51 protein-coding genes and 1 pseudogene (1 of these 52 running past the window's edge) are annotated in these 56576 nt (G+C 64.9%); 24 read left to right on the forward strand and 28 right to left on the reverse strand.

What is annotated here, in order from left to right:
- Positions 1-208: 208 nt before the first annotated feature.
- Positions 209-1534 (reverse strand): argininosuccinate synthase, encoded by a 1326-nt coding sequence (gene argG / locus B2246_RS12650; protein ID WP_008645466.1) that lies wholly within the window; start codon positions 1532-1534, stop codon positions 209-211.
- Positions 1535-1823: 289 nt separating this feature from the next.
- On the opposite strand from argG, the gene B2246_RS12655 reads away from it, so the two are divergent.
- The 3 genes from B2246_RS12655 (at position 1824) to B2246_RS12665 (ending at position 3228) form a co-directional block, all read left to right on the forward strand.
- Positions 1824-2252, forward strand: coding sequence for a VOC family protein (locus tag B2246_RS12655; RefSeq protein WP_008645464.1), 429 nt, complete (start codon positions 1824-1826; stop codon positions 2250-2252).
- Positions 2253-2351: 99 nt separating this feature from the next.
- On the forward strand, positions 2352-2555 hold the full coding sequence (locus tag B2246_RS12660; RefSeq protein ID WP_008645462.1) for a SlyX family protein: 204 nt from the start codon (positions 2352-2354) through the stop codon (positions 2553-2555).
- A 91-nt stretch (positions 2556-2646) separates the two neighbouring features.
- Complete coding sequence (locus tag B2246_RS12665; RefSeq protein ID WP_008645460.1) at positions 2647-3228, forward strand: DUF1439 domain-containing protein; 582 nt, start codon at positions 2647-2649, stop codon at positions 3226-3228.
- On the opposite strand, the gene B2246_RS12670 is transcribed toward B2246_RS12665, so the two are convergent.
- The 3 genes from B2246_RS12670 to B2246_RS12680 all read right to left on the reverse strand — a co-directional run bounded on the left by B2246_RS12670 (position 3225) and on the right by B2246_RS12680 (position 5434).
- Positions 3225-4082, reverse strand: coding sequence for a DMT family transporter (locus tag B2246_RS12670; protein ID WP_187192316.1), 858 nt, complete (start codon positions 4080-4082; stop codon positions 3225-3227). The two genes, B2246_RS12665 and B2246_RS12670, sit on opposite strands and share 4 nt — an antisense overlap.
- A gap of 303 nt (positions 4083-4385) precedes the next feature.
- The gene (locus tag B2246_RS12675) at positions 4386-5219 is read right to left on the reverse strand and encodes an NAD-dependent protein deacetylase (protein WP_008645457.1); all 834 of its coding nucleotides are present in this window, start codon (positions 5217-5219) and stop codon (positions 4386-4388) included.
- A complete protein-coding gene (locus B2246_RS12680) occupies positions 5216-5434 on the reverse strand; it encodes an oxidoreductase-like domain-containing protein (RefSeq protein WP_035836226.1) in 219 nt (72 codons plus the stop codon). The genes B2246_RS12675 and B2246_RS12680 overlap by 4 nt, the downstream gene beginning before the upstream one ends.
- A 224-nt stretch (positions 5435-5658) precedes the next feature.
- Between B2246_RS12680 and B2246_RS12685 the strand changes: the two genes are divergently transcribed.
- Both B2246_RS12685 and B2246_RS12690 read left to right on the forward strand, forming a co-directional pair.
- Positions 5659-7911: a patatin-like phospholipase family protein gene (locus tag B2246_RS12685; RefSeq protein ID WP_286882467.1), complete on the forward strand. Its 2253-nt coding sequence runs from the start codon at positions 5659-5661 to the stop codon at positions 7909-7911.
- A 293-nt stretch (positions 7912-8204) separates the two neighbouring features.
- Positions 8205-9059 carry an IclR family transcriptional regulator domain-containing protein gene (locus tag B2246_RS12690; RefSeq protein ID WP_008645453.1) on the forward strand — a complete coding sequence of 285 codons (855 nt, stop codon included), beginning with the start codon at positions 8205-8207 and terminating at the stop codon, positions 9057-9059.
- A 47-nt stretch (positions 9060-9106) separates the two neighbouring features.
- On the opposite strand, the gene B2246_RS12695 is transcribed toward B2246_RS12690, so the two are convergent.
- The gene (locus B2246_RS12695; protein WP_008645452.1) at positions 9107-9901 is read right to left on the reverse strand and encodes a flagellar brake protein; all 795 of its coding nucleotides are present in this window, start codon (positions 9899-9901) and stop codon (positions 9107-9109) included.
- A gap of 261 nt (positions 9902-10162) precedes the next feature.
- A pseudogene (locus B2246_RS12700) lies at positions 10163-11022 on the reverse strand (LysR substrate-binding domain-containing protein).
- A gap of 147 nt (positions 11023-11169) precedes the next feature.
- Between B2246_RS12700 and B2246_RS12705 the strand changes: the two are divergent.
- Entirely contained in the window at positions 11170-11784 is a 615-nt protein-coding gene (locus B2246_RS12705; protein ID WP_017512081.1) for a LysE family translocator, read from the forward strand.
- A gap of 145 nt (positions 11785-11929) precedes the next feature.
- On the opposite strand, the gene thpR is transcribed toward B2246_RS12705, so the two are convergent.
- From thpR to B2246_RS12720, 3 genes are read right to left on the reverse strand one after another with little or no spacing between them, the layout of a single operon-like run.
- Positions 11930-12484, reverse strand: a complete 555-nt coding sequence (thpR, locus tag B2246_RS12710) for an RNA 2',3'-cyclic phosphodiesterase (protein WP_286882466.1) — start codon at positions 12482-12484, stop codon at positions 11930-11932.
- A 17-nt stretch (positions 12485-12501) separates the two neighbouring features.
- A complete protein-coding gene (locus B2246_RS12715; protein ID WP_286882465.1) occupies positions 12502-13050 on the reverse strand; it encodes a methylated-DNA--[protein]-cysteine S-methyltransferase in 549 nt (182 codons plus the stop codon).
- Complete coding sequence (locus B2246_RS12720) at positions 13047-14549, reverse strand: AlkA N-terminal domain-containing protein (RefSeq protein ID WP_286882464.1); 1503 nt, start codon at positions 14547-14549, stop codon at positions 13047-13049. Before B2246_RS12720 ends, B2246_RS12715 begins: the two co-directional genes overlap by 4 nt.
- A gap of 188 nt (positions 14550-14737) precedes the next feature.
- On the opposite strand from B2246_RS12720, the gene B2246_RS12725 reads away from it, so the two are divergent.
- On the forward strand, positions 14738-17611 hold the full coding sequence (locus B2246_RS12725) for a M16 family metallopeptidase (protein WP_286882463.1): 2874 nt from the start codon (positions 14738-14740) through the stop codon (positions 17609-17611).
- 105 nt (positions 17612-17716) lie between these two features.
- Positions 17717-18088, forward strand: coding sequence for a hypothetical protein (locus B2246_RS12730; RefSeq protein ID WP_008646193.1), 372 nt, complete (start codon positions 17717-17719; stop codon positions 18086-18088).
- Between the two features lie 163 nt (positions 18089-18251).
- Here the strand turns inward: B2246_RS12730 and B2246_RS12735 are convergent, their stop codons facing one another.
- From B2246_RS12735 to B2246_RS12745, 3 genes are all read right to left on the reverse strand, one after another.
- The gene (locus tag B2246_RS12735) at positions 18252-18827 is read right to left on the reverse strand and encodes a hypothetical protein (protein ID WP_008646192.1); all 576 of its coding nucleotides are present in this window, start codon (positions 18825-18827) and stop codon (positions 18252-18254) included.
- Positions 18828-18887: 60 nt separating this feature from the next.
- The gene (locus tag B2246_RS12740) at positions 18888-20045 is read right to left on the reverse strand and encodes an acyl-CoA dehydrogenase family protein (protein WP_011518115.1); all 1158 of its coding nucleotides are present in this window, start codon (positions 20043-20045) and stop codon (positions 18888-18890) included.
- A 126-nt stretch (positions 20046-20171) separates the two neighbouring features.
- On the reverse strand, positions 20172-20495 hold the full coding sequence (locus tag B2246_RS12745) for a hypothetical protein (RefSeq protein ID WP_008646190.1): 324 nt from the start codon (positions 20493-20495) through the stop codon (positions 20172-20174).
- Positions 20496-20892: 397 nt separating this feature from the next.
- Between B2246_RS12745 and B2246_RS12750 the strand changes: the two genes are divergently transcribed.
- From B2246_RS12750 to B2246_RS12760, 3 genes are all read left to right on the forward strand, one after another.
- Positions 20893-22206, forward strand: coding sequence for an MFS family transporter (locus B2246_RS12750; protein ID WP_011518113.1), 1314 nt, complete (start codon positions 20893-20895; stop codon positions 22204-22206).
- 84 nt (positions 22207-22290) lie between these two features.
- Entirely contained in the window at positions 22291-23244 is a 954-nt protein-coding gene (locus B2246_RS12755; protein ID WP_008646188.1) for a LysR family transcriptional regulator, read from the forward strand.
- A 34-nt stretch (positions 23245-23278) separates the two neighbouring features.
- Positions 23279-23752 carry an aminoacyl-tRNA deacylase gene (locus B2246_RS12760; protein WP_035883017.1) on the forward strand — a complete coding sequence of 158 codons (474 nt, stop codon included), beginning with the start codon at positions 23279-23281 and terminating at the stop codon, positions 23750-23752.
- A gap of 18 nt (positions 23753-23770) precedes the next feature.
- Here the strand turns inward: B2246_RS12760 and eutC are convergent, their stop codons facing one another.
- Positions 23771-24541, reverse strand: coding sequence for an ethanolamine ammonia-lyase subunit EutC (gene eutC, locus B2246_RS12765; protein WP_035883015.1), 771 nt, complete (start codon positions 24539-24541; stop codon positions 23771-23773).
- Positions 24542-24558: 17 nt separating this feature from the next.
- A complete protein-coding gene (locus B2246_RS12770) occupies positions 24559-25941 on the reverse strand; it encodes an ethanolamine ammonia-lyase subunit EutB (protein WP_286882462.1) in 1383 nt (460 codons plus the stop codon).
- Positions 25942-26143: 202 nt separating this feature from the next.
- On the opposite strand from B2246_RS12770, the gene B2246_RS12775 reads away from it, so the two are divergent.
- Complete coding sequence (locus tag B2246_RS12775) at positions 26144-27238, forward strand: AI-2E family transporter (protein ID WP_286882461.1); 1095 nt, start codon at positions 26144-26146, stop codon at positions 27236-27238.
- Between the two features lie 71 nt (positions 27239-27309).
- Here the strand turns inward: B2246_RS12775 and B2246_RS12780 are convergent, their stop codons facing one another.
- A complete protein-coding gene (locus B2246_RS12780; RefSeq protein WP_286882460.1) occupies positions 27310-28008 on the reverse strand; it encodes a FadR/GntR family transcriptional regulator in 699 nt (232 codons plus the stop codon).
- A 137-nt stretch (positions 28009-28145) separates the two neighbouring features.
- On the opposite strand from B2246_RS12780, the gene B2246_RS12785 reads away from it, so the two are divergent.
- The 4 genes from B2246_RS12785 to B2246_RS12800 are packed head-to-tail and all read left to right on the forward strand — an operon-like array spanning position 28146 to position 32839.
- The gene (locus tag B2246_RS12785; protein WP_008646181.1) at positions 28146-28931 is read left to right on the forward strand and encodes a (Fe-S)-binding protein; all 786 of its coding nucleotides are present in this window, start codon (positions 28146-28148) and stop codon (positions 28929-28931) included.
- Complete coding sequence (locus B2246_RS12790; RefSeq protein WP_286882459.1) at positions 28928-29638, forward strand: LutC/YkgG family protein; 711 nt, start codon at positions 28928-28930, stop codon at positions 29636-29638. Before B2246_RS12785 ends, B2246_RS12790 begins: the two co-directional genes overlap by 4 nt.
- Positions 29635-31080, forward strand: coding sequence for a LutB/LldF family L-lactate oxidation iron-sulfur protein (locus tag B2246_RS12795; protein ID WP_008646179.1), 1446 nt, complete (start codon positions 29635-29637; stop codon positions 31078-31080). Before B2246_RS12790 ends, B2246_RS12795 begins: the two co-directional genes overlap by 4 nt.
- Positions 31081-31138: 58 nt before the next feature.
- Positions 31139-32839, forward strand: coding sequence for a lactate permease LctP family transporter (locus B2246_RS12800; RefSeq protein ID WP_008646178.1), 1701 nt, complete (start codon positions 31139-31141; stop codon positions 32837-32839).
- Between the two features lie 74 nt (positions 32840-32913).
- Here B2246_RS12800 and B2246_RS12805 read toward each other — a convergent pair whose 3' ends face one another.
- The 3 genes from B2246_RS12805 to B2246_RS12815 all read right to left on the reverse strand — a co-directional run bounded on the left by B2246_RS12805 (position 32914) and on the right by B2246_RS12815 (position 36981).
- A complete protein-coding gene (locus B2246_RS12805) occupies positions 32914-34053 on the reverse strand; it encodes a CaiB/BaiF CoA transferase family protein (protein ID WP_286882457.1) in 1140 nt (379 codons plus the stop codon).
- Positions 34054-34076: 23 nt separating this feature from the next.
- Positions 34077-35075 (reverse strand): Bug family tripartite tricarboxylate transporter substrate binding protein, encoded by a 999-nt coding sequence (locus B2246_RS12810; protein WP_008646175.1) that lies wholly within the window; start codon positions 35073-35075, stop codon positions 34077-34079.
- Positions 35076-35184: 109 nt separating this feature from the next.
- Positions 35185-36981 carry an acyl-CoA dehydrogenase family protein gene (locus B2246_RS12815; protein WP_008646174.1) on the reverse strand — a complete coding sequence of 599 codons (1797 nt, stop codon included), beginning with the start codon at positions 36979-36981 and terminating at the stop codon, positions 35185-35187.
- Between the two features lie 132 nt (positions 36982-37113).
- Here B2246_RS12815 and B2246_RS12820 point away from each other — a divergent pair, with 132 nt between their 5' ends.
- The 4 genes from B2246_RS12820 (at position 37114) to B2246_RS12835 (ending at position 40870) form a co-directional block, all read left to right on the forward strand.
- Positions 37114-38007, forward strand: coding sequence for a LysR substrate-binding domain-containing protein (locus tag B2246_RS12820; RefSeq protein ID WP_008646173.1), 894 nt, complete (start codon positions 37114-37116; stop codon positions 38005-38007).
- Between the two features lie 338 nt (positions 38008-38345).
- Positions 38346-38648 carry a FeoA family protein gene (locus B2246_RS12825; protein WP_008646172.1) on the forward strand — a complete coding sequence of 101 codons (303 nt, stop codon included), beginning with the start codon at positions 38346-38348 and terminating at the stop codon, positions 38646-38648.
- Between the two features lie 23 nt (positions 38649-38671).
- A complete protein-coding gene (gene feoB, locus B2246_RS12830) occupies positions 38672-40534 on the forward strand; it encodes a ferrous iron transport protein B (RefSeq protein ID WP_035882999.1) in 1863 nt (620 codons plus the stop codon).
- A 15-nt stretch (positions 40535-40549) separates the two neighbouring features.
- Positions 40550-40870: a DUF6587 family protein gene (locus tag B2246_RS12835; RefSeq protein ID WP_286882456.1), complete on the forward strand. Its 321-nt coding sequence runs from the start codon at positions 40550-40552 to the stop codon at positions 40868-40870.
- A gap of 292 nt (positions 40871-41162) precedes the next feature.
- Here B2246_RS12835 and B2246_RS12840 read toward each other — a convergent pair whose 3' ends face one another.
- On the reverse strand, positions 41163-42548 hold the full coding sequence (locus B2246_RS12840; RefSeq protein WP_152415003.1) for a hypothetical protein: 1386 nt from the start codon (positions 42546-42548) through the stop codon (positions 41163-41165).
- Between the two features lie 530 nt (positions 42549-43078).
- On the opposite strand from B2246_RS12840, the gene leuA reads away from it, so the two are divergent.
- Complete coding sequence (gene leuA / locus B2246_RS12845; RefSeq protein WP_286882472.1) at positions 43079-44776, forward strand: 2-isopropylmalate synthase; 1698 nt, start codon at positions 43079-43081, stop codon at positions 44774-44776.
- A 350-nt stretch (positions 44777-45126) separates the two neighbouring features.
- Positions 45127-45789: an OmpW/AlkL family protein gene (locus B2246_RS12850; protein ID WP_369799899.1), complete on the forward strand. Its 663-nt coding sequence runs from the start codon at positions 45127-45129 to the stop codon at positions 45787-45789.
- 126 nt (positions 45790-45915) lie between these two features.
- Here the strand turns inward: B2246_RS12850 and B2246_RS12855 are convergent, their stop codons facing one another.
- Positions 45916-47406 carry an AMP nucleosidase gene (locus B2246_RS12855; protein WP_411860095.1) on the reverse strand — a complete coding sequence of 497 codons (1491 nt, stop codon included), beginning with the start codon at positions 47404-47406 and terminating at the stop codon, positions 45916-45918.
- Positions 47407-47632: 226 nt separating this feature from the next.
- Between B2246_RS12855 and B2246_RS12860 the strand changes: the two genes are divergently transcribed.
- Positions 47633-48022, forward strand: a complete 390-nt coding sequence (locus tag B2246_RS12860; RefSeq protein ID WP_008646522.1) for a GNAT family N-acetyltransferase — start codon at positions 47633-47635, stop codon at positions 48020-48022.
- 60 nt (positions 48023-48082) lie between these two features.
- On the opposite strand, the gene B2246_RS12865 is transcribed toward B2246_RS12860, so the two are convergent.
- From B2246_RS12865 to B2246_RS12880, 4 genes are all read right to left on the reverse strand, one after another.
- The gene (locus tag B2246_RS12865) at positions 48083-48832 is read right to left on the reverse strand and encodes an NADPH-dependent F420 reductase (RefSeq protein WP_008646523.1); all 750 of its coding nucleotides are present in this window, start codon (positions 48830-48832) and stop codon (positions 48083-48085) included.
- Positions 48833-48951: 119 nt separating this feature from the next.
- Positions 48952-49938 carry a Bug family tripartite tricarboxylate transporter substrate binding protein gene (locus tag B2246_RS12870; RefSeq protein ID WP_008646525.1) on the reverse strand — a complete coding sequence of 329 codons (987 nt, stop codon included), beginning with the start codon at positions 49936-49938 and terminating at the stop codon, positions 48952-48954.
- 42 nt (positions 49939-49980) lie between these two features.
- Entirely contained in the window at positions 49981-50325 is a 345-nt protein-coding gene (locus tag B2246_RS12875; protein ID WP_286882454.1) for an AtuA-related protein, read from the reverse strand.
- Between the two features lie 12 nt (positions 50326-50337).
- Positions 50338-51681 carry an acyclic terpene utilization AtuA family protein gene (locus tag B2246_RS12880; protein WP_286882453.1) on the reverse strand — a complete coding sequence of 448 codons (1344 nt, stop codon included), beginning with the start codon at positions 51679-51681 and terminating at the stop codon, positions 50338-50340.
- Between the two features lie 123 nt (positions 51682-51804).
- On the opposite strand from B2246_RS12880, the gene B2246_RS12885 reads away from it, so the two are divergent.
- Positions 51805-52704: a LysR family transcriptional regulator gene (locus B2246_RS12885; protein ID WP_286882452.1), complete on the forward strand. Its 900-nt coding sequence runs from the start codon at positions 51805-51807 to the stop codon at positions 52702-52704.
- Positions 52705-52714: 10 nt separating this feature from the next.
- Here the strand turns inward: B2246_RS12885 and B2246_RS12890 are convergent, their stop codons facing one another.
- The 4 genes from B2246_RS12890 to B2246_RS12905 all read right to left on the reverse strand — a co-directional run.
- Entirely contained in the window at positions 52715-53494 is a 780-nt protein-coding gene (locus tag B2246_RS12890; RefSeq protein WP_035882988.1) for an SDR family oxidoreductase, read from the reverse strand.
- Positions 53495-53524: 30 nt separating this feature from the next.
- Complete coding sequence (locus B2246_RS12895; protein WP_008643458.1) at positions 53525-54664, reverse strand: ABC transporter substrate-binding protein; 1140 nt, start codon at positions 54662-54664, stop codon at positions 53525-53527.
- 283 nt (positions 54665-54947) lie between these two features.
- A complete protein-coding gene (locus B2246_RS12900; protein ID WP_008643456.1) occupies positions 54948-55460 on the reverse strand; it encodes a hypothetical protein in 513 nt (170 codons plus the stop codon).
- A 168-nt stretch (positions 55461-55628) separates the two neighbouring features.
- Positions 55629-56576: the 3' portion of a hypothetical protein gene (locus B2246_RS12905; protein ID WP_008643452.1), read on the reverse strand. 525 nt of this gene lie beyond the right edge of the window; the window shows 948 of its 1473 coding nt (coding positions 526-1473); the start codon falls outside the window, past its right edge; the stop codon is at positions 55629-55631.

Genomic DNA, 56576 nt, shown 5'->3' on the forward strand with positions numbered 1-56576 from the left:
CCCCGGATCCAGCTTGTAGCCATCCCAGCAGCCCAAGGCCTGCAGCGTCTTCCGATCCAGCATCCCGTTCCGCAACGGCCCTCTTAACGGCCCTCTTAACGGCCATTAGGATACGGAATGTGGCAATTCAGTCCCCGGAATTCTCCGAAGAACCAAAAAAAGCGGCACGATCGCTCGTGCCGCTTTTCCGTCCGGAAACGTGCCGTGCTCAGTCTTCGAGCTTAGGCAGCGCCGCGCTGGTCTGGTTCGACAGCAGGCCGGACTTGGCGTACGTCTGCAGCTTCTCGCGCGTGTCGACGATGTCGAGCGTGCGCATCGTGAGCTGGCCAATACGGTCCAGCGGCGTGAACATCGACTCGCCCTTTTCCATCGTCAGGCGCTCGGGCTTGTACGTCAGGTTCGGAGACGTCGTGTTCAGGATCGAGTAGTCGTTACCGCGACGCAGTTCGATCGTCACCTCGCCGGTCACGGCGCCAGCCACCCAGCGCTGGGCGGTTTCGCGCAGCATGATGGCTTGCGGATCGAACCAGCGGCCCTGGTACAGCAGGCGGCCCAGACGGCGGCCGTTGTCGCGGTACTGCTCGATGGTGTCTTCGTTGTGGATACCGGTGATCAGACGCTCGTAGGCGATGAACAGCAGCGCCAGGCCCGGGGCTTCGTAGATGCCGCGGCTCTTGGCTTCGATGATGCGGTTCTCGATCTGGTCGCTCATGCCCAGGCCATGACGGCCACCGATGACATTGGCTTCCATGAGCAGGTCGACGGCATTGGCGAACGTCTTGCCGTTCAGCGCCACCGGCTGGCCTTCCTCGAAGCGCACGGTCACTTCCTCGCGCTTCACTTCGACGTCATCGCGCCAGAACTGCACGCCCATGATCGGCTGGACGATGCGGATGCCGGAATCCAGGTGCTCCAGATCCTTGGCCTCGTGCGTGGCGCCGAGCATGTTCGAATCGGTCGAGTACGCCTTTTCCGCCGACATCTTGTAGGCATGGCCGTGCTGCCGCATGAACTCGGACATTTCGGCGCGGCCACCCAGTTCGTCGATGAACTGCTGGTCCAGCCACGGCTTGTAGATCTGCAGACCCGGGTTGGTCAGCAGGCCGTAGCGGTAGAAGCGCTCGATGTCGTTGCCCTTGAACGTGCTGCCGTCGCCCCAGATGTTGACGCCATCTTCCTTCATCGCCGCCACCAGCATCGTGCCGGTCACGGCACGGCCGATCGGGGTCGTGTTGAAGTAGGTCACGCCAGCCGTCGAGATATGGAACGCGCCGCATTGCAGCGCGGCGATACCTTCGGCCACCAGTTGGGTGCGGCAGTCCACCAGACGGGCGGCCTCGGCGCCGTACGCCATGGCGCGGCGGGGGATGTCGTCGTAATCCGGCTCGTCGGGCTGGCCCAGGTTCGCCGTGTAGGCGTAGGGAATGGCGCCCTTCTGGCGCATCCAGAGGAGCGCGGCGCTGGTATCGAGTCCGCCCGAGAAGGCGATTCCGACGCGCTGGCCGGAAGGAATGTGCTGCAGGATGGTAGTCATCGCCAGAAAACCAGGTGAATTTGTCGGCTCTTGGGGCGCCCCCGCACGATCGCGTCATGCGGCGAGCCGGTCCGGCGCCCGAAACTCGTAACCGTGAATTGTGACATGGCCCGGCGTCAGCGCCAAACGGCAACGGTGAAACAAGCCTTTCGCAACCCGTCATATCTGTCCCCGAAAATAGATGTGGACATCCCCCGGACTCTCGCCTAATCTTTGTGGACGCCGTACACAAGTACCGGTTCAGCCCCCCGCCCGGCCGTATTGGGCGCCCAATCCACAGGAGTTATCGATGTCCTCGAAAGTCCAGCCGTATCTGTTTTTCGATGGTCGCGCTGAGGAAGCGGCCGAGTTCTACAAGACCGCCCTGGGCGCGCAGGTTGGCGCCATGCTGCGCTACCGCGATGGCCCCAAGGATGCCGGTCCCGGCTGTGGTCCGGCCGTCATCAACCAAGACAAGATCATGCATATGGCGCTGCAAATCGGCGATGCAGTGATCATGGGGTCCGACGGGGAAGCCAAGGGCAAGACCGAGTTCAAGGGCTTCGGCCTGTCGCTGAACGTGGCCAATGCCGCCGAGTGCGACAAGACGATGGAGAAGCTCGCCGAAGGTGGCCAGATCAACATGCCGCCGTCGCAGACGTTCTTCAGCGAGCGCTTTGGCATGGTCACCGACAAGTTCGGCGTGATGTGGATGGTGATCGCCGGGCCCAAGGAATAACCTGGCCCACTGGTCTACTGGTCCACTGACCATCGTTGCCGTTCTCCGGCTGGCCGTACCGTGCAGTCCCGTACAATGCGCGGCCAACCGGAGAACACCATGGAATCCCGCCTGACCGATCTGGAGATCAAGGTCGCCTTCCAGGAAGACCTGATCGAGACGCTGAATCTCGCCGTCGCCCGCCAGCAGCAGCAGATCGATCTGTTGCAGGCGCAGTTTCGCGCGCTGTACCAACAAGTGCGTGCCAGCGCACCCATGGCTGCCGAGTCCGATCCGCAGCACGAAATCCCGCCGCACTACTGAAACCTGTCGATGGCCCGCACCGGCGTCACATGTCGGAACGATCACCGCGCGGCACGGGTCTGACTGCGTAACTTCGATTCGCATCCCGGCCATGTCCCGTACCCTGATCAACCGCCTGTCCCGCGCACGCCGACCTTTGCTGGCCCTGGCCATCGTCGCGGCTGCGCTGGGCACTGCCCACGCCGGCTACAACGTCTGGACTGGCGAATACACGTTCACCAAGGACGAGTTGCAGAGCGCGGTGGATAAGCGCTTCCCGGCCACGCTGCGCTATGGCGAACTGGTCAGCGTGCGGCTTTCGAACCCGCGCCTCGTGCTAGACGAGGCCGGCAACCGCATCACCACCCGGGTGGACGCGGCGCTCTCGAACACGGTGATCCCGTCCCCGCCGGTCAACGGCTCGCTGGCGCTGAACAGTGGCGTCCGCTACGACGCCACGCGCCGCGCGGTGCTGCTGGACAACCCGACCGTGCAGGACGTGGAGGTGCAAGGCATGAGCCAGTATCGCGAGCAACTCAACGCCATTGGCGCCGTGGTGGCCCAGCAACTGCTGAAGGACTATCCGCTGTACACGTTCAAACCCGAAGAACTCCGCTTCAACGGCAAGGACGTCGAGCCGGGCGCCATCACCGTGGCGCCCGACGGCATCCGCGTGCAGGTCAACCTGCGCTAGCGTCCCGCGCGAAACACCAGCGCCAGCCCCATCGGAATGGCAATCATGCCGACTAGCGCAAGCGGCGCGGGCCGGTTGCTCAGCGCGACGAAGTCCAGCAGAACTGTGACAGGCGGCACCAGATAGAACAGGCTGGTCACGTTGACCAGGTTACCAGCCTGGATCAGCCGGTAGAACAGCAGCGTCGCCACCACCGAAATCACGATCCCCATCCAGAGCAGCGGGAAAAAGAAGCCCGGCACGTGCTCGAACCGGAACGGCTGGAACGGCACGCACAGCAGGCACATCGCCAGCGCCACCGTGTACTGCAGCGGCAGGATCTCCACCGGGGCCTGCCGGACGCCTTTCTGCCCGATGGCGCCCACCGTCATGCACGCGAGCGCGGCCAGAGCGGCACCCCAGCCAGCGATCGAGAACCTTGCGGCCATCAGGCTATCGGCCACGATCGTCACCAGCCCGGCCAGCGCCAGCGTCAGACCTGCCAGCCGTGCCACCGACACGCGCCGCTCCATCCAGAGCAAAGTCAGGATTGGCTGCACGCCCAGCACGGTAGCCAGTACACCCGGCGTCATGCCGAAATCCAGTGCCAGCAGGTAGCTGATCGAGTATCCGCCGATCATCAACGCGCCCGTCACCGCCACACGCACGCGCGTGCCGGGGGCTGGCAACACGCGCCGGCGTGCCACGCCGATGGCGGCAAGCAGGGTCAGCGCGATAACGAATCGCAACGTAAGAAACGCAAATGGCGAGGCATGGGAAAGTCCCACACGGCTGAAGATCGCGCCACCACTCCAGAGCAGCACGAACAAAGGGGTCGCGCCATACACGGCAAGCGCGTGCATGGACGTGCGCATGGCGGATGCGTCCGCCATGACGTCTTTTTCGGAATTCATGAATTGTCCTGTCAGAAACCACGCAGGCTCCGGCGCGTGCCGCGCGCGATGCGCGAGCACGTCTTCGTCAGCGATACCGGAGACGTAAGTCGGCTGGAATCAGCCGCGCGGCGGCGCGCAGGAGGGCGCCGTGACAGAAACAGGGGTCATGGGATGACTGGTTGGGGGCACCCGAAGATATCGGGCAATGCGTCGATCCTAGCGACAGGCGCCGCCGGGGTCAATCGGAGGTCCATTGGTGGTCAATGTTCGGTCACTGGGCGGTCAATCGGCAGCCAGCCCGATCCCGGTCGCCAGCGCGGACAGAGTGGGCCCGATCGGCGCGGATACCTTGAGTGTCAGCAGCGGATCGGCGCGCGTGGTGCCAAGGTTCAGCGCGGCGATCGGCAGGCCCAGCTCGTTCGCCCACAGGCAGAAGCGATAGCCCGAAAACACCGTCAGCGACGACCCGACCACCAGCACGGCATCGGAGTTGGCGAGTGCCGCCCGGCCGGTATCGACGCGTTCACGCGGCACCGACTCGCCAAAAAACACCACATCGGGCTTGAGCACGCCCTCGCATCGCTCGCAGACCGGCACCGCGAAATTGTCGAACAACGGCGACTCCAGATGCGCGTCGCCATCCGCGGCGGGCAATGCCGTCATGTCACGAAAATCGGGATTGTGTTGCCAGAGCCAGTGCTGCAGGCCCACGCGGGGGTAGCGCGTGGCGCACGACAGGCACACGACCTGTCTGATGCTGCCGTGCAACTCGACGACATCGCGGCTGCCCGCCTGCTGGTGCAGTCCATCCACGTTCTGGGTAACCAGCGCCGACACGCGCCCGGCATCGCCAAGCCGCGCCACCACGCGATGGCTGATATTCGGATGTGCCCCCACCGCCACCGGCCAGCCGACCATGCTGCGCGCCCAGTAGCGTTGCCGTGCCGCGTGACCACTCATGAACGCGCTGATGGTCATCGGCGCCGAGCGTTGCCACCGGCCTTGCTCGTCGCGATAGCCCGGAATGCCTGAGTCCGTGCTGATGCCGGCGCCGGTCAGGACGAACAGGCGCCGATGCCGTTCAACGAAGTCCTGAAGCGCGGCGGAATGGTTCACGAATGCGTTGCGGCGTTATCGCGAGCGGCCTGGCGAGCGGCCTGGCGCGCCTCCCATGCCCGCAGTTCCTGGCGATAGCGCTCCATCTCGTCGTTGTAGAAATCGAAGACGCATGGATCGCAACCGCTGCCGCAGCACTCGTTGTCGCCGGGTCTTTCGGGCGGCGCGGGTTTTGGATCGTCGGGGGGCGTGTGGAAATGTTCTGCGGAAGACACGGAAGACACGGAAGACGCAATGGAATCAGGTACGGCGCCAGTATATGCCGCATCGGCTATCCCGCGCCGGAGCGGACAGAAGCCGACATGCGTGACCGCCGATCTGAATGGTTCCGGCGCGCGTGATGAATTGTTTTGATCTTGGCGCATGGCATACGCCACATGCGGACCACACTGCTAGTGTTGAAGGTCGCGGCAATGTCCTTCGCCGCCCCCTCTTCTTCATGTCATCTGCGATGCGCCACGCCTCTGCCCTTCTTCGCTGCGCCGCATGGTTGGCAGTGCTGTGTTCGGGCGCGATAGCCGGCCCGTCGGCGCTGGCGGCCGAGCCCGCCGCGACATCGGCGCCGCAGGGCCGGCCTAAGATCTGCCTGGTGCTTTCGGGCGGCGGCGCGCGTGGCGCGGCCCATATCGGCGTGCTCAAGGTGCTCGAGGAACTGCGCGTGCCGATCGATTGCATCGCCGGCACCAGCATGGGATCGATCGTCGGCGGCGCGTACGCGACCGGCATGAGCACGTCCGACATGGAGAAGCTCGTCGGCGGGCTGACGACGGCAACGATCTTCAAGGAGCGCCCGCCCCGCCAGGATCTGGCCATTCGCCGCAAGATCGACGACCACACGAACCTTTTCACGCCCGAGATCGGCGTGCGCTCGGATGGCCTGCTTTTGCCCAAGGGTGCCGTCTCGGGTGTGCAGCTCGAAACCGTGTTGCGGCAACTCGCCAATGCTCCCGGCTATCGCAACTTCGACACACTACCGATTCCGTATCGGGCAGTCGCCACGGATCTGGTCGCCGGTACGCCGGTGGTGTTCAGCCAGGGCGAACTGGCCAACGTGATGCGGGCAAGCATGTCGGTGCCGGGCGCGGTAGCGCCCACCGAGTACGAAGGCAAGCTGCTGGTCGATGGCGGCCTGACCGACAACCTCCCCGTCGACGTAGCGCGGGCGATGGGCGCGGACATCATCATCGCCGTCAATCTTGGCACACCGCTGATGAAGCGCGAGGAGCTGACCTCGATCATCGGGGTGACCGGACAGATGCTCAACATCCTGACCGAGCAGAACGTGCGCACATCGCTGGCCTCCTTGAGGCCCACGGACATCCTGATCAAGCCCGAATTAGGGGATTTCTCGGCAGGTGATTTCGACCACCTGCCCAAGACGATCCCGATCGGCGAGGCCGCCGCCCGGAAAGAGGCGAGTCGGCTATCCGAGCTGTCGATCCCGCCGGCACAGTATGCCCAACTGCGCGCGCGACAGATGGCGCTGCCGCCGCCCGACGTGCGGCCCGTCGACGAAATCCGCTTTGCGCCGATGGAACGCGTGAATCCGGCGTTCGCGGCCGCCACGATGGAGACCAAGCCCGGCGAGCCGATCACGCAGGCCACTCTCGATCGCGACATGCGCCGCCTGTTCGGCACCGGCGACTTCGAGCACGTGAACTATCGCTTCCTGGAAGAACCGGGCAAGCGCGTGCTTTCGGTCGATGCGATCGAGAAATCCTACGGCCCCGACTATCTGCGCTTCGGTCTCGGGCTGAGCACCGACTTCCGCGGCGATGCCTACTTCAACCTGCTGGCCAGCTACCGCCGCACCTGGCTGAACTCGCTCGGGGCGGAGTGGCGGACCGATGTGCAGGTGGGTCAGACTTCGAGCCTGGTCAGCGAGTTCTACCAGCCGCTCGATACGCGCCAGCTCTTCTTCGTGGCGCCGCGTATCGAACTGGAGCGGCGGCCGGTCAATATCTTCAACGGCAGCACCAGACTGGCCCAGTACGATCTGCGCCGCACTGACTTCGCATTCGACATCGGCAGCCAGATCACCAAGTACGGCGAGGCCCGGCTTGGTGTGGTTGTTGGGGAGCAGAATGCTTCGCTATCCACCGGCCCCGAGTATCTGAGCCCCGGCCCCGGCCGCGTCAACCGGCGCGCCATCGAAGGCCGGCTGCTGGCGGATCAACTCGACAATCTCAACTTCCCGCGCTTCGGGTACGGCGGCACGCTGAACGTCTACGCCTCGCAGGGTGGCATGGGCGCGACCGATACCTATACCAAGGGCGATATCTCAGGCGCGTGGGCATACTCGATCGGCAATAACACGCTCAGTTTGGCGTTCAAGGCCGGCAGCAATATCGGCGGCCCCGCCCTGCCGAAGTACGACCTGTTCCAATGGGGTGGCTTCCTGCAGCAGTCGGGGTACAGCACGGGGCAACTCATCGGCGGCAATCTGCAGTTCGCGCGGATGGTCTACTACAACAAGCTGATCCACCAGACATTTTTCGACGGCGTCTACGCTGGCTTCTCGCTCGAAGCCGGGCGCGTTGGCGCGCCGCTGGTACCGGGTAGTCCAACCGGGCTGCTGAAGTCGATGGCGGCATTCCTGGGCATCGACAGCCCGGTCGGGCCGCTCTACCTCGGCTATGGCCGGGCGGCGGGCGGCAACTATGCGTTCTACCTGTTCCTGGGCAAGCCTTGAGGAAGCAATAAGGAATGCCTTGAGCGATCCTGAAGCCGCCGCGAACCTCCCCCGAGCGCCCTTTGCGCCACCAGATGTTGGCTGCCAGCGCGTTCCCCCACCTTAGTTGTATTTAATGTCTCTGTACCCCTACCTATACTCGATTCGTCGTCAGGACCCCCGTCTTGACCGACACCCCCTTCCCCGTCGCCGTCCCGACCGGCGACATTTTTTTGTCCAGAAGGCGGCAATCAGCGCTCTGGGGCGTTAAGATGCGCGATTATCGAACGCTCCCCCGCACCGTTTTATCCGCCATGGACGCTCCGAGCCCCAGCCCCATCAGTCTCAAACCCGCGCAAGCCGACACCGTGCGCGCTGCCAAGCCGCCCGCCGACATCCTCGGCAGCTTTGCCGGCGATCCCAACTTCATGCTCTCACTGGCACGCGGACTGACCGTGCTCGAGGCATTCTCCGAACGCAAGCGCCCACTGACTATTTCCCAGGTGGCGCAGCGCACGCAGTTGTCGCGCGCTTCGGTTCGCCGCTGCCTCTACACGCTGGAGCAGCTTGGCTACGTCAGCCAGCAGGACGGCCACTTCGCGCTGCGTCCGCGCGTGCTGCATCTTGGCCACGCATTTTTCTCGTCGAGTGCGATCGTCTCTCTGGCGCAGCCCGTTCTGGATAGCCTCAGCGCGCGCGTGCACGAAACCTCGGCGCTCGCCATCCTCGACGGCACCGACATCCTGTATCTGGTTCGCTCGGAAGTGCAGCGCGTGCTGACGCACTCGCTCGGCATGGGCAGCCGCCTGCCGGCCTATTGCACGTCCACCGGCCGCCTGTTGCTGGCCCATCAGCCGCAACCGATCCTGGAGGCGTTCTTCGACCATGCTGAACTGCGCCCGCGCACGCTGCTGACCAAGATCTCGCGTCCTGAGCTTGAGGCAGCCTTCCAGCGCGCCCGCGACATGGACTATGTGCTGATCGACGAGGAACTGGAGCCGGGATTGCGCGCAATCGCCGTGCCCGTGCGGTCGCAGGCCGGCGTGGTGCTGGCTGCCATCAGCGTCAGCGTGAAGGCCAACAAGGTGTCGGAAGGGGAAATGATTGCGCGGCTGCTCGGCCCCATGCGGGAGGCGGCAGCCGCGATCGGCAAGATGATTGGCAACTAAGCGGAAATTGAGCGGCAACTGAGCCGCTTTCCGCTTGCGCCGGGGTGTCAGCCCCGGTGCGCCAGTTCGAGCTGGAACACCAGGCGCTGCAGGAAGTTTTCCATGCGGCCGTCCGGGTTCAGGAACGCGCATCCGTAGTGGTGCACGGTGTTGTCGTCGAAGCCCACCAGCCAATGACCCACCACCTGCATGTCGAGCTCCAGCCGGCCGAGTTCGGCAAAGTCCAGCAGGCAGCGCTTGATCACGGTGCCCACGGGCAACTGGTCCGCGCCCACCGCGCGCGAGCGCAAACCCACCCCTGACAACGACAAGTCAGCGATATCGAGCTGCAGCGCCTGCTTTTCCGTCTCGGGAATTCGCAGTTCGCAGCGGTAGCCCTTGGTCAGCAACGTGCGCGCGCGGAAATGGCGGCGGCGCTGGAAGTGGTACAGCTTCTCGGGAAAATCGGCGATGAACGCGGGACCGCCTTCAAAGCGCGTGGCGCCCGGCGTGCCAACGATAAAGTTGACCGGCACTCCGCGCAGCAGGCCGGAAAAGGCGTTCTGCTCCGACGACATCAATGCCTGACGCTCGCCATCGGCACGGCACCAATCGAAAATGAAGGTCTTGTTGGCCGGATCGACATGCAGGATCGACGTCACGATCTCGGAGCCGCCCTTCGAGCGCACACTCAGCAGGCACTTCTGCCAGGCCATATCGCGCAGCACGGTGCCGATCTGTGAGCTGTGCGTCAACCGGTAGCGTTCATCCGAGTGGGCCGCAGCGTCCCGCTCGTCGGCCTCGCCATCGACCTGGGACTGTGATTGGGCCAGCTTGGACCCGATGGGTTCTTGAAGACTCATGGAGATACGCTACGTCGAAAGGGTTGCGCCACAACGCACCCTTTTGGGGGGCGGGCACTGGAAAGCGGAGACAGCTCGCGGCGACCAGCCGCCGCATGGTAAGCGCCACCCGAAGGTGGCGCAAGCACCTGCCATATGCTTCGGCAAAATACGACGTAACTTTAGCGACAGACTTCCGAGGGGTGGCGCACGTAACGCTTCCTCCATTTCTCGACTCCCGCATCTCGACGCACTCGGATGGCGATAACAGCACCACCCTGCCTAGGCCTGCGACGATGCGTTTGCCTCGGCATGGAGCCAGTCGAACAACGCCAGCCGGCGCGAGTCATGCTCGAACGGTACAGGCGAGAGCAGATGGTACGCCGAGCCATCGGCCACGAAGCCCCGAGGTGCGGCCATGCGACCGTCGGACAACTCGTCATAGGCCATCAGCTCCGAAGCAATCGCCCAGCCAAGCCCCGCGGACGCGGCCTGCAGGCTTAGATAAAAGTGCTCGTACCAGACGTCCGTGCTGCCAGTGAGCACATACCCCGCGCTACGCGCCCAGCGCTGCCAGGCATCGGTCTAGTGCGCGTATGCAGCCAGGGCATTGCATCGAGCCCGTGATCTGCCAGATCCGGCCGGCAAACCGGCCCCACCCGCTCGGGCGTCACCTCCCGCGTGTGCCAGCGCGTATCGAACGGAGAATCATTGCGACGCAATGCCACGTCGACACCGCTACGCGCAAAGTCGATCGCACCGCCAGCAGCCATCAGATGCAATGGGATATCGGGATGCCGCGCGGAAAACCGTGCCAGCCGAGGAATCAGCCAGCGCATGGCGATGGTTGGCTCGCATGACAACACCAGCGCGGTGTTCGCAGCGGGCTTGCGGATGCGCTCGACCGCCGCCGCAAGCAAATCCATCGACTGCGTGGCCGCGGACTGGAGCGTGCGGCCAGCCTCGGTCAGAAAGACCGCGCGATTGCGCCGTTCGAACAGGCTCACGCCGAGTTCGGCTTCAAGCTGGCGGATCTGCCGACTGATGGCGCCGTGGGTCAGGTGCAACTCGTCAGCCGCGCGGGCGAAGTTCTGGTGACGCGCGGCGGCTTCGAAGAAACGAATCCAGCCGAGCCAGTGCATCGATGGCATGCCAATCAGTCAGTTTTTCTCACGGAATATGGCGAGTATATATCGTTTGCCGTACCCGTTTCTGCGAATAAAAATGCCATATGTCGTGCCATCGAATACACGGCTTACGCAACGAAAACTGACTGGAATACCACAACAATGACTCCCCTCGCCGAACTGCTGGCCGTCGCGGCCATCACCCTTCTTGCCGTCATCAGCCCCGGCCCGGACTTCGCCATGGTCACGCGCAACAGCTATCTGTTTGGCCGCCGCACCGGGCTGCTTTGCGCGCTGGGCATCGCGCTCGGCGTGCAGGTACACGTTGCCTACACCATGTTCGGCGTGTCACTGCTGGTGCGCCATGCGCACGGGCTGCTCTCGATCATCAAGCTGGCTGGTGCGGCCTACTTGATCTGGATCGGCATTCAGACACTGCGCAATCGCAAGGCGTTGGACGTCGACGCCGATGGGGCACCCGCCGTTTCAGGACTGGCGGCGTTTCGCATGGGTTTCCTGACCAATGCGCTCAACCCGAAGACCACACTGTTCGTGGTCAGCACGTACTCGCAGGTCGTCAACGAGCACACGCCCGCCGCCGTGCAGTTTGGCTATGGATTGTTCATGTCGGCCACGCATTGGGTCTGGTTCAGCATCGTCGCGTGGTGTTTCGGCTCGAAGTCGCTGCGTGCCGCGATGCTGCGATACCAACGACAGCTCGATGTCATCATCGGGACTGCCCTATTCGGGCTGGGTGTGGCACTTGGCGTCAGGTAGCCCACGGCGTTGGGCAAGCCAGCCAGATACTGCGTGGAATATGCGTTGCAGCCGATACATGGCAGATTTGAGGCCAACACGCAAAGCGGCTGTCCGGATGATCACCGGCCGAGCGGCACGGCGCGACAGGTGTCAGCGTTGGGGGTCAGTAGCCTGGACCATTCGCTGCAAGCGGATAGGCGGCCCGCGCCACATGACGCGCGCCCTGTCGGTCAAGAACGCTCTCGAACAGCACGAACCGATCGATCGTGCAGGCAGGTAGCGACAGCGCCCGACGCGCCGCCAGCCAGTCCCGCAATACATGCTCCGGCACCTCAGGCCGGCAACGTGCCAGGGTCAAATGTGGCCAGAAGCGGCGGCGCTCGGGTGGAATCCCTTCGCGCTCCAGCGCGGCGGTGATGGCGTCGACCAACGCCTGCATCGGCGCCGACGCCTCCAGCCCGGCCCAGAGTATGGCGCCCTGGTGGCCACGAAAACGGCCGACGCCCTTCACCTGCAATACCACGGGCGGCGCTGTCACCTCGGACAACACCCGTTCGATCCGCGCCGCCGTGGCGTCATCCTGCTCGCCCAGAAAGCGCAGGGTCAGGTGCAACTGCGCGGCCATCGTCGGCCGAATGCCGTGCTGTGCTGGAACGATGCGCAGCAGGTCCGCCACCGACGCGGCGGGAGGCTGGATGGCGACGAACAGACGCGCCACGCGCGCTCCCGCCTTCGTCAGCCCAGGGCGAGGACGGCCTGACCCAGCGCCGTGGCTTGCAACTGGCCCGGATAAAGCACGCCCTCCAGCGTCAGCAACGCACGCTTGCGGTCCACGCCGCCCGCGTAGCCGGTCAGGTCGCCGGTCGCGCCAAGCACGCGATGACACGGGACGATGATCGACAAGGGATTGCGCCCCACGGCACCGCCTACCGCCCGCGAATGGCTTGGCGGCAAGCCGAGCCCCGCGCCGAGTTGTCCGTAGGTCGAAGTCTCGCCGAATTCGATGTCGCACAGCGCTTGCCAGATCCGCTGCTGGAAGGCGCTGCCAACCAGCCGGAACGGGACGGAGAATCCATGCAGCGCCCCGTCGAAGTAGGCGCCGAGTTCCGTCGCGGCCTGCTCCAGCACGCGCGCATCCGCTGCGGGCATCGCCGAGACGGGAGTGGGACGCGCCAGCCCCGGGTAGTACTTCTGGCCGGCAAAGAACACACCGGTCAACGCGCCGCCATCGGCACGCAACAGCATGTCGCCCAGCGGGCTGTCGATGATCTGATGGCTGCTCATGCTGCCTGCTCCTCGATATCGCTAGCCTGAAGCTTCAGCGCTTCGTAGCGGTGCCAGAGATGGATTGCCGCATAGGCGCGCCACGGCGCCCATCCGGCGGTTTTCGCCTGCATCCCGCGAACCGTATCGACGCCCAGCACCTTGCGCAGCGCGTAGTCGGTGCCCGGAAACGCGTCAGGCCAGCCTAGCGCGCGCATTGCGACGTATTGCGCCGTCCAGTCTCCGATGCCGTCGATGGCACGCAATTGCGCCACGGTCACCTCGGGTGGTGCGTGGGGATCGAGATCGATCTCGTGGGCAGCCACGCTGCGGGCCAACGCATGAATCGTCCGGGTCTTCGCGGCGGTCACGCCTGCCGCCCGATATGCCTCGTCGGGCAATGCAGCCAGAACCTGCGCGGTCGGGAAGGCGTGTGTCAGCGGCGCCTGGCCGGCAGGCGTGGTCAGTCCTGCCTGGGCCGCTTCCGGCAGCGGTCCGCCAGCCGCCTGCACCAGCCGAGCCAGAATGCGCCTCGCCTGCACCACCGGAATCACCTGACCGACGATCGCGCGCACCCCGATCTCGAATCCGTCGAACGCGCCGGGCAGGCGCATTCCAGGCGTCTGCGCAGCCAGTTCGCCCAGGTGGGCGTCGACGATGTCGGGGCGACAGCCCAAATCGCATAACCGCCGGACCTTGCCCAATGCCTGCGGAATCACAGGCGCCAACGTGCCGGACAACGTGATGCGCAGCACCGCGCGCCGCGCCACATGCTCGAGCCGCACCCAGCCCGCATGACACCGGCCGCCCGCTTCGATCGACAACGTGCGCGAGTACACCTCGCCATCACATTGTTCGATGCCCTTGACGGCACGCACGGCCAGAAATCCGAGCAGCGCCTCCCACGCCAGCGGCGGCCGGTAGCCGAGCTCGAACACGAGCCGGTCCGCCATGCCGTCTGCGGCGCGCTTGCGCATCGCCAGGGGCGTCAGACCATAGCGCTCCTTGAGCACGTCGTTGAACCGCCGCACACTGCCGAAGCCGGCTGCCAGCGCCACCTCGGTGACGGGCAGCGCGGTGTCTGTCAGCAGGCGCTTGGCCAGCAGCAGCTTTTGCGTCTGGGCATACTCATGCACCGACACGCCGAACTCGGCATCGAACAGGCGGCGCAAGTGACGCTCGGTCACACCGATCCGGGCGGCCAGTTGGGCCACGCCCGCGTCGAACATGAAGCCTTCGTCGATCAACGTGGCGGCGGCCTGCGCCAGCCGGCCGGAGATGTCCGCCAGGCCATGCCCCGGCGCCAATTCCGGGCGACAACGCAGGCAAGGCCTGAAACCGTGTTTCTCCGCGGCGGCGGCTGTCTCGTAGAACGTGCAGTTCTCGCGCTTGGGCGTGCGCACGGCGCAAATCGGCCGGCAGTACACGCCCGTCGACGACACCCCGACGAAGAAGCGTCCGTCGAAGCGCCGGTCATGCGAGGCCACGGCCTTGTAGCAGGTGTCGGGATCGAGTTCCATGCCATGCATCCTACGCCTTTACAACGTGACAAACCCGCTGGAATCGGACATTCGCCTCGGGCCCGGACGCCGCCAGCAGTGACGATTGTTGTCCCCGAATCCGAAAGTGTGCCGGCACGCGGTTCGCGTGTCGTCCATCCGGCTAGAATCCTTGCAGACGGCCAACCGGCGCCGTCTACGGAGAATTCATGCGTCGTCTTGTCACCAGTTTTGCCGCCAGCCTCGTCACCGGCGCGGCTTGCTTCATCTTGGCGGGCCTGAGCGCCCTGCCCGTGCCCGCCTTCGCCGCGCGGCCGAGCAGTGCCGCGCTCCCGCCAGCCGCAGCGCCGGTCATCCGCGCGGAGCGCGTGGCCGCCGTGGAAGGCATTACCGAGTATCGGCTGCCGAACGGCCTCCGGATCCTGCTCGCCCCCGACGACGCCCAGCCGACCACCACGGTGAACATGACCTACCTCGTGGGCAGCCGGCACGAGAACTACGGCGAAACCGGCATGGCGCACCTGCTCGAGCACCTGATGTTCAAGGGCACGCCGTCATTGCCGGGCCGGACGATTCCCACCGAGTTCGCCCGCCGCGGCATGCAGTTCAACGGCACGACGGCGCAGGACCGCACCAACTATTTCGAGACCTTTGCAGCCAGCGACGACAACCTCGACTGGGCGCTCCGGATGGAAGCGGACCGCATGGTCAACAGCTTCATCTCGCGCGCCGACCTCGACAAGGAAATGACGGTCGTACGCAACGAGATGGAGATCGGTGAGAACAATCCGATGCGGATGCTTCAACAGCAGATGTACGCGGCGGCATATCGGTGGCACAACTACGCCAAGGCGCCGATCGGCGCGCGCAGCGATGTCGAGCGTGTCGGTATCGAGAACCTGCAGGCGTTCTATCGATGCTACTACCAGCCCGACAACGCGGTGCTGGTGGTAGCCGGGCAGTTCGATCCGGTGCGTGCGCTGTCACAGATCGAGCAGGCGTTCGGGCAGATTCCGCGGCCCACGCGCGTGCTCCCGACCGAGCACACCGTGGAACCGCCGCAGGAAGGCGCCCGGGAACTGACACTGACGCGCCCAGGCGACAGCAGCATCGTGGCCGCGATGTATCACGTCGCGCCGGGCGCGCATCCCGACACCACGGCCCTGGCGCTGCTGACGGTCATCCTCGCCGACACGCCGGGAGGGCGGCTCGAACATGCGCTGGTGGACACACGCAAGGCCGCATGGCAGATGTCGATGTTCGACGCGATGAAGGATCCCGGCGTGATCCTGTTCGCGGCAGGGACAGGCAAGGACCGGCCCATCGAGCCGGTGCGCGCGGCGCTGCTCGCGGAAATCGAAGGACTGGCCGCAAAGCCAGTCACTCAGGACGAACTGGATCGCGCCCGCGTGCGGATGCGTAACGCGTACGAGAAGATTCTCAACGATCCGGCACGCTATGGCGTGGCGCTGTCCGAATCCATCGCAAAGGGCGACTGGCGCCTGCTCTTTATCGCGCGCGACCGCGTGGAAACCACCACGCTGGAAGACGTACAGCGCGTGGCGGAGAACTACCTGCGCCAGACGAACCGCACGGTCGGCGAGTTCCTGCCGGGAGACAAGCCCCAGCTTGCGACCATTCCGCAGTCGCCCGACGTGGCAGCGCTGGTGCGCGACTACGCCGGCAAGGCTGTCGCGCAGGCCGTGCCCACGTTCGACCCGAGCCCGACCAACATTGACGCCCACACGGTGCGCCAGACGCTTCCAAACGGGATGGAGCTGGCGCTGCTATCCAAGCCGACGCGCGGCGAAGCGGTCAATGGCACGCTGGTCCTGCATCTGGGCAATACCCAGTCCCTGCAAGGGAAAACAGCGATTGGCTCGCTGACAGCCGGAATGCTCGACCGTGGCGCGGGCGTGTTCAGCCGTCAGCAGATTGCAGATCGGCTCGAGGCGCTCAAGGCCAATGTATCGATCTCGGGCAGTTCGGAGCGGCTGACGGTACGGTTCGAGACGCACCGCGCCTACCTGCCCGACCTGCTGGACCTGTTGCGCACGGTGCTGCGCATGCCGACATTCCCGTCGGCCGAACTGGAAACCCTGCGCGCCAGCAGTATCGCGGGTGTGGACAGCCAGCGTCGCCAGCCCAACGCGCTGGCGCCGAACGCCCTCGGGCGCCATGGCAACCCATATCCGGCCGAGGATCCACGCTACACGCCAACCTTCGACGAAAGCGTGGCCAGCCTCAGGAGAGTGACGCAGGCCGATCTGCGCGAGTTCCATGCGCAGTTCTACGGCGCGGACCATGCGCAACTTGCGATCGTCGGCGACTTCGACGCCGACGACGCCGCGAAGCAGATCCAGTTCCTGTTCGGCGACTGGCGAGCCCAGGTACCGTTCGAGCGCGTGGATCGCCCGTTCATCGCCATTCCGGCGGCCAACTTCACGCTCGACACGCCTGGCAAGGCCAACGCTGTGTACCTGGCATCGCAACCCGTCGATCTGCTCAACGACTCGCCGGACTACCCGCTGATGCTGATCGCAGCCAGAGTGCTCGGCGGCACCGGTATGCGCAGCCGGTTGGCCGACCGGCTGCGGCAGCAGGAAGGCATCAGCTACGGTGTCTCGAGTTCGCTGTCGATCGGCGCACTCGACCGCGCAGGACGCTTTGCCTTATGGGCCGTCTACGCACCGCAGAACCAGACGCGCCTGCGCGACGCGGTGGATCAAGAAATGCAACGCTTTGTGCGCGATGGCATCACATCCGTCGAGCTGTCCGAAGCCGTCAGCGGGCTACTGCAACAGGGCCTGATCAGCCGCACAAGGGATGGCGTGCTGGCTGGGGCGCTGGCGAACCAGCTTTACCTTGGCCGCACCATGGCCCATACGGCCGAAGTGGAGGCTCGCATCAGCAAGGCCACGCCGGAGGCGGTCAACGACGCGATCCGGCGTTACCTGAGTCCGAATACGCTGACGCAGGCATTTGCCGGGGATTTCAGCTCGGGTGCAAGCACCCCGGCCGCAACGGCGGCGGAACCCGGCACCGCGCCCGCAGCCGCCCCAGCAGAACCAGCCCGACCCTGATCCGGCAATGCAGCGAGGGATGACGGAAACGTCATCCCCCAAGCCTTGAGACCTGACGACAATCACTGTATATTCATACAGTGATCATTCAGACTAGAGGTATGGATGTCGATTGTGCGAGCTAGCAGCAAGGCAGAAGCGCTCAGGCTTCTGGCCTCTGAGCAGATGCTTGCGCTTGAGCTGGATTACGAGACCGGATGGCAGGACGCCGTCGAACTCGGACGGCTCGGAGAGAAGCGCGGTATCAAGGTGCAGTACCGCGGACAGGAGAGCATCGCTGTCCGCTCCCATGACGCCCTGATCGAAGGGCTTGGCAAACCCAAGACAACGTTCCGGCAACGCAATCTGTATTGCCAGTTCGATCTCGGCACGATGGCCGATCAGCATCTTCTGGAGCTCGAAGCCAAGGCGAGCCGCCTCGGTGACTACATCCTGGCGGGACACCTGCTACGCGATGTGGACGGCGTGTGGGCGTGATCGGTTGAAACCGGCCCGGCGGTAGCTGTGGTGATGGTGGCAATGGCGTTGCCAGCGATTTCCCCAGTGACAGCAAGGATGGCGGCATCGTTCACCGTTGCCGCATCCGCCAGCGCAATCGTCAAAGCCGTTGCTATTGCTACTGCTATTACTGCAGCCGGTGTTATTGCCAGACGCGCATCGCGCCGGCCCAGCGGGCGGCTGCGGAGGTGTGCATCATCGCGCGATCCGCTTCATTGGCTGGCTGGGACTCGACCGCCGCGCCGTCGATGGCCGTGCAGCACAACACGGCGGTCACCAGTGTCTTGATATTCCCGCGTCCGGTGCTGGCCAGCGCTGCCAAACGGTCATAGCCGTCCAGCACGATCAGGTGGTCGCCATCGCGTGGATGCATTTCGAGCGTGTACAGGTGATCGCACTCGCATTGCATCCTGCCGCCCGATACCGCGACGACGATCGCGCTGGGAAGCGCCAGACCGCAGTCGCGTACCGAGTTCAGCAACCGGTCCAGATGGGCTTGCGCGCGATAGTCGCGCGCCGAATGCGACGGTTCCGGGCCGCGGCCCAGCGACATCAGTTCGTCCGGGGATACGACCAGCGTGTAAGCCTGCAGCGTCGTGCGATACGTCGCCACCACGGCACGAAGCCGATGCACTTCGCGGAGATCGTCCTGGGACACCTTTGACTGCTGCCCCGCCGTGACCGGCCCTTGCGAGGCCGTTACCTGGAACCTGCTCATCCTGTCTCCTATCCCCTCAGGCCCATCCGGCCTGATCGTTCCGGCTTTCTTGAGCCGTGCTCAGTCGCGCAGCAGTTGCTTGGCGATGATGAGCTGCTGGATCTGCGTCGTGCCTTCGTAGAGGCGCAGCAGACGCACGTCGCGGTAGAAGCGCTCGGCCTTGTATTCGGCGATATAACCCGCGCCACCGTGGATCTGCACCGCGCGGTCCGCCACGCGGCCCACCATCTCGGTACAGAACATCTTCGTGCACGATGCCAGCATGCTGACTTCCGGATCGCTCTTGCCTGCCGGCTTCGCATCATATCGCTGTGCGCAATCGCGCACCATCGACAGGCCCGCATAGAGTTCTGCCTGGCTGTCGGCCAGCATCCCCTGGATCAGTTGGAAATCGCCGATCGGCTTGCCGAACTGCTTGCGCTCCTTCGCGTACGCCACGGCGTCGGTAATCAGCCGGTGCGCCATGCCGCAGGCCAGCGCCGAGATGTGCAGGCGGCCACGGTCCAGCACCTTCATCGCCGTCTTGAAACCCACGCCCGGAACACCACCGATGATGTTGGCGGCCGGCACGCGCACGTTTTCCAGCACCACGTCGCACGTCTTGGTACCGCGCTGGCCCATCTTCTTGTCCGGCTTGCCCAGCGAGATGCCCGGGGTATCGGCCGGCACGATGAACGACGAAATGCCCGACGCGCCCTGGCCACCCGTGCGTGCCATTAGCGTGAACGCTCCCGCGCGCGGCGCGTTGGTGATGAACCGCTTGGTACCGTTGATCACATAGTGGTCGCCGTCGAGGTCGGCGCGCGTTTGCAGCGAGGCGGCGTCGGAGCCGGCGTTCGGCTCGGTCAGCGCGAACGAGATGATCAGCTCGCCGCTGGCGATCTTCGGCAGATAGGTCTGCTTCTGTTCCTCGGTGCCGTCCATCAGGATGCCCTGCGAGCCAATACCCACGTTGGTGCCGAACACCGAGCGAAAAGCAAAAGCCGTGTGGCCCAGGTCGTAGACCACATCGCATTCCTGCGACATCGACAGGCCGATGCCACCGTAGCTCTCGGGAATCGAGATGCCGAACAGGCCCATTTCCTTCATGTCGGCCACGATATCGGCCGGCACATCGTCAATCTCTTCGAGCGTGTCCTCGGCCGGCTTCAGGCGATCGTCGATAAAACGCTGCACCGAGGCGCGCAGCAGGGAAAAGGATTCGGCGTCGAGGGCCATGGCAATCTCCGGTGATTCAGATGCGATAACGAAGGCGAACAATGGTACGCGGACTATCGAATTTGACAATCCACTGCGACTTGGACAGAACCGACAGTATTTTTTGACAATAAGCCAGATTGAAGCCTATCGATCACATTTCTTTTTGGCGAGGGTTTCGCGGGTATAGCCATAGCTCACGCGCAATTGATGCTCGACAGCGTCGGCCTGGTCCAGGCACGAGAACACAAGATCGTCCTTGAACTTCTGCGTGACGCCCTTGAGCCGTGGGGCCTCATAAGAAATCTCCCGCGCGCGGCAGCGCAGGAACAGCAGCGTCTCCTCCGACGCCGAACGCAGTTGCGACTGATCGACGCGCTGGCATTGCACGAGATCGGGTTCTGCCTGCGCGATCAATGGCATGAGCAACAACTGCGGCAGCAGAATCAGCAGATAACGCAAAACGGGCATTGGCAGGCTTCGGGAAATATCGGGAAAGACTTGGATAAGGGGGCTGGGGCGCAATCCGCAAGCATCATTGCGCAGCGTGAAGCGTCATGCAAGCCATACGGTCAAGTGAGGCGCGAGGCAGCCAAATTCCGCGCCAGCCCACACCAGCATTTGCAGAAACACTATTCACCCGTAAAGACAATGTTCCGCGAACCCAGCGCGGGCTGGGCCCTTCCGAATTTGGCTGGCAACCATCTGCGCACTTCTGCTGTGCAGTCTTCGTTTTACGAGTTACGCTAAGTAGGCACACGGGCCCCAGTGTGCGACGTCGCTCCCGCCACGAACCGCCTGGCCTCGTCGCCCATTGCGCCCGCCCCCATCCGGCGGCAAGCCCCACCGCCAAGAATCAGAAGGTCCTATGACAGACACCGCCTCTTCCGTCACCACCGGTACGGCACCCTCCCCCGAAGAAGTCAAGAAACGCATCTTCGCGATTGTTGCCGCGTCGTCCGGCAATCTGGTGGAATGGTTCGACTTCTATGTCTATGCGTTCAGCGCGATCTATTTCGCGTCATCGTTCTTCCCCAAAGCCGACCCCACCGCGCAGCTCCTGAACACCGCCGGAGTATTCGCGGCCGGCTTCCTGATGCGGCCGATCGGCGGATGGCTATTCGGCCGCATCGCCGACCGCACCGGCCGCAAGCACTCGATGGTGATCTCGGTCACGATGATGTGCTTCGGCTCGCTGATGATCGCCTGCCTGCCGACCTATGCCGCCATCGGAAACCTGGCGCCGGCGCTTCTGCTGTTGGCACGGCTACTGCAGGGCCTCTCGGTCGGTGGCGAGTACGGCACCACCGCCACGTACATGAGCGAAGTGGCGCTCAAGGGCCGGCGCGGCTTCTTCTCATCGTTCCAGTACGTGACCCTCATCGGCGGCCAGCTGCTGGCCGTGCTGGTGATCGTGATCCTGGAGCAGTTGCTGACCGAGGCCGAACTCAAGGCCTGGGGCTGGCGCATCCCGTTCGTGGTTGGCGCGGTCACCGCGGTGGTGGCCCTGCTGCTGCGCCGCACGCTGCATGAAACGACCACCGCCCAGTCGCGCAACAGCAAAGGCGCCGGCACTGTGGGCGAGCTCTTCCGCCACCACAAGGCCGCGTTCTTCACGGTGCTCGGGTACACGGCCGGCGGCTCGCTGATCTTCTACACGTTCACCACGTACATGCAGAAGTACCTGGTCAACACGGCCGGCATGCCGATCAAGACGGCCAGCTACGTGATGACAGGCTGCCTGTTCCTGTACATGTGCATGCAGCCGCTGTTCGGCATGTTGTCGGACCGCATCGGTCGCCGCAACAACATGCTGATGTTCGGCGCGCTGGGCGCAGTCGCCACGGTGCCGATCCTGACCGCGCTCAAGACCGTCAGCAGCCCCGAGATGGCGCTGTTGCTGATCTGCGTGGCGCTGGCCATCGTCAGCTTCTACACGTCGATCAGCGGCATCGTGAAGGCCGAGATGTTCCCGCCGGAGGTGCGCGCGCTGGGCGTCGGCCTGGCATACGCGGTCGCCAACGCCATTTTTGGCGGCTCGGCGGAGTATGTGGCGCTGGGCCTGAAGTCGATCGGGCACGAGAGCGCGTTCTACTGGTATGTCACCGCGATGATGGTGGTGGCGTTCCTGGTCAGCCTGCGCCTGCCGCGCCAGGCCAAGTACCTGCATCACGAGCACTGACCGGCCACCCGCCGCAGTCATGGCAAACTGAGGGGCCTTCGGGCCCCTTTCTATTTGCACGCGCCCTTCGCTCGCCTCCCCGCCATGGATCTCAACGCCCTGCGCCTGTTCGTCGATATCGTCGACGCCGGCAATCTCAGCGCCGCCGCGCGCAAGCTCAAGATGACGCGCGCCAACGTCAGCTACCACCTCAAGGCGCTGGAAGAGGAACTCGGCGTGCAACTGCTGCGCCGGACGACCCGGCACGTGGAACCGACGCCGGTGGGTGCCGGACTGTACGAGCACGGCAAGAACATCCTGGGCGAAGTGGCCGCGGCCAACGCGCTGATCAGCAGCATGGGCAAGAGCCTCCAGGGCCATGTGCGGCTGTCGGTACCCACTGGGCTGGGTCACACGATGATCTCGCCGCTGCTGGTGCGCTTCAAGCAGCGCTATCCCGATATCACGCTCGACGTCGTGTTCGACAACCGCATCCACAACCTCGTCTCCGAGGATGTGGAAGTGGCGCTGCGCATCATCTCCACGCCCCCCGACTCGGTCGTTGCCACCGAAATCGGCGGGGTGGACTGGCTGCTTTGCGCCGCGCCGTCGTATCTGGCCGGACGCACGCCGCCCGCGGTACTGGCCGACCTGACGACCCATGCGATCGTGTGCGCGTCGCCGATCGGGCAGAAACTCAAGGTGTCGGGCACACGCGACGGCACGGCCGAGCGCGAACAGGTGGTGCTGGAGCCAACCCTGAGTTCCGAAAACTTCGCGTTCCTCAAGGAGGCCGTGGTCGGCGGGCTCGGCATCGGCATTTTTCCGCTCTATGCCGTGGACAAGGAACTGGCCAGCGGCGCGCTGGAATCGCTGCTCGGCGACTATCAGATCAGTGCGTTCGGCAGCAAGCTGTACATGCTGACCATGCCCAATCGCTACCAGACCATGGCAACGCGCTACCTGCTTACGTTCCTGAGAACAGAGCTGCAGGCGATCTGGCCGCGCATCCGTGCCGGCGGTGCCGACAGTGCCTATAGTGAGAACACTCAGGACTAAACTGCGCGTGGCTCGCGTGGGAAGGAAGGCAATCATGGCAATGGCAGGCACTCTGGCTGGCCGGCTCAGCCGTATGAACAGCCAGTTCGACATCATTCGTCATCCCTACAGCCTCAGCAGCATGGCCACTGCGCAGGCTGCCCATGTACCAGGAAACCGTCTGGCCAAAACGCTGTTGCTTGAGGACGAAGGCGGCTATGTGGCGGTTGTGATTCCTTCGAGTCACCATCTGCAGATGTCGACCATCTGCGAGATGACCGGCCGCAAGCTCGTGCTCGCGCACGAGGATGAGATCCGCGAAGTGTTCAAGGACTGCGACCTCGGCGCCATCCCGCCTTGCGCGATGTCGTACGGCATGCAGACCTACGTGGACGAAAGCCTGTTCGACGAACCGGAAGTCTGGTTCGAGGCCGGCGACCACATGGAACTCGTGCACATGCAACGCGATCAGTTCATGACGTTGATGAGCGATGCGGCAAGCGGCAAGTTCTCGCACCGCATGATGTAGCCCCCATCTCTCATGTCTTCAGGGGTGTGACAGCGCCGCCGACACGGTGGCGCTGTCGTCTTTCAGGTCCACGCCGGACCGACCGAGCGCTACCGCCCCTCGCATCAGGAACACCAGCCTGTCCGCCGCCTGCGCATAGGACAGTCCTTCGGGCCGCACGTTGGAGATGCAGTTGCGCTGTGCATCCGTGCGCCCCACGCGGGGGTCGAATGTCAGGTAGATCCCAAGGCTATCCGGCGAACTGAGCCCCGGACGCTCGCCAATCAGCATCGCCACCTGCCGCGCGCCAAGGCGCTCGCCGATCTCGTCGCCCAACGCCACCCGCGATTGCCGCGCGACCACCACCGGTCCAACCCGCCAGTCATGCAGACGCGCCAGCACGGCCTGCAGCAGCGGCAGCGCGTGACGCTGGGCGGCCAGTGCGGAAAGCCCGTCGGCGATCACGAAGACGACATCGTATGGCTGCGCCGATGGAACGAGTCGCGCGCGGCTCTCGGCATCGAGACTCCGGCCCAGGTCAGGGCGACGCAGGTACTGGTCGCGATCCGCCGCTGCGCCATGCGCGTGCAGCACGTGCAGCGCATCCAGACCAGCATCGCGCAGCGCGACATCCAACGCCGCCACATCGAGCGCCAGATGCACGGCATCACGCGCCTGTGCATGGGCCAGGCCAAACGCCAGGATCGACGCGGTCTTCTGCGCGTGACCGGTGCGGCCGATGGCGATGCGGGCGCGTGTGAACTGGCGCAAACGCGCCCACGGGTCTTCGGGGTTCGCTGGCGTCGACATGGTGTCCGTCCTCCCGTTCAAAGCATGTCCGCCATGGTCAGCAGCGGCTGACGCGCACCAGGCTCCAGCAACCGCCCGCCCGCGTCGACAATGCCCATCTTGCGCAGCCACGCCTCGAACTCCGGCGCGGGCCGCAGGCCGAGGACTTCGCGCAGATACAGCGCGTCATGAAACGACGTGCTCTGGTAGTTCAGCATGATGTCGTCGGCGCCGGGCACCCCCATGATGAAGTTGATACCCGCCACGCCGAACAGCGTCAGCAGGTTGTCCATGTCGTCTTGGTCGGCCTCGGCGTGGTTCGTGTAACAGACGTCGCAGCCCATCGGCACGCCCAGCAATTTGCCGCAAAAATGGTCCTCCAGCCCGGCCCGGATGATCTGCTTGCCGTCGTAGAGATACTCGGGACCGATGAACCCCACCACGGTATTGACCAGCAGCGGCTCGAACCGGCGCGCCACCGCATACGCGCGCGCCTCCATGGTCTGCTGGTCCACACCATGGTGGGCGTTGGCGGAAAGCGCGCTGCCCTGGCCGGTCTCGAAATACATCACGTTGTGCCCCACCGTACCGCGCCGCAACGACAACGCCGCCTGCCGTGCCTCTTCGAGCAGCGCCAGAGAGATGCCGAACGCTTCATTGGCTGCCTGGCTGCCAGCCACCGACTGGAACACCAGATCGACCGGCGCGCCCTGCTCCATCACGCGCAAGGTGTTGGTGACGTGAGTCAGCACGCAGGACTGGGTGGGGATCTCGTAGCGGGTGCGAATGTCATCCAGAAGCTTCAGCAACGTGGCGATCGCCCCAAGGTTGTCGCTGGCCGGGTTGATGCCGATGGTGGCATCGCCGCAGCCGTACAGCAGCCCGTCGATGATCGACGCGGCGATGCCGCGCGGGTCGTCGGTCGGATGGTTCGGCTGCAGCCGCACCGCAAGGCGCCCGGGCAGCCCGATGGTATTGCGGAAGGCGGTGACCACCGCGCATTTACGCGCCACGGCCACGAGGTCCTGGTTGCGCATGAGCTTGCTCACGGCCGCCGCCATCTCGGGGGTGACGCCGGGCGCCACCCGGGCCAGCGTGGCCGTATCGGTATCGTGCCGCAGCAGCCAGTCCCGGAACTCCCCGACGGTCAGGCTGGCAAGCGCCGCGAACGCCTGCGCGTCGTGGCTGTCCACGATCAGCCGGGTGACCTCGTCGGCCTCGTAAGGAATCAGCGGCTCCGCAAGGCAATGCGCCAGCGGCATGTCCGCCAGCGCCATACGCGCCGCCATCCGCTCTTCTTCGCTGGCTGCGGCGATACCCGCGAGGGCGTCGCCAGACCGGGCCGGGCTGGCCTTGGCCAGCAGCGTGCGCAGATCGTCAAAGACGTGCCGGCGTACGCCGACGGTATGCGTGAAGGCCATGCAAGTGGTCTCCTGAAGGGCTGCCACGGAACTTCAATATAGGCCAGTGCTGCAAATATCACGCCCGAGCAATCGTCCGCACAGTTTGTCCCGTTATCAGCTTGTCTCGTCATCCTGTCTTGCCATTGTTACGCCCGGCATCGACAATCGTGGCGATTGCTTCCTTGCTTCATTTCCGCAACGCCCCGCTCTCAGCCGAGATATGCCGCAGTTGGACAACGAATTGGACACCGAACAGACCGAAAACCGCGCCGGAACCGGCAGCACCGAACAGCCTGACCAAACCCGGCCCCTGACTCCCGCCGCCTGGTTCAGCGTCAAGGCCGTGTCGTACGTGCTGACCGCCGGGGCCCTGCTGCTGGTGATGCACGCCAACCTGGTGTCCGCGCTGCTCGCCGGCCTGCTGCTCTATTCGCTGGTGGATGTGCTGGCGCCACGGCTGATGCGACTGCATTCGCGCCGCGACGCCATCGCCGTGGCGATCCTGTCCACCATCATCCTGCTGGTGCTGACCGGCAGCATCTGGGCGCTCATCCGCTTCGTCAGCGGCGACGGCAATACGCTGGACCGGCTGCTCGACCATTCCGCCGACATCATCGACCGCTCTCGCGCTCAGTTGCCAGCCTGGCTGAGCGACTACCTGCCCAACGGGGTCGACGAACTCGCCACGACCCTGATCTCGGCATTGCGCGAGCACGCGCAGATGGCGCAGCGGCTCGGCGCCGATATCCTGCGCACGCTGGTCCATATCCTCGTCGGCCTCATCATCGGCGCGATGGTCGCGCTGTACCGCGCGATTTCCCGCCCGAACCGTCGCCCGCTAGCCCTGGCCCTGGTGGACCGGGCCCGTACGCTGCAGACTGCGTTCTCGCAGTTCATCTTCGCGCAGATCCAGATCTCGCTCGTCAACACGATCCTGACCGCGATCTACCTGCTGGTGCTGCTGCCCCTGTTCCACCAGCACCTGCCGCTCTCCAAGACGCTGGTGGCCATCACGTTTATCGCCGGACTGCTGCCGGTGCTGGGCAACCTGATCTCGAATACGGCCATCGTCATCGCCTCGCTCTCGGTCTCGCTACCAATTGCGGTGGTGTCGCTGCTGTTCCTGGTGATGATCCACAAGCTCGAGTACTTCCTCAACGCGCGGATCATCGGCGCGCGTATACACGCCGCCGCATGGGAGCTGCTGACGGTGATGCTGGTGATGGAAACGCTCTACGGTATCCCCGGCGTGATCGCGGGACCGATCTTCTATGCCTACGTAAAGCGCGAACTGACCACAGCCGGGCTTGTGTAGGCGCTCCGCCAAGTGCTTGATTTCATTGCTTTGTCGTACGCAGAAATTGGTACGACCAATATGCGAAAAGACTAGTCGACCTTGCTCCGCACGAAGTCGATGTGCGTCTGCATCGCCGTGCGGGCTTCTTCCGGCCGGCGCGCCAGAATCGCCTCGCAAAGCGTGCGGTGCTGGCGCAGCAGCAGGTCCGACGACTCATCATCGGCCTCGCGCAGCCCGGTGCCGTTGATCGTGATGTGCTCGCGCAGCATGCCAATCACGCTGGTATGCAGATGCAGGAACATCGTGTTGTGCGACGCCTGCGCGATGGCGTCGTGCAGCTTCGCATCCGCATCGGCCTCGGCGCGCTTGTCATCGGTCATGCGCGAGCGCTCCAGTTCCTTGAGCAGCGTGCGTATACGCTTCAGATCCGACGCATCTGCACGCAACGCCGCGAAGTAGGCGGTGGCGCCTTCCAGCACCCGGCGGAACTCCAGAATGTCATCGCGCAGCGCCGGGTGATCGGCCACGAGCTGGCCCCAGGGCGAGGCGATGCCCGTGCGCAATTGATCGGTGACGTATACGCCCGCGCCGCGCCGGCTTTGCAGCAGGTTTCGCGCCGCCAGGCGCTGGATCGCCTCGCGGATCGTGTTGCGCGCCACCCCGAACTGCTCCGCCAGAACACGCTCCGCAGGCAGCCGCGTGCCGACGGGCCAGGTGCCGTCCAGCAGCGCGGTCTCCATCCTGCGCATGATGTCTTCCACACGGTTGCGTGCGTTGCCTGCCCCCATCCCTCATCCCTTGAAATCCGGCCGTTCCGGCAACTGGTCCAACCAATTTGTGCCCCGGCGCGAGAGCGGGAATTATGCGCCCAAAAATGTCGCAGCGCCTTGCCGGGCAGGTTGCGCCGCCATCCGGAGACTGACAAATGGAATCCAGGCAGTACCCCACCACCGCGCCACAGCAGGTGTACCTGTTCGGCACGTGCCTCGTTGATCTCTTCGTTCCGCAGGCCGGCCTGGATGCCGTGCGATTGCTCGAGCGCGAAGGCCTGACCGTTCACTTTCCACGCGGACAAAGCTGCTGCGGCCAGCCGGCGTACAGCAGCGGCAACCCCGAGCAGGCTCGCAAGGTCGCCCGCGCGCAACTGGACCTGTTCCGGGAACCCTGGCCGATCATCGTGCCGTCCGGCTCATGCGCCGGCATGATGCGCCATCACTGGCCCACGCTGTTTGCCGACGACCCCAGCGACCCTGAAGCCGCTGCGCTGGCCCGTGACATTGCCGCCCGCGTCTACGAACTCGCCGAGTTCCTGCTCAATGTGCTTCATGTGCGCTTCGACGCCACGCCCGCCGACGCGCCGCACGAGCGCGTGGTGCTGCATACATCCTGCGCGGCACGCCGCGAAATGGGTACGCGCGCTCACGGTGTGGCGTTGCTGGACGCGCTGCCCGGGGTGACACGCGTCGAGCATGAGCGCGAGTCCGAATGCTGCGGCTTTGGCGGCACGTTCTCGCTCAAGCACGCCGATATCTCCGGCGCGATGGTGCGCGACAAGGTGGCCTCCGCCTGCGCCACCGGGTGCGACCGGCTCGTCTCCGCCGATTGCGGCTGCCTGCTCAATATCGGCCATGCCGCCGCCCACACCGGCGCGCCGCTGCCGGTCGAGCATCTGGCTTCGTTCCTGTGGCGCCGCACCGGAGGTGCCGAATGACGTCGATGAGCGCGCGCGAGCGCATGATCGGGCGGCTGCGTGCCGCCGCGCCCACCTCCGGCGCGGCGCTGAGCGGAGACACCCAGAAACTGGACCAGCGGATCGACGAGCATTTCGATAGCCGCCGTGGTCAGGCACCGTCGATCGAAGCGATGGTCGCCTCGATGCAGGCCGCCTTGACTGCCTCCCACGCCGACGTGATCTGCACCGACGCTGCGAGTTGGCCCGCATGGGTCGCGCGGCGGCTGGCGGACGAAGGGGTGCGCCGACTGCTGCTGGACCGCGATTGCCCCGAAGGCGCCGCACTTGCGCGGGCGCTGCCATCCAGCATCGACACCGTAACGTTCGACCGTCCGCTGGAAGCCTGGAAGGCGGAACTGTTCGATACCGTCGATGCCGGCTTCACCGTGGCCCGCTCCGGGCTGGCCGCTACCGGCACGCTGGTGCTGGCGCCCGATGCCGGATCACCACGCACGATGTCACTGGTGCCGCCCACGCATATCGCGCTGGTCTACGCATCGACGCTGCACCCTGACCTTCATGCCGCCGCGCGTGCCGAGCACTGGTCGGACGGCATGCCGACCAACCTGGTGATGGTCTCCGGCCCGTCCAAGACTTCCGACATCCAGCAGACGCTGGCCTACGGCGCACACGGCCCACGCAGGCTGTGGGTCGTGATCGTGACCGACGGAGAAACCGCGCGATGAGCCAGCAACCCCTGCATTTCGTTCCCACCGAGGACTTTCGCGCCCGCGCGCGCGCCGCGCTCGACGATCCCAAGCTGCGCAAGAGCTTTCGCGGCGCGATGGACTTCCTTCAGCAGAAGCGGGCCGTGCAGTTCCCCGACGGTGACGAACTCGAGCACCTGCGTGACCTTGGCGAAGCCATCCGCCAGCACGCGCTGGCCAATCTGCCCGACCTGCTGGTCGAACTCGAAGGCAATCTGACCGCAGCCGGCATGCAGGTCCACTGGGCCGAGACCGCCGATGAAGCCAACGCGATCATCCTGCGGATCGCGCAGGGCCACGCCGCCCGGCGCGTGATCAAGGGCAAGTCGATGGCCAGCGAGGAGATGGAACTCAACCATTACCTGGCCGAGCGCGGCATCGACTGCATCGAATCGGACATGGGCGAGTACATCGTCCAGTTGGCCGGCGAGAAGCCATCGCACATCGTGATGCCGGCGATCCACAAGACCAAGGCCGATATCGCGACGCTGTTCGAGCAACACATCCCCGATACGCCGTACACGGAAGACGTGGATGCGCTGATCCAGACCGGCCGCCGCGCGCTGCGCCAGGCGTTCGTCGAGGCCGATATCGGCCTGTCCGGCGTCAACTTCGCGGCGGCGGACACCGGCACGCTGTGGCTGGTGGAGAACGAGGGCAATGGCCGTCTTTCCACCACGGTGCCCGACGTGCATATCGCCGTCATGGGGATGGAGAAGGTGGTGGCGAAGCTGTCGCACATCGTGCCGCTCTCCAGCCTGCTGACGCGTTCCGCGACCGGGCAGCCCATCACCACCTACTTCAACCTGATCTCGAGCCCACGCAAGCCACATGAGCAAGATGGTCCGCGCGAAGTCCATCTGGTGCTGCTCGACAACGGCCGCAGCCAGGCATACGCCGACGAGCAGCTACGCGCCACGCTGCAGTGCATTCGCTGCGGCGCGTGCATGAACCACTGCCCGGTCTACACGCGCATCGGCGGTCATGCCTACGGCACGACTTATCCGGGCCCGATCGGCAAGATCATCTCGCCTCACCTGCTCGGCCTCGACGCCACGGCCGACCTGGCAACGGCATCGAGCCTGTGCGGCGCGTGCGGCGAGGTCTGTCCCGTGCGCATTCCGATTCCGCAGCTGCTGGTGCGGCTGCGCACTGAGTCGAACCGCAACCCCGACGAGGCCGTGCCGCACCCGCTCAAGGGCCAGGGCGCGAAGTTCAGTCGCCGCGAGCATCTGGTCTGGCGCTTCTGGAGCGGCGCGTTCGCCCACCCCACCACGTACCGCCTGTTCCGCTGGGCCGCCACCCGGCTGCGGGCGCTGACGCCCTCGCGGCAGATGGGCTGGACGCAGCATCGCAAGCCACTGACACCGGCGCCAAAGAGCCTTTCCGACCTGCTCGACGCACGCAACCAGCCCGAGTAGCGGCATCGAGCGGCATCCCACCAAAAGAATTCAGACAAACCACCAAGGAGACTTCCAGATGCAACCCTGGACCCAGATCTATACGCCGCTGGGCAGCCTCTGGCTGTCCGCGCTCGCGGCGGCGATACCCATCCTGTTTTTCTTCGTCGCGCTCGCGGTACTGCGCATGAAGGGCCATGTGGCGGCGGCTGTCACGCTGGCACTGGCGCTGGCCGTGGCGATCTTCGCGTACGGGATGCCGGCACAGCAGGCATTTGCCGCGGCCGGATTCGGCTTTGCCTATGGCCTGTGGCCAATCGCGTGGATCATCGTCACCGCGGTGTTCCTCTACAAGATCGTGGTCAAGACCGGGCAGTTCGACGTCATCCGCGCGTCGGTGCTGTCGATCACCGATGACCAGCGCCTGCAGATGCTGCTGATCGGCTTTGCCTTCGGGGCGTTCCTGGAAGGTGCGGCGGGCTTCGGCGCACCGGTGGCGATTACCGCCGCGCTGCTGGTCGGGCTCGGGTTCAACCCACTCTATGCGGCCGGGCTCTGCCTGATCGCGAACACCGCGCCGGTGGCGTTTGGCGCGATGGGCATTCCGATCATTGTGGCCGGACAGGTCACGGGCATCGACCCGATGCATATCGGCGCGATGGCGGGCCGCCAATTGCCGCTGCTGTCGCTGGCTGTGCCGTTCTGGCTGGTGTTCATGATGGATGGCGCCAAAGGCGTGCGCGAGACCTGGCCAGCCGCGCTGGTCGTCGGTGGCAGCTTCGCCGTCACGCAGTACTTCACGTCGAACCACATCGGTCCCGAGCTGCCGGACATCACGTCGGCACTGGTCAGTCTGATCTCGCTCGCCGCGTTCCTGCGTGTGTGGCAACCGCGCTCGGCATCGCAAGCGGCTGGTGGCACGGTTGCGGCTGGCGGCACTGTGGCGATGGCCGGGTTCGGTGGCGGTATGGGTGCGCCCGCGAGCCGCAAAGCATCGCCCTACACGTTCGGCCAGACCGTGCGCGCATGGGCGCCGTTCGGCATTCTGACCGCCATCGTCACGGTCTGGAGCCTGGCACCGTTCAAGGCGCTGTTCGCCGGCAACGGCGCGCTGGCGGGAACGGTACTGAAGTTCAAGGTACCGATGCTCGACCAACTCGTGATCAAGAGCGCCCCGATCGTGGCATCGCCCAAGCCCTACGAGGCTGTGCTGAAGCTCGACCTGCTGTCGGCCGTCGGTACCGCGATCCTGCTGACCGCCATCATCTCTGCGGTGCTGCTGCGCATGAAGCCGAGCGATGCCATCACCACCTTCAAGGAAACGCTGCTGGAACTGCGCCGTCCGATCGCCTCGATCGGTCTGGTACTGGCGTTCGCGTTCGTCGCCAACTACTCCGGTATGTCATCGACGCTGGCGCTGCTGCTGGCCGGAACCGGCGCGGCGTTCCCGTTCTTCTCGCCGCTGCTGGGCTGGCTGGGGGTGTTCCTGACCGGCTCGGATACGTCGTCGAACGCGCTGTTCTGCTCGCTGCAGCATACGACCGCGCATCAGATCGGCGTATCGGACACGCTGCTGGTGGCCGCCAACACCACGGGCGGCGTAACAGGCAAGATGATCTCGCCGCAGTCGATCGCAGTGGCCTGCGCGGCGACGGGTCTGGTCGGCAAGGAGTCGGAACTGTTCCGCTTCACCGTGAAGCACAGCCTGCTGTTCGCAGCCATCGTGGGTGTGATCACGATGATCCAGGCGTACTGGCTGACGGGGATGATTCCGGGGTAAGAAGCGGTGAGGTCGTTTTTACACCCCTCTCCCGCGCGGGAGAGGGGTGCGCATACCAACGGTTGACACCCAATTCAATCGTTCGCCGCCTCGCGCGGCAGGAACTGGTTGCCTTCGGTCAGCGGTGCATACCGGTACGTCGCCGGCGTGCGGCTCAGTTTGACCGGGGCGCCTAGGCCCTTGTAGCCGCCGGGCATCTCCACCACCATCTCGCGATGGGCGGTATGCGGATGCGTCAGTGCATCGGGCACCGACAACACCGGTGCGCACGGGACACCGGCCGCAGACAGTTCGTCGGCCAGCGCCTTCCCGTCCCACGTGGCCAGCTTCGATTCCAGCGTGCCCTTCAATTGCGCCCGGTTGACCGAGCGCGCGCCTGCCGTTGCAAAGCGTTCGTCGTCGGCCAGCTCCGCCACGCCGAGGTACTCGCACAGGATGCGGAATTGCCGATCGTTGCCGACGGCAAGGAAGATCGGATCGGTCGCGGTGGCCACCGTGTCGTACGGGTAGATGTTCGGATGCGCGTTACCGGTGCGCGCGGGCGTCTTGCCGCTCATGAACCAGTTGGCCGCATGGGGATGCAACAGCGACAAGCCCGAGTCATATAGCGCCGATTCCACGAACTGCCCACGTCCGCTGCGCTCTCGCTCCTGCAATGCCAGCAGCACACCCAGCGCGGCGTTCAGACCAGTGACCATGTCCACCACGGGCAAACCAACGCGCAGCGGTTCCCGGTCGGCCTCGCCGTTGATGCTCATGATGCCGGCCATCGCCTGGATCGCCGCGTCATAACCCGGCAGGCCACCCAACGGACCATCGGCGCCGAAGCCGGACACGCGGCAATGCACGAGCCGGGGGAAGCGCTGCGACAGCACATCGAAACCAAGGCCCCATTTCTCGAGCGTGCCGGTCTTGAAGTTCTCGATCAGCACGTCGGCATCGGCCAGCAGCGTCAGCAGGACTTCGCGGTCAGTATCGGCCGTCAGGTCCAGCGTCATGATGCGCTTGTTGCGATTGAGGCCGAAGTAGTACGACGCCACGCCATCGCGGAACGGTGGCCCCCAGGTGCGTGTGTCATCGCCCTGCGGCGGCTCGATCTTGAGTACGTCTGCGCCGTGATCGCCGAGGATCTGGCCGCAAAGCGGGCCGCCCAGAATGCGCGACAGATCGACTACGCGAATGCCTGCCAGCGCGCCGGGTGTGAATGGCGTCATGTCTCCTCCTGTTCTTGTCATGATCAGTCGAGCTGCGCACCCGACTTCTGCACCACGGAACGCCATTTGCCGACTTCCGATTTCACGAAACCACCGAGCTGCTCTGGCGTGGTGGCCGGCGCGAACTCCAGCCCCTGCGCCAGCAGCGTCTTGCGCACGTCTGGCTGTGCCAACGCATCGGCAAATGCGTGATTGAGCTTGCGGATGACTTCCGGCGGCGTACCGGCAGGTGCTACCACACCGAAGAATACCGAAACATCGAAACCTGCAACACCCTGTTCCGCCACGGTGGGCACATCGGGCAATGCCTGCGAACGCCCTTTCGTGGTCACACCGAGTGCACGCACCTTGCCGCTCTTGATGAACGGCAGCGCGGTCAGCACGTCGGTGAAAGTCATGCTGACCTGCCCACCCAGCAGATCATTGAGCGCCGGGCCGGTGCCCTTGTATGGCACATGCTGGAAGTCGGTGCCGGCCAGGTTGTTGAACAGCACACCGGCCAGGTGCGACGATGCGCCATTGCCCGACGACGCATAGGACAGCTTGCCCGGATGCGCCTTGCTGTACGCGATCAGCTCTTGCACGTTCTTCGCAGGCACGCTTGGATTTACCACCAGCACATTGGGCAGTTGGCCGATCTGGATCACCGGCGCGAAGCTCTTGACTGGGTCGTAGTTGATCTTGCGATACAGGCTGACGTTGATGGCCAGCGGCGCCGACGTGCCGAACATCAGCGTGTAGCCATCGGGCTCGGCACGCGCGACGACTTCCGCGCCGATGTTGCCGCCCGCTCCCGCGCGGTTCTCCACGACCACGGGCTGGCCAAGGCTGTTCTTCAACGCAGCGGCCAGCGTGCGGGCCATCGCGTCGGTAGGTCCGCCGGGCGGATAGGTCACCACCAGCATGATCGGCTTGCTCGGGAATTCCTTCTGCGCGAAGGCCGGTGTGGTGGTGAGCGTGAACGTGCAGGCGACCAACGAGGTCAGCGCGGCAAGGGCCGCGCGGCGGTGCCATTGGGGCATGATGGGTTGTCTCCGGTAAAGCTTTTTATGTTTGGAATGCGCGCCGCGGGCGCGCGAGGTGCGCCGTTGCGGGCGCACCGTACTGCCTGGGTGTTCTCTGGGTGAGCCGTCAGAACACGTTGATCTGGTCCACGGGCCCCGCCGCGCGCACCACGCCATCGGCGGGCGGCTCCACGGTTTCGGCCAGCCACTCGGGTTCGACGCCGCCGCCGAGCGGATCCTGCGGCAGCACGCGATGCACCAGCACCAGTTGCGCCAGCCGCATCCGGCGAACCGAACCGATCTGGCCGGCTTCCCATGCCATGGCGACGGCACTGGTCACGTGATACAGCGCGGAAGCTGCCTGACGCGCCAGCACGTCACCATCGGCCCCAGCGTCTGCCGCACGGGTCGCCAGCGCGACGGTGTTGGCCAGCGCCAGGTCGAACGTGGCGCGCGCAGTGGCATGCATCGGCGTATCGCCAAGCAGCGCCTGCAGGTGTGCCTGCAACACGGGCAGCGAGCCCTCGCGGCGAATTGCGCGCAGCACGTCGAGCGCGACGATATTGCTCGTGCCTTCCCAGATGGAACCGAGATGCGCGTCGCGCACGAGGCGCGGGTCGCTCCATTCCTCGATGTAGCCGCAGCCGCCGCGGATCTCCATCGCATCGCCCGTGACCTTGCGCGCATCGCGGCAGGCGCGGAACTTGATCAGCGGTGTCAGGATGCGCATCAGCGGATAGGCGTCGGCATCGCCCGCATCGGCACGGCGCAGGGCTTCGGCAGTCTGGAACACCATCGTGCGCGCCTGCTCCGTGGGCAGCGTCAGCTTCAGCAACTGGCGACGCATCAGCGGCATGTCCGCCAGGCGCCTGCCGAACGCGCGGCGCTCGCGGGCGATGAACTGGCCCTCGGTCAGCGCCCGGCGCATCAGGCCGGCCGCTCGCACGCCGTTGGACAGGCGCGAATTGTTGATCATGTCGGCCATCTGCACGAAACCACGGCCCAGTTCGCCAACCAGGTAGGCGTGCGCGCCCTCCAGCCGAATCTCGCCGCTGGCCATCGAGCGTGTGCCGAGCTTGTCCTTGAGACGGATGATGCGGAAGTGGTTGGCGCTGCCATCCGCCAGCGTGCGCGGCAACAGGAACAGCGAGACGCCCTTGATGCCGGCAACGGCCGAACCGTCGGCTTCCTCCACCCGCGCCAGCACCATCGCCAGCGCGGCATCGGGATTCGAGCAAAACCACTTGTCGCCCACCAGACGCCAGCCGCCCTCGGCGTTGTCGTCGCGAATCGCGCGGGTGGTCGTGGCAGCGACGTCAGAGCCGGCCCCCTGCTCGGTCATGAACATCGCGCCCTGATAGAGGTCGTCGAACACCTGCGTGGTCAGGTTCGGCAGGAATCGGTCGACCAGCGCCGGATCGCCGAACTTGCGCAACGTGCGCGTCAGCGAATCGGTCATCGACAGCGGGCAGCACAGGCCGAATTCGGCCTGCACGAACAGGTAGGTCAGTGCGTACTTCGCGGCCGGGGGCATCGGCTTGTCCCAGCCGAGCACGCCGCCGCGATGCGACACTGCAGCCAGCCCGAATTCCGAGAACGCCACGCGCTCCAGTTCCACATAGGACGGATGCTTGTGGATGCGCTGGGCATCAAGGCCGGTGCGGGTGCGGTGCGACAGCGTGGGCGGCGCGTGATCGGCCTCGTTGGCCAGTTCGTCGAGCACGCCGCCGGCCAGTGCGCCCATGCGCTCGAGGTGCGGCAGCAGGTGGTTGAACAGGTCGGCCGGCAGGTAAAGCGGCAGCAGCGCGCGCAGGTCCGGATCGGCCGTGAACAGGCTCGCGCCATGGCGATCTGGCACCGGATGCGCGGCAACTTCGGGGTACACGGTGGTGGACGCGGCTGGGCGCGCGGCGCTGGTCGGCATGAATCGTCTCCTGGAGGTCCCCGTCCTGGACACGATGCCTGTCGGGCGGGATGGTTTGCGTCCATTATTCAAACCCCAACGATTCGTGTCTAATTCTAAAATTGGCTCGATCAATACAAATTTTGTATCGCCATGGAATTCCGACATCTGCGCTACTTCCTTGTGCTCGCCGAGGAACTTCATTTCGGGCGCGCCGCCCGGCGACTGTCGATTTCGCAGCCGCCGCTATCGCTCAATATCCAGCAACTAGAAGCCTCGGTCGGCGCCCGGCTGTTCGAACGCGACAGCCGTGGCGTGCGCCTGACCGCGGCCGGACGCGCGTTTCGGGAATCGGCCATGGCGCTACTGGCGCAGGCCGAGGAAGCCCGCCTGCTGGCGCGGGAGATCGAGGCCGGCGCGGTGGGACGGCTGCGGGTCGGCTTCGTGGGGTCGATGCTCTATCGTGGCCTGCCCCAGCGCCTGAAGGAATTCCAGGCGCGCTATCCCGGCATCCACGTGGCCCTGACCGAGCTGAACTCGCAAGAGCAGATTGATGCACTTTTACACGGTGAACTCGATGCGGGCTTTGTCCATACCAGCCGCGTGCCGGATGAGCTGGCCACCACGCTGGCGCACCGCGAACCGTTTGTCTGCTGCATGTCAGCCAAGCATCCGCTTGGCCAACAGGATACGGTAGCGCTCACTGACTTACGCGGCGAGCCATTCGTCCTGTTCTCCCGCAAGGCGTCGCCCGACTACTACAGCCGCATTTTCGACATGTGCGCCGCGCACGGCTTCTATCCCCAGATTCGCCATGAGGTGCGGCACTGGCTGTCCGTGGTGTCGTTGGTGTCACAGGGGATGGGGATTGCCGTGGTGCCGGCTGCGATGGCGCGCTCCGGCATGGCAGGTGCCGCGTTTCGGCCACTTGCGGATGCGACCGTGCCCTCGGAGGTGTATTGCGTGTGGAAACAGGCGCCGGATCACCCGGCACGCGACCATTTCGTCGAAATGGTCAGGCTGGCCGCCAGCGAGGCAGACATCTAGTCACTCGGCAAGAACACGCCAGGAATGCGCCAAAAGAAGAAGCCACTGGCCGAAGCCAGTGGCTTGAGAAGTACGCGTGGAACGGGGTGTTCAGCGTGCTTGCAGCTTAGCCCCGAGGCAACTTCGCAACCAATACCGCAATTGTGTTATTCGGTACATAAGGGGGGTTTACCGGGGGCAAATCGTCGTCGATTTCCCAATTTGCGATGCGCGGTAAACCACCGTCAAAGCGCCAAACTGCTACGAATGCTATACAATCGAGAACGATTTCTATTTACGTACCCGGCAGGTTCCGAGCCTGCCGCGCGGCGCTGATCGCGCCCCTGGACTGGAAGCATATGCGGTTGTCTGAACTGCCCCGGCGCACTGCCGCTGTCGTGAAATCCGTGGATGACGAATTCACGCATGATCCCATTGCGCGCCGTCTGCGCGACCTGGGTTTCGTGCCCGGCGAGACCGTGCAGATCATCGCGTTCGGACCGTTCGGCAGGGATCCGCTCGTTGCCCAGGTTGGCTACTCGCGATTCGCGTTGCGCCGCTCGGAAGCCGCCCGCATCACCGTGGAAGTGGCCAGCGCCACCGTGACCAGCATCGCGCCAGCCGGCGAAACCGAAGCGCCGCCATCGCAGCGCATCGCGTAACCGGCCTGCCCCTTCGCACTCACATGTCAGTCGCACAGAATCCCACCGCCGCCCTGCGCATTGCGCTGGTAGGCAATCCCAACTGCGGCAAGACCGCACTGTTCAATCGTCTCACCGGCAGCCGCCAGAAGGTGGCCAACTACGCGGGCGTCACCGTCGAACGCAAGGAAGGCCAGTTCGTGTCGCCGGGCGGTCGCACGGTTCGCATCCTCGACCTGCCGGGCGCCTACAGCCTGGACTCCGCCAGCCTGGATGAAGCCATCACGCGCGAGGTCTGCCTGGGCCAGCGCCCGGGCGAGACGCGCCCGGACCTGATCGTGTCCGTGGTGGCCGCCACCAATCTGCGCCTGCACCTGCGCTTCGTGCTGGAACTGCGCCGCCTTGGGGTGCCGATGGTGGTGGTGCTGAATATGAGCGATGCCGCCGAACGGCGCGGCATCAAGATCGATCGCGAAGCGCTGTCGCGTGAACTTGGCGTGCCAGTGGTGCAAACCGTCGCGGTCAAGCACGATGGCGCCGCATCGCTGATCAAGCTGTTCGACGACACGCTGCCACCGGCGCCGCCGGCCCAGCCGCTCGATAGCGTGTCGGAGCTTGATACGCACGCCGAGGTCAAGCGGCTGCTCGACGTCGCCGTCACGATGCCCACGCGCACCGCGCAGTTCGAGGACAAGCTCGACGGCGTGGTGCTGCACCCGGTTTTCGGCCTGGTCATTCTGGCGGTGCTGCTGTTCTTCATGTTCCAGGCCGTGTTCTCGTGGGCCACGCCGTTGATGGACGGCATCGAGGCCGGCGTGCACTGGTTCGGCGAGCTGGTCGGCACGACGATGCCCGACGGGATGCTCAAGAGCCTGATCGTGGACGGCATCATCGCGGGCGTTGGCAGCGTGATCGTGTTCCTGCCGCAGATCCTGTTCCTGTTCCTGTTTATCCTGACGCTCGAGGAATCGGGCTACCTGCCACGCGCGGCGTTCCTGCTTGACCGCCTGATGATGAGCGCGGGCCTGTCCGGCCGCTCGTTCATTCCCCTGCTCTCCAGCTTCGCCTGCGCGATTCCGGGGATCATGGCCACGCGCACGATCCAGGATCCGCGCGACCGGCTGACGACCATTCTCGTGGCGCCGCTGATGACCTGCTCGGCACGCCTGCCTGTCTACGCGCTGCTGATCGCCGCATTCATTCCGGAACGCACGGTGGCCGGATTGTTCAACCTGCAGGGCCTGGTGCTCTTCGTGCTCTACGTGGCCGGCATCGTCAGCGCGCTGCTGGTGGCGTACGTGCTCAAGTGGTTCCGCCGCGACCACACCGAGCATCCGCTGCTGATGGAGTTGCCGGCGTATCGCGTGCCGAATCCGCGCGACATCGCCATTGGCCTGTGGGAACGCGCCCGCATCTTCCTGTCACGCGTCGGCCGGGTAATCCTGACGATGACGGTGCTGCTGTGGTTCCTGGCGACGTTCCCGTCGCCGCCCGAAGGCGCCACCATGCCGGCAATCGACTATAGCTTCGCGGGGATGATCGGGCGCGCGCTCGAGCATGTCTTCGCCCCGATCGGCTTTAACTGGCAGATCTGTATCGCCCTGGTGCCCGGCATGGCTGCGCGCGAGGTCGCCGTGGGCGCGCTGGGTACGGTCTACGCGCTGTCCGGCAGTGACGACGCCGTGGCCACGCAGCTCGCACCGATGATTGCCGCTCAGTGGCCGCTGGCCACCGCGCTGTCGCTGCTGGCGTGGTACGTCTTCGCGCCGCAGTGCATCTCCACGCTCGCCGTGATCCGTCGCGAAACCAACTCCTGGAAGGTGATGGCCGCCTCCGTCGCCTATCTGGGCGGGCTGGCCTACCTCGCGTCGTTTATCACGTACCGCGTGGCGTTGATGTTCAGTTGAACAGGCACAAAGACCATGACGCTCTATCAAGCCTTTGAAACGCTGGTGGTTCCGCTGATCGTGCTGGCCTGCGCCCTGCACGTGGTGGGCCGCTACATGCCGCGCACACGCGAGCGCGTGAAGGCGAGTCTGGCGGCAGGGCTGGGCGGCGCATCGGCCAGCGGCTGGCGTGGCTGGGTCGCGCGGCGACTCGCACCGCGCGAGGCCGCCGGTTGCGCCACAGGGTGCGATACGAATAGTGGATGCAGCACCTGCGGATCCAATACCTCGACCAAGTCGACAGAGTCGGGCAGCGCCAGCAACGAGCATATTGTCCGCTTCGTGCGCAAATCCTGACGACCGGATCGACGGATGATGCCTGACGACGGCGACCTGAAAAGGTCGCCGTTTTCATTTGTGGGGATGCAACTCAGGCACGCAGAAATGGGTACGCCTTGATCCGCCTGCGTCCCTCTCCCACGGCGCAGGCAAGGGGTTGGGTGAGAGGGCGTGGAGGCTCTGCTTGCCACCTTGTCGCAATTTGAGCCGCTGATCCCTCTCACCCGGCCCCTCTCCCGCAAGCGGGAAAGGGGAGCGAACCAAGGAGGCATGCGTCCGCAGAAACGGGTACGCACCCCGCCGGAGTACGTTACTGTGCCGTGCCCGGAATCGTGATCGACAGCGGCATGGCCTCCACCCCGGCCGTGCATGTCGCCGTGACCGAGAAGGGGCCAGCCGCCGTCGGCAGGATCGACGCCGAGTTGGGCGCAAGCACCGACTGCGCGACCACGATATTGCTGCTCGTCGTCGACCACGCCCAGCTCGTCCCGCAACCGGTGATGCCCTCATCCACACCACGATGCAGCAGTTGCACCGCGATGGTCGCGCCAGCCAGGCGGTTCACTACCAATGGCTGTGGACCGTTGTAGACCAGCGCCCAGGTTGGTTGCTCCGTGACGAACAGCGTGGCGCGCGGCTTTGCGCTCAACGTCAAGCTGCCGGCCATCTCCGAAAGAATGCTCTGGAGCGGTGACGCACCGTTCGGCCGACCGGTGCTGACCGTGGTGAGACGTGTCGAGGAATCCGGCAACACGAGTAACGATGGCGATGTGGTCGTAAAGGTCCACAGGCCGGTGAAATCCGGGGTCGAGTCGTTTCCATCGCTACGCACCACCTGCGAGAGGTACGTCTGTGGGTAGCCGTTGAGCACGTTCAGCGCGTTGATCTGCGAGCCGTTCTGCGACAACACGAGCCGGTAGCTCGATACACCGGTCGGGAACACCGACACCGGGAAAGCGCCGGTCAGGGTGCTGCCATCCGGTGCCGTGACCTGAACGCTGACCACGGACAGGGCGACGGTGCTGCCCGCATTGACGCCAAGCAGCACGCCGACATTGGCCACGCCTGCCGCCTGCACCGCCGACGTGGTGCTGCGCCAGGTCCATCCGGTGGCACTGGCGGAGCGATCCGCGCCGTCGCTGTCGATCAAGGATGCCGTCACGCGCAGGGTCTGCCCGTCCGTCATCGAAAGCGATGGGTACGGCAGCGCGAGGCTGTACGTCCTGCTACCCGGCGCAACCACCGTAATCGTCGCCGATGCCTGTGGCAGCACGGTCGTCGCATTATTGGCGCCGGTCACGGTCGCCACCACGCTGATGTTGGCGATACCCAGACCCACGCCGGTCACCACTGCGCCGCCCGGTACCGATGCGTTCGCCACGACGGCGATGGAGGAATTGATGGTCGACCAGGCGAATGTGGTCGAACCGGTAACGTCATTGCCAAGATTGTCAACGACTGACGCAGTCAGCGGCATCGTGTCGCCTACCGCGACCTTGCCCGAGGTCTGGTTCAACACCAGCGTATAGGACGTTGCCACCGCGGCGGAGCCGCCGCTGCCGGCGCTACCGCCACTGCCCGCGCCGCCGGATGGCGCCGATCCCGAGCCCGAACTACCGCCTCCGCCGCCGCATGCCACCATCAGCATGGCGATCGCCGCACAGGCGAGCCATGTGGTCCACGTACGTGTCCGCATGATGATCCCCTCTTGTAGTTTTGGGCCCGTTCCCAGAATCAGACTAGGCGCGATGCGGCGGATGCAATACCGGCCAGAGGATTGAGTGCGAACCAACACAAGAGGCTCGTTTCATCCCTTTGTCGGAAGACGCAACCGCCATGACGGCCGCAGATCGCACCAATGCAGCACGCATCCACGCGGATCCGCGTCCGATCCCGGGTTGACGCCAGCCCGTGTTCTGCACTACGCTCCTTGAGTCGCGCAACCGCTGCGACACATTTCCCAGCACGATGACCGCCACCGCACTCAACCTCCGCCACGCCGCCGATGCCTTGCGCATCGATGCCGCCGTGCGCGCGTGCGTCGCGGGCCTGCTGTCGTGCCGCGCCCTGGGCGCTTCCTCGCTACTGCTAAGCCTACCGATCGGTTGCCGGGCCTAGAGCCCTGTGGCAGTTCGGCAGCCTTTCGCCACCGTTTTTCCGTCCGTTTTCCATTTTTGACGCATTCGTCGCATCTTCCCTTAGCGAGGAAGGAGAATTCCCATGCCCATGTTGCAGGATCCATCCACCAAATATCGCCCCGCCACCACGGTCGACTTGCCTGACCGAACCTGGCCGTCGCGCCAGATCACGCGCGCGCCGCGCTGGATGAGCACCGATCTGCGCGACGGCAACCAGGCGCTGATCGAGCCGATGAACAGCGCGCGCAAACTGCGATTCTTCGAACAGCTCGTCAAGATCGGGCTCAAGGAAATCGAGGTGGCATTCCCTTCCGCATCGCAGACCGATTTCGATTTCGTGCGGATGCTGATCGAAGAAGATCGCATCCCCGAAGACGTCAACATCGTCGTGCTGACCCAGGCGCGCGATGACCTGATCCGTCGCACCGTAGAGTCCGTGCGCGGCGCCAGGCGCGCAACGGTGCATCTCTACAATCCGATCGCGCCCGCGTGGCGCCGCATCGTGTTCAATGCATCGCGCGAGGAGATCAAGGAAGTGGCCGTCTCCGGCACGCGCCTGATCCGTGAACTGACCGATGCCATGCCGGAAACCGCATGGACCTACGAGTACTCGCCCGAAACCTTCAGCCTGGCCGAACTCGACTTCTCGCTCGAAGTATCGGACGCGGTGTCCGCCGTGTGGGAGCCCGATGCCAACCGACCGATGGTTCTGAATCTTCCGACCACGGTGGAATGCAGCACCCCCAATGTGTTCGCGGACCAGGTCGAATGGATGCATCGCCGTCTGGCGCGGCGCGAGCACATCGTGCTGTCAGTGCATCCGCACAACGATCGTGGCACTGCCGTGGCGGCGGCGGAACTGGCCGTGATGGCCGGCGCCGATCGCGTGGAAGGCTGCCTGTTCGGCAACGGCGAGCGCACCGGCAATGTGGATCTGGTCACGCTGGCGCTGAACCTGTACACGCAGGGCGTGGACCCGCAACTGGACTTTTCCGATATCGACGAAGTGCGCCAGTGCGTCGAGCACTGCAATCAGTTGCCTGTGCATCCGCGTCATCCGTACGTGGGCGACCTGGTCTTCACGGCATTCTCGGGCTCGCATCAGGATGCGATCCGCAAGGGATTCGCCCAGCAGAAGGACGATGCGATCTGGGAGGTGCCTTACCTGCCAATCGATCCGGCCGACCTCGGACGCAGCTATGACGCGGTGATCCGTGTGAACAGCCAGTCCGGCAAGGGCGGCATGGCCTATCTGCTCGAACAGATGCACGGCATCTACATGCCGCGCCGCCTGCAGATCGAGTTCAGCCGCGCAGTGCAAGCCATGACCGATGAAACCGGGCTCGAGGCCAGCGCGGCGGATCTCTACGCACTGTTCCGCCGCGAGTATCTCGACGTCGAGGCGCCACTGCGCTACGTATCGCATCGCATGGTATCGGCCAGCGACGCCGCCGCGGAAGTGGAAATCGATATCGTGCGCGATGGTCGTCCGATGCGCATGCGTGGCACGGGCAATGGGCCGATCGACGCGGCAGTGGATGCGTTCACGCGCGGGCTGGGCGTGGCGGTGCGTGTGATGGACTATCACGAGCACGCCATGACCACCGGCGCCGATGCCAACGCGGCCTGCTATGTCGAAGTGCGCGTCGCGGACTCGGCCACGGGCTTCGGCGCGGGCGTCGATCCCAGCATCGTCACGGCGTCACTGAAGGCCGTGGTCTCCGGTATCAATCGCCATCTGCAGACCCGCGACATGTCGGAAGCCGTGCAGGCCAGGGCGGCCTGATGACTGTCGGATGCCCTGCATCCGAGAAAACCGGTGTGCCCTCCCCCCAGAGGGCACACCGCGAAAGACGTCCTCTCGGACGCCCACGACATGCGCGGTGCACAACCACGTGCGCACAGCGTACGGGGGCGGCCGCGTGGGCGCCACGAATCATTCCGCATGTGGATAGAAGTCCTGTCCGCACAAGCTTGATCGCCGTTTGCACAAAGCGGTGGCGATCTGTCGCGCACAGGCGACGGTCAATCCCCCTTTCGAGAGCAGGGTGATTCTTGCTTGTGCTATGTCAAGGTCTGCAAGGGAACCACGGGACACACTGGGCGCACATTTTCAATGTCCAGTGCTTCCCGACCATGACCACTACCCTCTCTCCCCGCCGCAAGACCCTTGTTTCCTCCATCTGCATGGCGCTGACCGCCGCCACGATCGGCGCGCTCTCGGCACCGGCCGTGGCCGCCGACGAACAGCAGAGCAACTGGATGATCCGCCTGCGCGGCACGTTCCTGAACATGGACAACAAGTCCGACCCGGTTGGCGGTGTGGGCGCATCTGACCGGATCAGCGTCAACAACAAGTGGATTCCGGAACTGGACGTTACCTACTTCATCGTGCCGAACATCGCCGCTGAACTGGTGCTGACGATTCCGCAAAAGCAGGATGTCCGTCTGGATGGCGCGAAGATCGGCACGTTCAGCCACCTGCCTCCGAGCCTGCTGCTGCAATATCACTTCATTCCGAATGGCACCTTCCGCCCCTATGTTGGCGCTGGTGTGAACGTGACCCGCATCTGGAACGCAGACATCGCCGGCAACTCCCTCGGCCTGGACCGCTGGAGCGTGGGCCCGGCCCTGCAGGTCGGTATGGACTACAAGGTAACCAAGAACTGGTTCCTCAACGTCGACGTCAAGAAGATCTGGATCTCGAGCAACGTCTATGCGAATGGAACGGGCCAGAAGGTATCGAACGTGCAGCTCAATCCGTGGCTGTTCAGCGCCGGTGTCGGCTATCGCTTCTAAGCGGCAATTTTTCTCCTCCTTGTCAAACGGCTGAGCTCGCGACGGCTCACTCCGATTCCAGGCGCGCGGTGATACCGCGCGCTTTTTTTCGTTCACGAAGACAAGGAGGAAGGTGTCTCGGGTGTCTTATCGGAATGCTGGCTCGTCGAAGCTGCGCAGCTTTCGCGAGTGCAGTTGTTCGACGCCGTTCTCTCGCAGTATGCGGATCGCCTCCAGCCCGATGGTCATGTGCTGGCTCACGCGCTGGCGGTAGAACGCATTCGCCATGCCGCGCAGCTTGAGCTCGCCGTGTAGCGGCTTGTCCGATACGCACAGGAGCGTGCCGTAGGGCACACGCAGTCGGAAGCCATTGGCGGCAACCGCGGCGCTCTCCATGTCGATGGCAATCGCGCGTGACTGGTTGAAGCGCGCGTAGAGCGACTTCGATTTCAGTTCCCAGTTGCGATCGTCGGTAGACACCACCGTGCCAGTGCGCATCCGTGTCTTCATCTCGGTACCGGACAATCCCGTCACACGCGCCACCGCTTCCTGCAATGCCACCTGGATCTCGGCGATTGGCGGCACCGGTACCCAGGGCGGCAGGTCATGGTCGAGCACGTGGTCGTCGCGCACATACGCGTGCGCCAGCACGTAGTCGCCAAGCTGCTGCGAGCGGCGCAGCCCGCCGCAGTGGCCCACCATCAGCCAGCAATGCGGGCGCAGCACGGCGAGGTGGTCCGTCATCGTCTTCGCGTTGGAAGGCCCCACGCCGATGTTGACCAGCGTGACACCCAGCCCATCCTCGCGCACGAGGTGGTAGGCCGGCATCTGCGGCAAAGCACGTGGACGTGTCGCGTCATCCGGCTCTTGCTCGCCGAGTTGCTGGATCACGTCGCCGGGCTCGACGAAGCGCACATAGCCATCGCCACCGTCACCGGCCATCAGCGAACGGCCCAGTGTCACGAACTCGTCGACGTAACGTTGATAGTTTGTGAACAGCACGAAACGCTGGAAATGCTGCGGCGCGGTACCCGTGTAGTGATAAAGCCGCTGCAGCGCCAGATCCACGCGCTCCGCCGAGAACAGCGACAGCGGCCAGGCTTCGCCCGGAGTGGGCTCATACGTGCCATTGGCGATCGAGTCGTCGATGCGGCTCAGTTCCGGCAGCACGAATGACGCCTCGAGTTCACGCGCCTGCGTGTAGCTGATATCGGTGGTCGATGCTTCGATCACAAACGGCAGCGGGATCGGTCGGCGCGAAATCCCTACCACCACCGGCACGCGGTGATAACGCATCAGACGCTCGATCTGGTCGCGGTAGTAGTCGCACAGCAGGTCCGGCCGCGTCACCGTGGTGCCATAGACCCCCGGATAGGCCACCGTGCCCCAGGAAGGCCGGCTATCAGTGACCATCGTCTCCAGATTGACCGAGATGCCCAGATACGGATAGCACGCGTGCGCGGCCGACGGCAGCGGCTTGCCCTGGGCAAACGCGTCAAATCGCGCGCGCACGGCGGCCACTGAGCTGTCATAGATCTCGCGGATACGCGCCAGCGCGCTATCTGCGTCGTTGAACTCGGCGAGTTGATCTGCCGGCTGGGCGGAGGAGAAGATCGTGGCATTCATGGCAGGCATCATACCGCTAGCCCAAGGGACACGACAGGGCCCCGCGCAGGCCCTCGTGCGGCACCGAACGCGTGGGATTAACGGATAAAGTTGTTTGACGCAGCCGTGTTCGCTTAGCTACACTCTGTCGCCAAAACGCGCGAACCATACGCGCGCCCGTGGCGGAAGGCACTGGCGTACCCCCACTTTCGTGGGAGTAAGGCGCGCGTGCCCAAGTACCAGGCTGGAGGAATCGTCAATGGAAATCCGCAACCCGTTGCCCGCAGATATCGAGGCAGCCCGGCGTCTGCTTGCCGCCAATGGTTGGGAACAACAGGTCAGCAATCCCGAACGGTTCGCGCAGCTCATCGCCAACTCGCAACGCGTCGCAGTGGCGGTGGAGGGCGGCGAGGTCATCGGCTTCGCGCGCGCGCTCTGCGACGACATCGCAAACGGCTATATCTCGATGGTTGCCGTGGCGCCACAGCATCGCCGCCGCGGTGTCGGCCGCGCGCTGCTGCGGCATGTCATGGGCAACGATCCGGATATCACCTGGGTTCTACGCGCGGCGCGCTCGTCAGAAGCCGCATTCTTCGGCCAGCTCGGGTTCACGCCTTCGATGGTGGCGATGGAGTGGCGGCGCCGCTAAGCAAGGCCGCCACCAGATCTCACTGATCAGGTCTCACAGCAGGCATCACGGGCTCAGGCATCACGGCGCGGAATTTTGCGCCATGGCACGACGGAATTCCGCTTCCGTGCCCTCCATGTGGAACAACTTGCCTCCCGGCGCGAAGCGGTCGGCGCTGGACAAGCCTCCCACCACCACGGGCTGAAAGCCCGCATCGCGTACCAGCCTGCCGGCAATGATCAGCGCGCCGGCATCGTTCCCCGCCATCGGCACCGCCATCAACGGCCCCTTGCGATTGCTCTCACGCGCGAAAGACCCCGCGCTTGTGAAATTGAAGACGCGCACGATGCGCGCGCCCGGCAGGTACTTGGCAGTGGTCACCCCGATGCCATTGGCTTTGACCTCCTCGACGATCGCCCCATCTCGCGGCGCCACCGCGTTGGTGGCGTCGAGCACGATCTTGCCCTTCCAGTCATGCTGGCTGCCCAGTTCGGGCAACGCGCCATAAGGCACGGCAAGCAGGACGACATTGGAAAACTCGAGGGCCTGGTCCACGGTCCCGGCCTGTGCCAGCGATCCCAGTTTCTCGACCAACGGCTTGAGTTCTTCGGGATGGCGCGACGAGAACATCACCGGATGCCCCACACCCACCCAGATTCCCCCGATCGTGCCGCCGATGTGGCCGGCACCGATTACGCCGATCTTCGATCTCGGCTTGCCGCGTAGTGACTGTGCCGACGCCGGCAACGCCACGGCGCCCAACGCCGCGGACGCCACGCCGATCAGGAAACCGCGCCGCTCACTCCGAAACCCCTTGCCTGTCTGGCTCATGACACGCTCCAGTCGTTCCGATCCAGACACTCTAGGCGAAATCACGGCGCGTGGCGGGGCAAGTTGTCACGGGAACGCCCTGCCAGCGCAAAGCGTACCCGTTTCTGCGTGAGGCGAACTTACTCGGGCTGGATGTTCGCCGCCTTGATGATGCGGCCCCATTTCGCCGATTCCAGCGCCTGGAACTTCGCCAGTTCGGCCGGCGAACTTGTGAACACGTCGGTACCGGTCGACTGGTAGAAAGTGGCGGCCGTTTCGCTCCTGGCAGCCTTGACCAGCATCTGGTTCAGCTTGCCGACCACTGCGGGCGGCGTGCCGGCCGGCGCATAGGCCGCGAACCAGTAGCTCATCTCATAACCCTTCACGCCTGCCTCGTCGATCGTCGGCACGTCAGGCGCCAGCGGCGAGCGTGCCTTGCCAGAGACACCCAGCGCGCGCAGCTTGCCGCTCTTCACCTGCGGCAGCCCGGTCGCCGTGTCGGTGATCATCATCTGGATCTGGTTGCCGAGCAGGTCGGTGATCGCCAGCGGGTTGCTCTTGTACGGCACGTGCAGCAGTTCCACGTGCGCCATCTGCTGGAACAGCTCGCCAGCAATGCGCGACGACGAACTGCCGCTGCCGAAGCTGAGCTTGCCCGGCTCCTTCTTTGCCAGCGCGATGAACTCGCCCACGGTCTTGGCCGGTACCTGCGGATTGACCACCATGATCTGGCCGCCACGGCCCAACGCCGTCAGCGGCGCATAGTCCTTGACCGGGTCGTACGGCAGCTTCTTGAACAGGTGCTCATTGGCTGCGTGCGTGGTGTTGGTGGTGATCAGCACCGTATAGCCATCGGGGGCGGCCTTCGCCACGTCGCTGGCGGCAATGAAGCCGTTCGCGCCCGGCTTGTTGTCGACCACCACGGTTACCTTTGCTTCCTGCGTCACGGCCTGGCCCACGGCGCGCGCGAGCTGGTCCGTCGCGCTACCGGCCGCGAAGGGCACGACAAAGCGGATCGGCTTGTCAGGAAATTCGGCCCATGCACTGCCGGCCGGCAAGGCCAGGCACGTGAATGTAGCGAAAGCGAGTAGGGCTGCGGGGGCCTGCGGCCTGCGAAACGCGGACATCTGTGTCTCCTCCAGTTGTTTTGTGATGGAACAGCTTGGCAATCATGAGGTGCCGCCGGCGAACCGCGGCGGCAAGGGAATCGGCATGTCCAGCAGCAGAAACGCCAGCGCCTTGCCGTGTGTATCGAGATTGAGCGCATCGTTGACGCCGCCATCGAGCGCGCCATCGATGACGAAGTTCATCGCGTGGATCGACGGCACCAGATAGCGTTTCACGGCCCCTGGGTGCCGATGCGCAAACAACGCACGCACCGCATCTTCGGTCACGTGCGTGACGAGGTGATCGAAATCGCGGGCATCGTAAGCAATCACGCTGATGTTGGAGCGGTCGCCCTTGTCGCCGGTGCGGCCGTGAGCAAACCGGTAGAGCTGTGTGGTTACGGTCATGGCAGGCTCCGGTCAGGACAACAGGGTATGGCGTGGCGCCAGGCACGACATCGCGTTGAGGCGCGCACGCAATGCCGTGCGCACGCCACCACCGCCCGCGGGGCCGCAGGTGTAGAGCGCATTGACCTCGCGCAGCAGCGCCTGGGCCACGGCCTTGTCCTCGTGCGCCAGCGCCGCGCGCAGGCGCACATCGCGCGCCTCGGCCTCATGCGGCTGTGGCCGCGCCAGCATCTCGCCGGCGTCATCGGCAAACACGCTCAGCACGCCGATCAGGTCGAAGCGGATCGGCACGTCGAAACCAAGACCCTTCATGCGCTTACCAAGGATTTCAGCCGCCAGTCGCGCGCGCGCCGCTGCATTGGGGCCCGCATACGAGATCTCGCCCTCGGCAATCCAGCCGCCCTGGTAGAACAGGTTGACCTTGAGCGTGTCTGGACGCGCATGGCCTCGGATGTTGCGGACAGCTACGCGATCCGGACCGACCTGCGCGACGGTCACCTCGCCGATATCGGCGACCACGTCGGGGGTCAGGTAGGCGCAGGGGTCGTGCACCTCGTACAGAAGTTGCTCCTTCACGGTGCGCAGATCCACGCAGCCGCCGGTGCCAGCCGCCTTGAAGATCTCGATGCCACCATCGGCATCGAGCCGCGCGATCGGAAATCCCACGGCGTGTACATCGGGCACGTCCTTCATGCCCGGATCTGCAAAATAGCCGCCGCTGACCTGCGCGCCGCATTCGAGCAGATGGCCGGCCATCGTCGCAGCAGCCAGGCGATTCCAGTCATCCCAGGCCCAGCCGAAGTGCGCCATCGCCGGACCCACGGCCAGCGCGGGATCGGCCACGCGGCCGCACACCACCACCTGCGCGCCGTCACGCAGCGCATCGGCAATGCCCTGCGCGCCGATGTAGGCGTTGGCGCAAACGAAACGCGCCTCCGGGAAAGAGTCGCCGACGATACCGCGCAGCAGCGCGCGACCTTCGTCGTGCGACAGGTCGTCACCCTCCACCACGGCCACACGCGGCGCGGGAAGGCCCAGCGCCACCGCCAGTTCGCCGATACGGCGGGCCGCCGCACGCGGATTGGCCGCGCCGAAGTTGCCGACGATCGGAATGTCGTTGGCCAGGCACAAGCCAAGGACCGGCGTCAGGAGCTGGTCCAGCAGCGGTTCGTAGCCATGCTCGGGATCGTCGCGGCGTGCCAGTTGCGCAAGTGCCAGCGTGCGTTCGGCCAGCGTTTCGAAGATCAGCGCGGCAGGTCCGCCCGCGGCAATCAGCGTGCGCACGACGGGCAGGGCGGCGTCGGTGCGGTCACCGGAAAATCCGGCTCCGGAGCCGATCAGCAAGGGGACAGTCATGGCGTTTCCGAAACTCGAAGGAAAGGACGGCGAACCCATTCTAGGTCTCGCAGACTCTCGCTGACAAACGGATGATTTGGATTAATCTATCGGTATTTCCGATAAATCTCCACTACCCGAACCATGCTGTCGAACCTGTCGGTCAAGCACCTGCGCGCTTTCGTTGCGCTGGCCACCCATCGCAACTTCACGCGCGCGGCGCAGGCGTGCCACCTGTCCCAATCGGCATTCAGCGCGTTGATCCAGACGCTCGAGGAACAGGCGGGCTGCCGGCTTTTCGAACGCACCACGCGACATGTGGACCTGAGCACCGACGGGCGCCGATTCGAGGAGATGGCGCGTCGGCTGCTGGGCGATTTCGAAGCGGCCTTCGATGACCTGCGCGATCATGCCGAGCGCCGCAAGGGTCGCGTGGCGATCGCGGCGCTACCGTCGCTGGCGGGCGGCGACCTGCCGCCGTTGCTGGCCAACTTCCACCAGCAATATCCCGGCATCGCGCTGGAACTGCACGACCAGCTCGCCGACGGCTGCATCGAGTTGGTGCGACGTGGGCAGGCCGACTTCGCGCTGGCGCCCGCGCCGGCTCAGGACGCCGACCTGCGCGTCGAAGCGCTGGTGCGCGATAGCTTCCATCTGGTCTGCCCGGCCGGTCACCCGCTGGCCGGGAAGCGCCGCGTTACGCCGCAAGCCCTGGCCGGACTGCCATTCATCCAGCTGTCGCGCACCAGCAGCGTAAGGCAGCACCTGGATGCAGCACTGCATCCGCTCAAGCTGAACGGGGTCATGGAAGTCGAGCACCTGGCTACCGTGGCGGCGCTCGTCGAGGCAGGTCTGGGCGTGTCGGTCGTGCCGGCGCTGGCGCTATTCCAGTTCCGGCGCGAGGGGCTGGCCATCCGGCCCATGCAGATGCCCACGCTGGTGCGTGACATCTGCGTGGTACGACTCAAGGATCGGGGTGATTCGGCGGCGGCAACCGCGATGCTGGAGTGCCTGCGCGCGCATTACCGGAGCGGCAAGCGCTAGAGGATTGGGCTCAGAAGTGGCCGAGGTAGCCACCATCGACGGCGAGCACCTGCCCTGTCACGTACGATGCCGCCGGCGAAGCCAGGAACACCACCGCACCCGCCACCTCTTCCGGCTGGCCCCAACGGCCCAGTGACGTCCGGTTGCGCAGCCACTCTGCCACGGTCTTGTCGGCCACCATCGCCTGATTCGGCTCGGTGGCGAAGTATCCCGGCGCAATGGCGTTGACGGTAATGCCCTGGCGGCCCAGATCGGCGGCCATCGCACGCGTCAGCGCATCGAGTCCGCCCTTGGTGGCGGGATAGAGCACGTCATTGGCGCGCGCCACCTGGCCGGCGATCGACGTGACATTGACGATCCGTCCATACCCGCCACGCTGCATCCATTGCGCCGCGTGACGGCATAACGCATAGGGCGCGACGAGGTTGGTCTCCAGCATCTCGCGCAGGTCAGCAGCATCGAGATGGGCCATCGAATTGCGATTGCGTGCGCCGGCATTGTTGACGAGGATGTCGAGCCGCCCGTGACGGGCCGCGATGTCATCGAACGCCGCGGCCACGGCGGCCTCATCGGTGATGTCGAGAACGAGCGCCTCGGCGCCGAGGCCGCTGGCCAGCAGTTGCGCGACGGCTTCGTCCACGCGCGCGGCGTTGCGCGCGCAGATCAGAACGTGCGCGCCAGCGGCGGCCAGGCCGGCGGCAATCGCCTGGCCGAGGCCCTGCGCGCCGCCCGTGACCAGTGCCACGCGGCCGGCGAGCGAAAAGGGATGGGCTGTGGATGCATTTTCCATGCGGGGAAATATACCGCAGCCCTCCGGTCTTCAGCGGATCAGCTTGCCGGTCGACGAAACGATCGACATTTCCACGAACGAGGAACCGGTGTGGCGCGTCGGGCTGTAGCTGATCAGGATGCCGCCGAGATCGTAGTCGCGCAGGCCTTCAAGCGCCGCCACGAGCTTCTCGCGTGTGGGCTCCGGTCCCGCGCGGCGCAACCCTTCGACCAGCACCTTTGCCGACATGAAGCCCTCCATGCCCGCATTGCTCGGCTCCACCTTCTGCGCCTTGGCCAGGCCGCGATACTCGCTGGCAACGCTCATCTGGCTCGAGTTCATGCCGGGCACCACCTGCGTGATGATCAGGCCCCGGGCATCGTCGCCCAGTTCCTTGATGAACGAATCGGCAGCGTTATTGGACAGCGTGACGAACTGCGCCTGGCTACCGGCCTTCTTCATCTCGTGGATGATCCGGGCAGCCTCCGAGCCCGAACCGATCACCATCACGGCTTGCGGATCGGCCTTGTTGACGCTGGCCACACCCTGGCTGATATCCCCCATCGGGCGATTGAACGACGCCGCGCCAGCGGGCTGCACGCCACGTGCCTGCAAGGCCGTATTGAAGCCCTCGAAGACGTCCTGCCCGAAGCCGTCGTTGGCATAGAAGATCGCGATCCGGTTCATGCCGGACGTGGCCAGATGGTTGATCGCGCGGGCCACTTCATCCTGGTATTTCGCACGCACGTTGAACACGTAGCGATTGACCGGTCGATGCAGCGTGATGGCCCCGGTCAGCGGCGCCACCAGCGGCACCTTCTCCGCGCCGATGATCGGCAGGATGCTCTCGTTCTGCGGCGTACCACGCACCATGAACAGCGCGAAGACCTTGTCGTCGGCAATCAGCTTGCGCACATTGCCGGGCGTGCGTTTGGCATCGAAGCCGTCGTCATAGGTCAGCAGTTCGATGCGCCGGCCCGCGACGCCGCCGCTGGCATTGACCGCATTGAGATAGACCTGGGCACCGGCGATCTGCTCCTTGACCGAGCCCGCCACCGGGCCGGTGACGCCGGCCGACTGGCCGATGCGAATGGTGTTCTTGGTGATGCCGGGTTCCGCGTGTGCCGCGATGGGCGCGACAAACCCGAGCGTGGCGGCGAATATGCCGCACGCGAACTGCCTTGCGTTCATTGTTGACCCCTCCAGTAGCGCTGGTGTGTTTGATTTTTAAGCGCGCCGCGCAACTGCGGCGGCATGGGGACGGTAACCCAACGGGTGGCAATGAGCAAACAAAGCGGCGGATAAGGCGGAATTTGACGCAGGAAATGCGGCGAAGTGTTGCTGCGGCATCACACCGGAAACCTGAAGACTCCGGTACCGGTTTCAGGTGTGGCCGCAGCATGGCGCGTGATGGGACACACGCCGGGGCGCGCCACGACGGGCGCGCGAAGGGAAAGGCCTGACCCCGCTTCGATCAGGGGAAGGCCGGTACTGCAGGATCCAGGCCGGCGAAGGACGCTTCGGGGTGCGCCTTCTGCAGCAGCGCCTCGACTTCTTCGACACGGCCGCGCGGCACATCCACCATCAGCAGCAGCTTGCCTGCCTCGATGTCCTTCTCGAACGACCGTAGTCGACTGTTCGGCGCCGAGCTGCCGATCATGCTCGCGGCCCACGCGCCAAACACGGCGCCCAGCACGGCGAGCACGCCGACCAGACCCCATTGCGGAGAGTCGCTGACGATCGGGAACATCGCTACCACCACGCCGGCCACGATACCGACACCACCGCCAACCATCAGACCCATTTCCGCAGCATGAACGATGTCCGAAGTCTGGAACAGGTTTGCCTCGTGCAGACCCGTCATGTCGGCGCCGTCGCGTCCCACGAAATGGATGTGGCTATTCTCGATGCGAGCCAGCAGCAGGTCGTCCATGGTACGGCGCGCGCTCGCCAGGTCGGGCAACAACCAGAAGATCCGTTTGCGCATGACTAGCCTCCTCTGTCAGGCCGCCCCGTACTCTGATGATCCGTCTTCGGGACGGGTTAGTAGCTGTTCTACTCTCTCCGCGAAGCCTGCGCAAGGTACCGAATGGATGACGGGAAGTGGGGTGCCAAACGGAGAATTTCGCGCGTCACTTCACCCGTGCGAACACCATCAGAATGTGATCGGTAGACGCACCGTCACCGTCAGATCTGGTGTATCTCGCGTCAGGCCCGCACCCACCGAGAGGTTCAGCGTGTACCGGTTGTTGAAGCGATAGGAGTAGCCCACGAGCAGCGTGCCCTGCGTGATGCGCACGGAGCCTGGGACGGTCTGCCCGTTCTGCTTGGTCGGCCAGATGATGCTCTGGTCATAGCCGATACTGAACGACGCGTGCTCGTTGAGCGACAGGCCCATGCCGAAGTTGAACTCGAAGATGTCTCCCGGTGCGATCTTGCCGAGGAATTCCTGCTGGCCGTTCAGCACGGTGCGATAGATGTTGTCACGCGCGAAGTTGTGCAGGTAGCTGAACGTACCGAAGAACACCGCCGGATCGGTCGGCAACAGCCACGTGACGCCCGGCTGGATTGCCTGGAAGCCGGTGCCGGTCGGCATGCCCAGCGGCAACCCGGTGCCGGTGGTGTTGCTGACACAACGGGTCACGCAATCGGTCACCACCTCGAACGGATCCTTGCCGGTGTTGGACTTGTAGCGCAGCCAGCCGATGAAGTACGGCATTTTCTCGTTGCCGTAGTTGAGCTGGTAGCGCAACGTCGCCTCGACGTCGCCCAGGCCGCTGCCGCTCGAGTTGAAGGCGTTGTCGACGGCGGTGCCGGTGAAGATCTCGCGGCTGACGGTATCGCTGCTCGAATGCACGTACGGCACCTTGGCTTCGATCTCGAGACGCTTGGTAATGCCGTAGCGGAAGGCCATGGACGTGATGTACGTCGACGTCTTGATCTCGCGCACGTCGATCAGGCCGATCAGCAGTGCGGGAATCACCGTGTAGCCGACCAGTACCGCGCGGTCACTCGACGAGTAGCCGTACTGGAAGCTCGGTTCGATCACGATCTTGCCCTGCGGCGTGAGTACGCCAGGCTGGTCGAAGATTGGCGCGATCTC

Source organism: Cupriavidus sp. UBA2010 (assembly GCF_002335265.1).
GTDB lineage: Bacteria > Pseudomonadota > Gammaproteobacteria > Burkholderiales > Burkholderiaceae > Cupriavidus > Cupriavidus metallidurans.

Excerpts from the sequence above, each read along its gene's own strand:
- B2246_RS12790 (WP_286882459.1), top strand. The coding sequence starts at position 28,928 with ATGACGTCGATGAGCGCGCGCGAGCGCATGATCGGGCGGCTGCGTGCC.
- B2246_RS12690 (WP_008645453.1), top strand. The coding sequence starts at position 8,205 with ATGGACGCTCCGAGCCCCAGCCCCATCAGTCTCAAACCCGCGCAAGCC.
- B2246_RS12750 (WP_011518113.1), top strand. The coding sequence starts at position 20,893 with ATGACAGACACCGCCTCTTCCGTCACCACCGGTACGGCACCCTCCCCC.
- B2246_RS12725 (WP_286882463.1), top strand. The coding sequence starts at position 14,738 with ATGCGTCGTCTTGTCACCAGTTTTGCCGCCAGCCTCGTCACCGGCGCG.
- B2246_RS12655 (WP_008645464.1), top strand. The coding sequence starts at position 1,824 with ATGTCCTCGAAAGTCCAGCCGTATCTGTTTTTCGATGGTCGCGCTGAG.
- B2246_RS12705 (WP_017512081.1), top strand. The coding sequence starts at position 11,170 with ATGACTCCCCTCGCCGAACTGCTGGCCGTCGCGGCCATCACCCTTCTT.
- B2246_RS12855 (WP_411860095.1), bottom strand. The coding sequence starts at position 47,406 with ATGATGCCTGCCATGAATGCCACGATCTTCTCCTCCGCCCAGCCGGCA.
- B2246_RS12815 (WP_008646174.1), bottom strand. The coding sequence starts at position 36,981 with ATGCCGACCAGCGCCGCGCGCCCAGCCGCGTCCACCACCGTGTACCCC.
- leuA (WP_286882472.1), top strand. The coding sequence starts at position 43,079 with ATGTTGCAGGATCCATCCACCAAATATCGCCCCGCCACCACGGTCGAC.
- B2246_RS12880 (WP_286882453.1), bottom strand. The coding sequence starts at position 51,681 with ATGACTGTCCCCTTGCTGATCGGCTCCGGAGCCGGATTTTCCGGTGAC.
- B2246_RS12745 (WP_008646190.1), bottom strand. The coding sequence starts at position 20,495 with ATGCCCGTTTTGCGTTATCTGCTGATTCTGCTGCCGCAGTTGTTGCTC.
- B2246_RS12800 (WP_008646178.1), top strand. The coding sequence starts at position 31,139 with ATGCAACCCTGGACCCAGATCTATACGCCGCTGGGCAGCCTCTGGCTG.
- B2246_RS12840 (WP_152415003.1), bottom strand. The coding sequence starts at position 42,548 with ATGCGGACACGTACGTGGACCACATGGCTCGCCTGTGCGGCGATCGCC.
- B2246_RS12820 (WP_008646173.1), top strand. The coding sequence starts at position 37,114 with ATGGAATTCCGACATCTGCGCTACTTCCTTGTGCTCGCCGAGGAACTT.
- B2246_RS12685 (WP_286882467.1), top strand. The coding sequence starts at position 5,659 with ATGTCATCTGCGATGCGCCACGCCTCTGCCCTTCTTCGCTGCGCCGCA.
- B2246_RS12785 (WP_008646181.1), top strand. The coding sequence starts at position 28,146 with ATGGAATCCAGGCAGTACCCCACCACCGCGCCACAGCAGGTGTACCTG.
- B2246_RS12660 (WP_008645462.1), top strand. The coding sequence starts at position 2,352 with ATGGAATCCCGCCTGACCGATCTGGAGATCAAGGTCGCCTTCCAGGAA.
- B2246_RS12780 (WP_286882460.1), bottom strand. The coding sequence starts at position 28,008 with ATGGGGGCAGGCAACGCACGCAACCGTGTGGAAGACATCATGCGCAGG.
- B2246_RS12835 (WP_286882456.1), top strand. The coding sequence starts at position 40,550 with ATGACGCTCTATCAAGCCTTTGAAACGCTGGTGGTTCCGCTGATCGTG.
- B2246_RS12715 (WP_286882465.1), bottom strand. The coding sequence starts at position 13,050 with ATGAGCAGCCATCAGATCATCGACAGCCCGCTGGGCGACATGCTGTTG.
- B2246_RS12775 (WP_286882461.1), top strand. The coding sequence starts at position 26,144 with ATGCCGCAGTTGGACAACGAATTGGACACCGAACAGACCGAAAACCGC.
- B2246_RS12865 (WP_008646523.1), bottom strand. The coding sequence starts at position 48,832 with ATGAGCCAGACAGGCAAGGGGTTTCGGAGTGAGCGGCGCGGTTTCCTG.
- B2246_RS12900 (WP_008643456.1), bottom strand. The coding sequence starts at position 55,460 with ATGCGCAAACGGATCTTCTGGTTGTTGCCCGACCTGGCGAGCGCGCGC.
- B2246_RS12735 (WP_008646192.1), bottom strand. The coding sequence starts at position 18,827 with ATGAGCAGGTTCCAGGTAACGGCCTCGCAAGGGCCGGTCACGGCGGGG.
- eutC (WP_035883015.1), bottom strand. The coding sequence starts at position 24,541 with ATGTCGACGCCAGCGAACCCCGAAGACCCGTGGGCGCGTTTGCGCCAG.
- feoB (WP_035882999.1), top strand. The coding sequence starts at position 38,672 with ATGTCAGTCGCACAGAATCCCACCGCCGCCCTGCGCATTGCGCTGGTA.
- B2246_RS12670 (WP_187192316.1), bottom strand. The coding sequence starts at position 4,082 with ATGCGCACGTCCATGCACGCGCTTGCCGTGTATGGCGCGACCCCTTTG.
- B2246_RS12895 (WP_008643458.1), bottom strand. The coding sequence starts at position 54,664 with ATGAACGCAAGGCAGTTCGCGTGCGGCATATTCGCCGCCACGCTCGGG.
- B2246_RS12720 (WP_286882464.1), bottom strand. The coding sequence starts at position 14,549 with ATGGAACTCGATCCCGACACCTGCTACAAGGCCGTGGCCTCGCATGAC.
- B2246_RS12760 (WP_035883017.1), top strand. The coding sequence starts at position 23,279 with ATGGCAATGGCAGGCACTCTGGCTGGCCGGCTCAGCCGTATGAACAGC.
- B2246_RS12795 (WP_008646179.1), top strand. The coding sequence starts at position 29,635 with ATGAGCCAGCAACCCCTGCATTTCGTTCCCACCGAGGACTTTCGCGCC.
- B2246_RS12850 (WP_369799899.1), top strand. The coding sequence starts at position 45,127 with ATGACCACTACCCTCTCTCCCCGCCGCAAGACCCTTGTTTCCTCCATC.
- B2246_RS12870 (WP_008646525.1), bottom strand. The coding sequence starts at position 49,938 with ATGTCCGCGTTTCGCAGGCCGCAGGCCCCCGCAGCCCTACTCGCTTTC.
- B2246_RS12755 (WP_008646188.1), top strand. The coding sequence starts at position 22,291 with ATGGATCTCAACGCCCTGCGCCTGTTCGTCGATATCGTCGACGCCGGC.
- argG (WP_008645466.1), bottom strand. The coding sequence starts at position 1,534 with ATGACTACCATCCTGCAGCACATTCCTTCCGGCCAGCGCGTCGGAATC.
- B2246_RS12810 (WP_008646175.1), bottom strand. The coding sequence starts at position 35,075 with ATGCCCCAATGGCACCGCCGCGCGGCCCTTGCCGCGCTGACCTCGTTG.
- B2246_RS12740 (WP_011518115.1), bottom strand. The coding sequence starts at position 20,045 with ATGGCCCTCGACGCCGAATCCTTTTCCCTGCTGCGCGCCTCGGTGCAG.
- B2246_RS12875 (WP_286882454.1), bottom strand. The coding sequence starts at position 50,325 with ATGACCGTAACCACACAGCTCTACCGGTTTGCTCACGGCCGCACCGGC.
- B2246_RS12890 (WP_035882988.1), bottom strand. The coding sequence starts at position 53,494 with ATGGAAAATGCATCCACAGCCCATCCCTTTTCGCTCGCCGGCCGCGTG.
- B2246_RS12730 (WP_008646193.1), top strand. The coding sequence starts at position 17,717 with ATGTCGATTGTGCGAGCTAGCAGCAAGGCAGAAGCGCTCAGGCTTCTG.
- B2246_RS12665 (WP_008645460.1), top strand. The coding sequence starts at position 2,647 with ATGTCCCGTACCCTGATCAACCGCCTGTCCCGCGCACGCCGACCTTTG.
- B2246_RS12825 (WP_008646172.1), top strand. The coding sequence starts at position 38,346 with ATGCGGTTGTCTGAACTGCCCCGGCGCACTGCCGCTGTCGTGAAATCC.
- B2246_RS12770 (WP_286882462.1), bottom strand. The coding sequence starts at position 25,941 with ATGGCCTTCACGCATACCGTCGGCGTACGCCGGCACGTCTTTGACGAT.
- B2246_RS12885 (WP_286882452.1), top strand. The coding sequence starts at position 51,805 with ATGCTGTCGAACCTGTCGGTCAAGCACCTGCGCGCTTTCGTTGCGCTG.
- B2246_RS12695 (WP_008645452.1), bottom strand. The coding sequence starts at position 9,901 with ATGAGTCTTCAAGAACCCATCGGGTCCAAGCTGGCCCAATCACAGTCC.
- B2246_RS12860 (WP_008646522.1), top strand. The coding sequence starts at position 47,633 with ATGGAAATCCGCAACCCGTTGCCCGCAGATATCGAGGCAGCCCGGCGT.
- B2246_RS12805 (WP_286882457.1), bottom strand. The coding sequence starts at position 34,053 with ATGACGCCATTCACACCCGGCGCGCTGGCAGGCATTCGCGTAGTCGAT.